This is a genomic window from Nocardioides sp. NPDC051685, from assembly GCF_044453405.1.
Lineage (GTDB): Bacteria > Actinomycetota > Actinomycetes > Propionibacteriales > Nocardioidaceae > Nocardioides.
Map to the genome: position 1 here is coordinate 69615 of NZ_JBITCR010000013.1, position 57671 is coordinate 127285.

Here is a 57671-nt window from a genome sequence, read left to right on the forward strand (position 1 = left end):
GGTGCGACACCATCCGTTCGCCGACTTCGACGCCGCCGGGGATGATGCTCAGGACGCCCTCGGGGAGGCCGGCCTGCAGGAGTGCCTCTGCGACGTGGTAGCAGGACAAAGGGCTCTCGGGCGCGGGCTTGGCGATCACCGAGCAGCCGGCCAGCAGCGGCGTGACCATCCGGCCGATCAGCGAATGCACCGGGGCGTTCCACGGGATGATCGCCACGACAACCCCCACCGGGATCTTCTCGACCAGCACCTTCCCGGCCGGGCCGTCGCGCAGCTCCGCAGTGGGGAAGGCAACCATCTCGGCCACCTCCGCGCGAATAGAGGCGACGGCGGCTCCGGTGATCGGCCCCATGAAAGCCAGGGGCGAGCCCATCTCGTCGATCTGGAGGTGAGCCATATCGTCCACCTGCCCCTGGAGGATGTCGGCCGCACGGAGCAGCACCTCACCGCGTTCGGCGACGCTCATACGTCGCCAGGGGCCTTCGGCAAACGCTGTGCGAGCCGCAGCGACCGCTACGTCCACGTCGTCGGGCGTCGCGAGCGGCACCCTCCCGAACACCTTCTCGGTGATCGGCGAGACGACCTCGAGCCAGTCGTTGCCCTGCGGCTTGGCCCATCGGCTGGCGATGAACAGTTCCTGACGTTCAAGCATGACGTTCCTTCCGGATGTTGGTGGTACGAGGGACGGGGTGGTGGTGCGCGGCGGCGAAGCCGGCGGGATCTGCGGTCGTGCCCGCCGCCGCTGAATCGAATGCGGGCGGCGTCATGTCGCCCACTCCACGAGCGCGTCGAGGGCTTCGATCTCGGATCCCCGGGCGAGCATCGGATTGACTTCCAGCGACAGGACTTCCCTCGGGGCGCTGGCGACCGCACGTGTGATAGCAAGGATCTGACGGACCAGCTCGGCGCGATCGACAGGCGGGGAACCGCGGTAGCCGTCCAGCAGTGCACCACCTCGGAGCTCGCCGAGCATGTCCTCGACGTCGCCGGCGCTGACGGGGAGCACGCGCAGGCTGACGTCGCGCATGATCTCGGTCCACACTCCGCCCAACCCGACCGCGAGAACGTTCCCCCAGGTCGGGTCAGCGACCACGCCCACGATGAGCTCCACTCCGCGCTCGCGCATCGGGCTGACCAGGACACCGTCGGGCGCCCGACCGGCGCCGGCCTGGACGGACGTTACGAGTGCGGCGTGCTCCGCGCGGAGCTGTTGCTCGTCATGGATGTCCAGACGTACGCCGCCGACGTCGCTCTTGTGCTGCAGGTCGGTGCCCACCGCCTTCAGCACGACGGGATATCCCAGACGGCCGGCAGCCTCGACGGCGGCCTCGACGTCGCCGACATGCTCCGCGGGAACCACCCGCGCTCCGCAACGGTCGAGGAAGTCCCGAGTGCGCGGCTCGTCCCACCTCTCGGGCCCTGGCTCCACATCCGAAACGGCGATCGCGGGCTCCGTCTCCACGGCCGTAGACCGAGCGATGGCCCACTCGGTGCGATTCGCGAGACGGCCCAACGCTCGCGTCACGTGGGCGAGCCCGCCGGACAGATAACGCGCCTTGTGCTCAGCGAAGTAGTTCGCGGCGATCTCGGAGGTCCGTGCGCCGACGTTCTCGACGAAGTAGGTCGGCACCGCGTTGGCAGCGAGCCGCTCGGCCGTCTCGGCGACGATGTGGGTCAGGTGGTTCTCCAACGCCTCAGGCGTATGCGGCACAGGAACGCCGAGCAGGAGCGTATCGACCTGCTCGTCCGCCGAGACCGCGGCCGCGATCTCACTGAGAGCCGCGACCCGGGTGGTCGCGGTACCGGTCGTGTCCAGGGGGTTGTAGATACGTTCCGGAGCCTCGGGCACGGTACGGACCTCCGCGACGGTGCCTTCGCCGAGCTCGGGAAACGTCAGCCCCGCGCGATCGCCAAGGTCAGCCGCCTGGGTGCAGAAGCCACCGCTGAGGCTGACGAAGGCGGTCCGCCGGCCTACTCGGCCACCGGTGACCGACGCTGCTGACGCGGTGTAGACGAGCTCCTCCGCCGAATGGGCCCGGACGATGCCGTGCTGGCGGAAGACGGCGTCGAGAACGTCGTCGTCTCCAGCGACACCACCGGTGTGGGCGGCGGCGACCCGCGCCGCGGCCTCTCCCCGGCCCACCTTGCAGGCGACGACGGTCTTGCCGGCGGCGTTGGCCAGATCGACGGCCTCGAGGAAGGCATGCGGCTGGCGCACGGACTCGAGGTACAGCGCAATGACACGGGTGTGCTCGTCTCGAGCGGCGTACGCGATGACGTCTCCGGCCGTGACCATCGCCTCGTTCCCCGTCGAGACTGCCCAGCTCGTGCCGATCTGGTCCTGGGCGGCGAAATTGACGAGGGTCGACCCCACCGCGCCGCTCTGGGACACGATCGCGATGTCGCCCCGGGGCAGCACCGGAGGCAGCCTGGTCGCCATCGCAGTCAGCCCGGTCACCGTGTTCACGAATCCCAGCGTGTTGGGGCCAAGGAGGACCACGCCGTGCGCGCGCGCCAGTTCGACGAGCTCACGCTGCAAATGAGCACCTTCCGTGGTGCCCTCTTCGGCGTATCCGCCGCTGAGCACAACAGCCTGGTGGATGCCGTGTGCAGCCAGCTCCGGAATGGCCTGAGCGACGCGCGGAGCTCCGAGTGCGAGGAAGGCAAGGTCGACCTCGGACGGCAGATCGGCGATCGTCGGCAGCGCCGTTCGTCCGAAGACCGTGCCCTCCGCCCGCGGATTGACCACGTGGATCGCGGAGGTGTCCATGCCCCCGACGGCACCGTCGATGCTGCCGAACAGGTGCCGCAGGAACATCGACTTCTCGCTCGCGCCGACCACGGCCACCTGGCTGGCACCCATGAGGCGCTCGACGCTGTCGACGATGTTGGTGTCCAAGTTGTCGGGCTTGGTCATGAGTCCTGCTCCTTCTTCGACGCCGCCTTGGCTGCGAACCGCTCGCGAAGCTCCCGCAGGGCCGCATGCATCTCTGGATCGCGAAGGCGCGCGGTCTGGGTGCGTGATTCGACGTCCATCGCAGACACCAAAGTGGTGGTCTCGAGGTTCGTCACGAGGTCCGCCTTCGTCGCGCGCACGGCCTCCGGAGGCAGCGCGGCGACGTCGGACGCCATGCTGAGGGCTGCGGCGAGCAGGTCGTCCGCCGGCACCACCCGGTTCACGAGGCCCACGCGCTCGGCCTCGCTCGCTTCCATGGTGCGGCCGACAAGCAGCAACTCGGCGCTCAGTCCCGATCCGACGAGTCGCGGAAGCAGCCAACTGGTCCCCAACTGGCCCGCCGAGAGACCCAGTTGGGTAAAGGCTGCTGCGAATCTGGCCGACGGCGCGGCCAGACGGATGTCGGCGGCCAGGGCGAGGGCGAGGCCACCCCCGGTTGCCGGACCGTTGACAGCGGCGACTATCGGGACAGGGATGGCCCGTATCGCCGCCATGGCGGCCACGCCGCGAGCCTGGTGGCGCCTGATCCTGGCTGTCGACCACCGTTCGAGGCCCTCCATGTTGGAGAGGTCTCCCCCGGCACAGAACGCCTTGCCTGCGCCGGTCAGGACAACTGCACGAACGTCGTCGTCGGCGGTCAGTTCCAGGCCTACGTTCGCCAGGTCCTCGAACATCGCCGGGTTCATCGCGTTGAACCGGTCGGGCCGGGACAGGGTGACCTGGACGACGTGTGGCGCGACCTGCTCGACGCGCAACGTCTCGTAGTCCCGACCTGCGATCATGAGGAAACCTCGGTTGCGACGGCGCGGTCGGCCGAGACCTGGCCGAGGTCGTAGTCATCGAGGTCCGCCCTGGTCGTCTGGTTCCAGATGTCGATGAGTCGCCACGGCGCATTGGTCACTACACGACCTTGCTCGTTCCGATACCACGTGTCCATACCCGGGTGCGTCCAGATGAGCCGTTCGTGTGCGCGGTCGACCTCCTCGTTGTAGGAGTCGCGCACTTCGTTACGGCACTCGACCGTGTGAGCACCCGCTGCCGCCATCTGCGCGATCAGGGACATGATGTAGCGGACGTGACACTCGGTGATATAGAGCAGGCTTCCGCCGTGGCCGAGGTTGGTGTTCGGCCCGTACAGCATGAACATGTTCGGGAACATGCGCTCGGTCATGCCGAGGTAGGCGCGTGCATCATTGGCACCCCACTGGTCTCTCAGCACCACGCCCTCGCGACCCCTGACCTCCAGGGAGCCGAGCAGATTGAGACTGTCGAATCCGGTCGCGTACACGATCGTGTCGACCTCGTACCTCGTCCCGTCGTTGGTCTCGACCGCATCCTCGGTGATCCGCGTGACTGCTCCGGTCTCCAAGGTCACGTTGGGCCGGCGAAGCGCGGTGAACCAGCCGTTGTCCAGCAGCATCCGCTTGCCGAACGGCGGGTAGGCAGGCAGGGACTTCTCGATGAGGTCCGGCCGACCGTCCAGCTGTCGCTCGAAGTACGACGTGAAGTACTTGCGGTGGCCCTCGTTGACCGAATTGATCGAGAGCGCGTCGGAGGGCCAGTCCTCGTCACGGATCAGGCTGTCGTAGACCTTGTCGCCGAAGACCCAAGCCTGCCGCATGCGATACCAGGCGGCATAGAACGGGACGTGCTCCATGAGGTAGCGGATGTCATCGGTCACCGCGCGGCTGTACTCGTCGTTCGGCGCCACCCACTGCGGGGACCGCTGGAACACGGTCATGGCAGCGACATCGTCGGCGATCGCGGGAACCAGCTGCATGGCGCTCGCGCCGGTGCCGATCACTGCGACGCGACGTCCGGAGATGTCGAATCCGGCCGGCCACCGGGCCGAGTGGAACTGGTCGCCGCGGAACTCGTCCTGACCCGCGATCGTGGGCACCTTCGGCTGATTGAGCTGCCCCACCGCCGAGACCATGAACCGCGCCTTGACCTCGACGACGGCACCGCCGGGTCCCGTTCCCGCCACTGTCCATCGGCCCGTCCCCTCGTCATACACCGCCGAATCGACACTGACGCCGGTCTGGATGTGCTCACGAAGCCGGAACCGGTCTACTGTGCGGGACAGGTACGCGTGAACGTCCTGCTGCTTGGAGTAGTAGCGGTTCCAGTTGCTCGGTGCGAACGAGTAGGAGTACCAGTAGCTGGGCGTGTCAACCCCACAATCGGGATACCGGTTCTCGAACCAGGTCCCCCCGATGTCGGGATTCTTTTCAAGAATCGTGAAGGGGATTCCCGCCTGCTTGAGCTGAACCGCCAGGCAGATTCCCGACGTGCCGGCACCGATGATCACGACGTTGTAGTCATCCTTGTCAGGGAGGTCGGCAAACGCCTCCGGGGAGAAGCGGGGGCGCAGGCCCATCTCCTCGGCCATCATCTGCGCATAGTTCTCACCGACGGGCTCCCCCATGCAGGCGCTCATGATCTGGGTGAGTTCTTCTGTGTCTGTCTCCGGTACAGACCAGGACGGATCCTGGGCGAACCTCATGGTGAGGTTGAGCGCGGCCATGCGGATCTCGGCCTGCGCCTGCGGGTCAAGGTCGCCCGTCGCATGGTCTGAGAGACCTTTCGTGCGAGTGGGGAGATAGGGCTCACGGAGCCATTGAGTGCCCTCGACCTGCGCCAGCACACCGACGAGTGTCGGGATGTTGGCGGACTCGAGCGCCTGGGAGAGCCGATCCCGGTCGACGGGTGCGTCCGCCAGTCCGCCCAAGGTCACGACGGGCTCGAAGCTGTTGTTGCTGGGTTCCACGGCTGTCACCTGCGTTCTCATGAAGTACACTGTGCGGTCAGTATATACCCTGGATCACACCTTCCATCAAGTTCGAGGAGAAACAACATGCACGAGACCCCCGTCGCGCCAAGGGAGGATCGCCTCAGCCCGAACGTGTTGGGCCTGGTGAGGGCGATGCGCAGAGATCCCGCGACTCCGCAGTGGCCGGTGGCGCGTCATCGCGACACATACGAGACCGCGATGAGCGCTCGCCCCTTGCCGGCGGGAGTCAGCCTGTCGCAGGTCTCCACTCCGGGTGGCGTTGCCGAATGGATCCGTCCGACACGGGCGCGGGACACAGAGACGATCCTCTACCTGCACGGCGGCGGCTTCGTGATGGGGTCCATCGTGACGGCTCGCCCTATCGCGGCCGACCTTGCGAAGCGGACTGGACGACCGGTACTCGTGCTCGACTACCCGCTCGCACCGGAAGCTACCTTTCCCGAACAGCCCCACGCGGCGGCCCGCACCTGGGCTTGGCTCCTCGAACAGGTTGGAGTCATTCACGATCTCGTCATCGCCGGCGACTCCGCTGGCGGCGCCCTCGCGGTATCCACGATGCTGCTACTGCGCGAACAGGGACACTCGCTGCCGGCCGCATGCGTCCTACTCTCGCCACTACTCGACCTGCGCATGGGAAATCCGACACTCGATACGGCGCTTGCCGACGACCCCCAACTGCCCCGCTGGATGCTCACCTGGATGTGCGAGAGCTACCTGGGCGGCGTGACCGATCCAGCCGACACACTCGCGTCCCCCGTGCTCGCCGACCTCCGCGGACTGCCGCGAACGCTTGTGCAGACCGCCGAACTCGAGGCGCTTCGCCCGGACGCCGAGCTGTTCACCGCCCGCTGCACAGATTCCAAGGTCGATTGCTCTCTTCAGATATGGCCCGGGATGATCCACGTCTGGCACAACTTCACTCCTCGCCTACCCGAAGCGGCCGATGCCCTGCAGGCGGTGGCCAATTGGCTGGCCGAGTGACCATAAGGTTCTGTCCGGTCAGTATACTTTTCGAGATTTCTCGGCTACGGTGCTGTACGACCGGTGACACACGTCACACGACAACCGGTGGTGCTGCGGCTGGTGCTCCGCTCCACCCCTCACCGTCCTGGAGGACGTCATGACTCAAACCGAAGCGCAGGCTTCGACCACCACGGCGCTGGACCCGGACCAGATCGCTGCCAAGTACCTCGAAGAGCGCGACAAGCGACTCCGGTCCGATGGTTTCGGCCAATACGTCACCGTCGACATCGACTCGGAGGTGGACCACGACCCGTTTGTCACGCAGGTCGTTCAGCGCGCCGCCGTTACGGAGGAGGTGGAGGTCCTCGTCGTCGGCGGGGGCTTCTCCGGGTTGATGGCAGCGGCCGAATTGATCCGTAGCGGTGTCCACGACGTCCGGATCATCGAACGCGGAGCCGGCTTCGGAGGCACGTGGTACTGGAACCGCTACCCCGGCATCGCCTGCGACGTGGAGTCGTCCATCTACTTCCCCATGCTCGAGGAGATCGGCACGATCCCTAGCGAGCGCTACGCGAACGGCACCGAGATCCGCTCGCACGCCGAAGCCATCGCCGACCGCTTCGACCTCGAGTCGCGGACCCTTTTCCAGACTCGCGTCGACGACCTCACGTGGGACGAGGGGGCGCGGCGTTGGATCGCCACCACAACCCGCGGTGACCGGATCACTGCGCACCATGTGGTGCTCGGAACCGGGGGCCTCATCTCGAAGCCCAAGCTTCCCGGCGTGCCCGGACTCATGGACTTCCGAGGCAAGTGGTTCCACACCAGCCGCTGGGACTACGACTACACCGGCGGTGACTCCTTTGGCGGTCTCACCGGCCTCGCTGGCAAGCGTGTCGCCGTCATCGGCACCGGGGCCACCTCGCTCCAGGTCGTACCTCACCTCGCGGAGGCGGCCGACCACCTGTACGTCGTCCAGCGGACGCCCAACGCTGTCGACGTACGCGGAAACGGTCCGACGGACCCCGACTGGTTCGCCAGCCAGTCGCCAGGGTGGCAGAAGGAGCGCATGGCCAACTTCGACTCAATCCTCGCGGGCATCCCCCAAGCCGAGGACATGGTCGGCGACCAGTGGACCCAGATCTGGGGCTTCCCGCCGCTGGAGATCCCCGAGGACGGTTCGGCGCCCGACATGGCCGCCTACATGCAGGCGATCATGGCCAACGACCTCAAGCAGATGGAGCGGATTCGCCAGCGCGTTGACGATCTGGTCGACGACCCCGCGACAGCCGAGGCCCTCAAGCCCTGGTTCGCGACGCACTGCAAGCGTCCCGGCTTCCACGACAGCTACCTGCAGACCTTCAACCGCGCAAACGTGACTCTGGTCGACACCCAGGGCCGCGGCCTGGACCGGATCAGCGACCACGCCATCCACTTCGACGACCAGGCCTACGAGGTCGACTGCATCATCTACGCAACCGGGTTCGAGGCGGCCATCTCCCCTGGCCGCTCTGGTGGCTTCGACGTACGCGGCCGCGACGGGCTGCTTCTCGAGGACCGCTGGGCTGCAGGCGCGGCCAACCTGCATGGCATCTACACCCACGGCTTCCCCAACCTCCACGTCATCGGCGGAGTCCGCGGCGCCGCAGTGTCGATCAACATCCTGTACGTCAACAGCGAGCAGGCCAAGCACGTCGCGGCCGTGATCGCCGACCTCAACAGTCGGGGGGTGGATTCGCTCGAGATCACTGCCGAGGCTGAGTCGGATTGGCAGGACCGGATGGCGGAGAAGTCTGTCTATAACGAGGAGGCGACCCGCGCCTGTACACCCGGCTACTACAACAACGAAGGCGACCTGGAGGCGGCGAGCAAACCCTTGTTCGCCGCGGTCTACGGTGGCGGCCCGGTCGAGTACATCGGCATCCTGGAGGAGTGGCGCTCGAAGCGGATCGACGAGACTGCGATCCTGGCGTTCGAAGAGGAGGTCGAGGGCTGATGTCGACGAGCATCTCCGCGGCGGTGCTGCGCAGCGCCGGAAAGCCGCTCGACGTCACGACCTTGACCCTCGACGAGCCCCGGGACGGCGAGGTGCTCGTCCGCTACGTGGCCAGCGGGTTGTGTCACAGCGACCTCCACGTGATGGACGGGTCCATGGCTCACCCTGGCCCTGTCGTGCTGGGGCATGAGGGCGCAGGCGTGGTCGAGAAGGTCGGCCCCGGGGTGACCACGGTCAGCGTCGGCGACCACGTGCTGACCTCCTACCAGCCATCGTGCGGTCGTTGCTGGTACTGCTCGCAGGGCCGATTCAACCTGTGTGAGCTCCGCGATGCCAACCGCACCGTGATGGCCGACGGCACGACCCGGATGAAGGACCCTTCGGACGGAAGCGACATTCTGCACTTCTTCCAGCTCTCGACCCACGCCGAGCGCGCCGTCGTGCCCGAACTGGGACTGGTGAAGATCCGCAAGGATGCGCCGCTCGAACTGGCGTGCCTGGTCAGCTGCGGGGTCGCGACCGGCTTCGGTGCGGTCGTCAACAAGGCCAAGGTCCACGCCGGCAGCACCGTCGTCGTCATCGGCTGTGGCGGCGTCGGCCTCAACGCGATCCAGGCTGCCGCGCTGGTCGGAGCCGCGAAGATCGTCGCTGTGGACCGCCTTCCGCACAAGCTCGAGCATGCCCGTGAGTTCGGTGCGACACACACCGTCGACGGTACCGATGAGGAGAGTGCGCTGGCCCAGATCCGGCAGATCTGCGGGCACGACGGCGCTGACTACGCGATCGAGGCCGTCGGCGTGCCCGCTACCATCATGATGGCGTTCAACTGCATCCACCGCGGCGGCACTGCGGTGATCAATGGCGTCACCGCTGACGGAGCGAAGATCACCTTCGACCCCCGCTTGCTGCTCACCGAGCGCGTCCTCACGGGGACCTCCTTCGGCAGTATCCGTGCTCGAATCGACCTCCCGCTCATCGTCGACCTGTATATGGACGGCAAGTTCAAGCTCGATGAGCTCGTCAGCCGGGAGGTGGAGCTGAAGCAGATCAACGATTCGTACGGGCGACTCGCGGCTGGTGAGGCCCGCAGGGAAGTCTTGCGTTACGGCTGAACCACCTGATCGTGGGTTCGAGCCCCGAACGATGACCTGGCCGGGTTCGTCGTTCGGGGCTTCGGCATCCTGATCCAGCCGCTGCGGACCACGCAGCTACCTCAGGCCGTGAGACTCGTCATCAGCCGTGGGACCTCGATGGCCCGTTCTATGCCGAGTTCCGCAGGCGGCCCAGCAGCGTCCGACCAGATTGATCATCGCGCACTCTCACCGACGGCCAAGCCAGGAGCAGAGCCGCCGACGGGTCAGACGGAGCGGAGATCACTGAGGCCGACTGCCGCCGTTCTTTGCAGAGCCAGGCACCTGCCACTATCGGCGGTTGACGTGCCCTGCGTCGACAGGCAGAGCGACGCCCGTGACGTATCGGGCTTCGTCAGAGGCCAGCCACGCCACCGCATCCGAGACGTCTTGAGGTTCGATCATCGGCACGGGCATCGCGTTCGCCAGTGCGCCGGCCATCTTGGGGTCACTTTCGAAGTAGGCGCCGACAGCTTCATTGACGATCATCGGCGTGTTGACGCCGGAGGGATGCACGCTGTTCACTCTGATGCCGTGCTCTGCGTAGCAGTTCGCGAAGGAGCGCATGAGTCCCACAACGCCATGCTTGCTCGCGGTGTAACCCAGCAGGCCCGGGGAGTTGCCGCCGATCCCGATCAGTCCGGCGGTCGAGCTGGTGAGAACGATCGCGCCTCCACGGGCACGGGCCACCATGCGCGGCGCGGCCACCCGCACTGTGTGGTAGACGCCGGTCAGGTTGACGGCAAGCGCGTCGTGCCACTGCTGATCGTCGTGATGCACCGACATTGGTGCGATGCCGGCATTTGCGATCACGACGTCGACCGGTCCGATTTCCTCGACACCCCGCTCGAATGCTGCCTGGAGCGCCTCGAGGTCGCGGACGTCGGCCGTCAACCCGACGGCGCGGCGCCCGAGCCTCTCCACCTCCTTCACGGTCAGGTCGAGGTCCTCGGATGTACCCATGGCGTAGGGGACCGAGCCGATCTGGTCGCAAAGGTCGAGGGCGATGACGTCGGCGCCTTCCTCCGCGAGCCGCAGCGCGTGAGTTCGTCCCTGCCCTCGCGCGGCTCCGGTGATGAACACAACCTTGTTCTCGAACCTTGTCATCGACTCTCCTCAGTCATATCGATCAGTGGTCGTGCGTCACGGAGGCTGCAGCCAACGGCGTGACGAACGTAACAGAACCTCGACGATTTTGTATACTGTCCGGACAGGATTCCTTGATCGGCCGGTATCCCGGCAACGAACGATCAAACGCGGTACAAGGCGACAACAGCCATGCGCTCAATGCTGATCGAGGCAGCAACCCCGACCACGATCTTGCTGGCCGTCGATCCAAGAGTCGTCCTGGCTGTCGCGAGATAGGTTCTGCCATCGACCAGGCATCAGCGGGATGGCTGACGCCTGCTGGGCTCGAGGAGCCGAAAGCTTCCGGGCAATGAGGACACCCGATACGACGGCCCTGGCGTCGGGCGTCGCGTCGGTTGCGGGCCGATTCTCATCGGTACCGCGCACCGAGTTCGCGGCCCGCGGCCTCCAGCTCGACGATGGTGGACGCGACACGAATGTCGGCAAACACCGGCAGGGCCTGCGCGTTGTCCTCGACCGAACCGACGACCGCATGCACCGGGACGCCCGCGGATCGCAGCAGGATCTCGGAGATGATTTTGCCCTCCGCCGTCTGTGCGTCGAGGCGCCCCTCCCCCACGATCACCGCTCTGGCGGATGTGACCGCCTCAGCAAATCCCAGTGCGTCGAGGACGAATCCGGCTCCGGAGACGATACGGGCGTCGAACTGGGCCCACAGTCCACCGGCGAGGCCGCCCGCGGCCCCTGATCCCTCGATCCCATGGGGGTCGCGCGGAAGCTTGGCGCGGTTGGCGTGCAGTCGTCGCGTGAGGAATTCGACGTCCTCCGCGTCGGCGCCCTTCTGCGGACCGAACACGGTCGCGGCGTCACAGTAACGAGTCCGGACGTCGCTCAGCACTGTGATTGCTGCTCCGCTGAGACCGCCGGCGGCCTCGATCGCGGAAATCGCCCCGACGCCACCGTCCGTCGTCGCGGAACCACCGGCCGCCACCACGATCTCGCGCGCTCCACGACGGGCAGCGTGGGCGATCTGAAGACCAACACCCACCGTGTCGGCGGTACGCGGATCACGAATCCCGTCGTGCGTCGTCGTCAGCCCGCAGGTCTGGGCGACCTCGACGACGGCAATACCGTCGGGCGAAAGGCCCCATCTCGCTGGGCTCGGGGAGCCCCAAGGGTTCACCCCGTCGGCCTCGATGATATCGAGGCACAAAGGGCCCCGGAGTACATCGAGGGTGCCCTCACCACCATCGGCAACAGGCAGCCTCAGCGTCCTGGCTCCCGCCGCCTCGAGACCGCGAGCGATCGCGTCCGCGACGGAGGGCGCGGAGTGCGTTCCTTTGAAGCTGTCGGGCGCAACGATCACCGTCATGCGACCCACGCCTCTGGGTTCACCGGGTGCGGTGGAACCTCCCGACGCGCCATCGCGAGCGCGTTCAGCGCGCACAGTTCCGCCATCCTCGACCGCACGGCCACGGTGGCGCTGCCGAGATGCGGGAGCAGAACCGTGTTTGCCTGGTCGATGAGCCCCGGTGCCAGCACCGGCTCGTTCTCGTACACGTCCAGGCCGGCCCCTGCGATGACGCCGTGGCGCAAAGCGTCCACCAGTGCGTTCTCGTCGACGACCGGACCTCGTGCGGTGTTCACGAGGATCGCGCTCGGCTTCATCCGCGCCAGCACCCGGCGGTCAATCAGGTGGTGAGTCGACGCCGACATCGGAACGTGAACGGAGACGAAGTCCGAGGTCTCGATCAGCTCGTCGAAAGACACCCGGCGGCCAAGCGCAGGATCCACGTACGCCCCGGGCTGAACCTCGTTGTGCGGGCCACGGGCCGAACAATGCTGGACCGTCATGTCGAACCCTGCGGCACGGCGCGCCGTGGCGGCAGCGATGCGACCCGCACCGATCAGGCCGAGCGTGGCGCCCGTCACGTCACTACCCAGCAGCAGGTTCGGCGACCAACCGAGAAACTCGCCCTGCCGAAGGAATCCGTCGGCCTCAACACAACGACGGGCGGTAGCGAGGATCAGGAGCATCGCGATGTCCGCTGTCGGGGCCGTGAGCACCCCGGGCGTATTCGCCACCATGATTCCGCGAGCGGTCGCCGCCGCGACGTCGACGTTGTCGAAGCCCACCGCGTAGTTCGAAATCCCGTCGATCCGCGCACCCGCGAGTTCCTCGGCACCGAGGCGATCGGTGAGTTGAGACAGCACGACCGAGTACGTTCCCGACTCACATGCGGCCACCAGTTCCTCCGGGGTGTGCTCGTGCTCCCACACCGTGACCGATCCCGCAGCGGCGAGCAGAGCAGTGGCCGGATCCGGCAGTGGGGTGGTGACCAGGAATCGCGGGGTTCTCACACCGCGTCCTCAACGGGCACGGACGAGCCGCTACCTGATACGTCCAGGTGAGCGCACAGCTCCGGGGGTCCTGCATACTCCTGAACTAGGACGGCGTGGGGCCTGCCCCCTCCAGCGGTTTCGGCAGATTCACGCCAAGCGTGGACATTCAGACTGTCGTGTCCCGTTGTGTCCGGGCGATGCCAGGAGGGAAGGCCCTCACCGCTCGAACGGGGCATGACGAAGACTTGAGGGTGTTGCAACATCGTCTTCCTTCCGGGGTGATCCGTTTTTCTGTTACGGGCGAACCGCAGGATTGCCTTGCCCTCCGCGATCAGACCCGGCGCGGGCGCCCACGGCCGGCGTCAGCAGCAGAACATCTCCGCGGCTGGTGGATCAGCGATACCGCTTGGTCCACCGCGCGGTTCACTGGTCCACGGTCGTGGGCTGGCGCAGGTTGTGGAACCCGCTGGCGTGGTAGACCAGTGGGCCGACACCCTCATGGATCTCGAGGCCTTCGACACGCAGCAGCACGATGTCGTGGTCGCCAGCGGGCACGATCTGGTCAATGCTGCAGTCCAGCCAGGTCGCTGACTCCTGAAGGAAGACGGCGCCATCATCAGTGGCCGACCAGTCCAGACCAGCAAAACGATTCCCGGTCTTCGCCGCGAGCTGGAGGCAGGCCGCGTCGTGGCCGGCGCCGAGCACGGAGAGGCCAAGCCTCGGCCGATCAGCCAGTTGCGGCCAGGTCGTCGAGGTGTGCTGTACGCATACCGAGACCAGCGCCGGCTCCATCGAGACGGCGACAAACGAACTCGCGGCCATGCCGACGGGCTGGCCGTTACGAAGCGCGCAGACGGCGATAACACCACTTGGAAAACAACCATAGGCCGCGCGCAGGGTCGGTGTCCTCGTGGCCGGGTTGCTGTCGAGTACGTCAAGCTGAACTGTGCTCACGCTGGGTGCCTCCTACCCTTGTGGCTGATGGAGATGAGGTTGGACCAGTGACGTTATGAACAATGGTCGCGGTTCCGGTAACGCGAAGACGCCGAAGAGTTGGGCGTTTCCGCCACGCGACGCAGTGACGTTCGACGGTTTTCACGATTGAATGTCGCCTTCCCGCCTAATTCTTATGAATTCGCGTCATGCCCGCATATGCGACTAGACGGCATCGGCAACCGGTCCATGCTGTTGATCAGCACTGGTTCAAAGGCACCGGTCAGGTCGTTGCTCATTTCAGACAGGCGCGGAGTGCATAGCTCCGACCGTCCGCTTGAGGACCCTTAGGCGCCGCTGCCGAAAGAAGTGCTCGCCTTGGCACGACACCGCATCTCCTACCGAAAGGTGACCTGATGAGCGAGAAGAAGACGACCCGGCTCCGCCGGATATTCGAGAGCGACCGAACGGAGCTGATGCCGTTCGGCGTCCTACCGATTCATGCACAGATGGCGGAGCGCGCGGGGTTCGGCTCCTTCCACGTCTCCGGCGGCATGATGTCGTGGTGGAACGGGCTTCCTGACGTGGGACTGATGACTCGGACCGAGATCATCGACGCTGCACGGAGGATCGTTCAGTCCGTAGACATACCGGTGTACTGCGACGCGGACACCGGTTATGGCGGGATCCAGAACGTCCGCAAGACCGTCCAGGAGTTCATTGCCGCAGGCGTGGCCGGGATCCACCTCGAGGATCAACGTGACCCCAAGAAGGCGGGCGGTCAGGCAGGAATCGCGATCGTGTCCGACGAGGAGGCGATCGGGCGCCTACGCGCAGCCGTGGAGGCCCGGGATGAGCTCGACCCCGACTTCGTGATCACCGCACGCACCGATGGCTACGGCGCCGCAGGCGGCGGCCTCGAGGAAGCCCTGCGCAGGGGTCAGCTGTACCGTAAGGAAACCGGCGTCGACGTGATCTTCTACGAAGGCATCCGTTCCTGGGACGAAGTGCGTACGTTGATGGCTGAGACGCCCGGTCCTTCGTATGCGATCGCGAGCCGCCACGCCGGACCGACCCCACCCGTGGCCGAACTTTCGAAGATGGGGCAGGCCATCAACATCGTTCCGTTCATCATGCCGGCCGTACAGGCGCCTTGGCAGCTACTGCTGCAGGTGCGCGACTCTGGTGAGCTGACCGCGATCGACGAGAACCTGAACCGCCTGTTCGAGATCGAGGGCAGCGAGGAGTTCGTGGGGTGGGGAGATGCGTTCGTCAAGCCGAGCTATGCAGACGTCCGCGGGCTGGAGGAGCGCTTTCTGCCAGCTGACCAGCAGCGGGACTACGAAGACACGATCCACGACTGAGGCAATCCCGCCGAAGGAATCCACACTGTCACCGCGTCGCTCGGACGCGGTCTGCCCCAGGAGAGCTTCTGTTGACTACGACTGTCGTCATAGGGAATCCCAAGCCAGCATCCCGCACACTCGCCGCGTCCACGATGCTCGCAGAGAAACTGTCCGGTGCGCCGCCCGATCACGTCATCGATCTGGTCCACCTCGGTCCCGGCCTGCTTTCCTGGAATGACGAGGCGGTCGCCTCAGCGGTCAGGACCGTGCAGGCCTCGACGCTGGTGATCTTCGGCAGCCCCACCTACAAGGCGAGCTACACAGGCCTGCTCAAGCTCTTCCTCGATCAGTTCCCTGGGGGGACCGGCCTGGCAGATGTGGTTGCGGTTCCGTTCATGCTCGGCGGCGCGCCGAATCATGCACTTGCGCCCGAGTTCATGCTCAAGCCCGTCCTCGCTGAACTGGGCGGCACGTGTGCGCTACCTGGGCTGTACCTCCTCGATGCGAACTACGACGAAGATCCAGCGCTGGACTCCTACGTCCTACGCTGGCGCCCGGTGCTCGACGCTCTGACGCGGAGCAAGTCGGGGCGCTAGGTGTACTCGGCCAAGACGTTGGTAGCGGCGTACCTGGTTGAACAAAGAGAACCTCCGGTTGGGATGGGGCTTGTCGAAGGCCCACTCCCATCCGGAGGTTCTCGTGTCTCACGGTAGTGCCCGGCTGACCGTTCATGGTCGGCGACTCATCGTCCAGCCCGCACGGTCTCGCGGATCCCGCGCCGCCACGAGGTGCCCCACCCGGCCGAGAACGGCCCGATCACCGGCGAGGTCATCCGTGCTTCACGGGCAACCGGCAGGCGTTACGAACGCGATAAGCCGCGTGAACTAGTCCCAATGGACGTCAAGAAGCTCGGCAAGATCCGGGACGCCCGGCAAGCAGGACGGGCGCCTCACCTTGCTCACGGACACCGGACCTATCTGTCCACCGCCCGAAGGCACGGCCGAGAACCTGACGTACTCTAGGGACTCTTCTCGGGCACAGACCAGGTCGCCGCCGACCTACCTTGCTCGCATAGGCCGACGGCGCATCCGTAAAGTCACGATCGGTCGAGGTTTCTCCACTGTGCAGCCACGTGGTGTTCCTCAAGTCGCGGTCCGCGGCCGGGGAAGAGCTTTTCACGCAAGGTCCCGGGCTGGTACTCACGTCGCATCAGCCCGCGCCGCTGCAGTTCAGGCGCGACGTGGTCGATGAAGTCAGCGTATGTGCCAGGAACCAGCATGGACATGATGTTGATGCCGTCGACGCCCGCAGCTCGATACTCCTCGAGCCTGTCGGCGATGGTCTCGGGCGTGCCGGTGACCCGCCACTGCTTGGCCGAGAAAGCGAGGAGATCTGCCACCGTGGCTCGCCGGTCAGGCACCGTGTCGATGACAAGCTGGATCACGCCTCTCATGCCCGGGGCCTGCTCGATCAGGTCCTCGAGTGGCTGATCGGGATCGGAGGTGCTGAGATCCACACCGATGGTGCCGCTCATCACCGCCATCTGAGCCTCCAGGTCGTTCCACTCGTCGTACTCGGCTTCCTTGCGTCGAGCCTCTTCCTCCGTCGAACCCACGATGAAGGTAAGCCCTTCGATGAAGAGGATGTCGTCCGCTTTCCGGCCGGCCTGGGCGGCCAACGCCTTGACCTTCTCGACCTTTGCCGCGGACGCCTGCGGCGGGCCCGAGATCATGAAGACACCTTCGGCGTGCTTAGCGGCGAAAGCCATACCGGCTGGCGACGCGCCGGCCTGGAAGAGGACAGGGGTACGTTGTGGCGACGGCTCCACCAGATGGGGACCCTCGACGCTGTAACGCTCGCCCACGTGGTTGATCTTGTGGATCTTGCGGGGATCGGAGAACAGGCCGGTGCCGCGATCCTTCACCGCAGCCGCGTCTTCCCACGAGCCCTCCCACAGCTTGTAGGCGACCTCGGTGTACTCCTCGGCCCATCGATAGCGCTCGTCGTGATCGACAATCGTAGGCAACCCCATGCTGCGCGAGCCGTTCTTCGACACGCTGGTGACGACGTTCCAGCCGATACGGCCCTTTGTCAGGTGGTCCAGTGTCGAGGCGGCGCGGGCGAAGGCGAATGGATGCTGTTGCAGGATCGAGCTCGTGTAGATGAAGCCCAAGTCCTCGGTGGCGTGTGCCATCGCGGAGATGAGCACGCTGGGATCACTCACCGGGAACTGCACCGCATGCTCGGCGATGACATCCCACGAACCACGGAACTCGCCGTACAACCCGAAGATATCGGCGATGAAGATCCCGTCGAACCGGCCTCGTTCTGCGAGCCGAGCCATCTCTACCCACAGGTCGAGCGAGTTGTATTCGACGGCACGAGATTCGGGGTGTCGCCACATCCCAGGTGAAATGTGTGATGGCGTGTTCATGATGAAAAGATTGAAGAGCAACGGATCTGTACGTGACAACGAACTCATCTCCTATATGAAGTGGTCAACCATTTGTGCCCGAGGCGGACACGATGACACGGTCGGATCGGCCGAATAACCGGTGATGCGGTCGGCGCGTTGGCACCGACAAAAACTGCGACCTCGTTAAGCGCACATGAATCATTCCCGACTACCGAGGCCCGAGGTGTCTTCGGCAATTTCGCCGATGAGTCTGCGCTGCCGGCGTTCGCCATATACGTCCATGACGACCGACACCGTGCCAGCAGCGAAGAACCCGGCGGATACGAGGACGAACACGGGTGCGATCGTCCCCGCCGTGTCGAGGATGAATCCCGTCACATAGGGGCCGACGAATCCGGAGATGACGCCGAGCGAATTGACCAGGGCAAGGGCCGACGCGCCGGCCGCCGCGGCGAACACCTTGGACACGATGCTGAAGAACGTCGCGGTCGGAGCGAGCGCTCCGATGGCTACCAGGCACAGACCGATGTAGTTGATGGCGTGGTCACTGACGTTTGCCACGATGATGGCGCCGACGAGTCCGATGCTCAGAGCGACGGCGACGTGAACACCAGCTTTGCCCAGTCGTGAAACCGAGAACCCCATGGCGATCGCGACAATGGCAGCGAGTGCATACGGCAACGAACTGAGGATACTGGGGTTGATGCTCGGGTCACTCTCGTGCCAACCGGTCAGGACGGTGGGGAGGAAGAAGACCAAGATGTAAGTGCCGAGCGGAAAGAAGAAGTAAGCGATGCCGAGCAGCCAGACCCGTCCGCTTCGCAACCCCGCCTTGAACGAGTGCGAGGCAGCGTCCGAACCTTCCGCCGCACCGATCTCGGCGAGGAACGTCCGCTCCTCCGGGGTCAGCCACTTTGCCTGCGCGGGGCCATCAGGCAAGACGTAGTAGGCCACGATGCCGGCAATGATCGGAAGGATCCCGGCAACAAGGAAGAGGATGCGCCAGCCGGCGAAGTCGATGCCAAGCGAGTCACCCCACGGGATGAGCGCGAGCGAGATCGGTCCCATGACGATGATCGACACCGTTCCGGCGAACATATAGATCGAATAGGCGAAGGCACGCTTGGCCTGCGGGAGGAAGTAGGCGATGTACGCGAGAGCACACGGAGTCAGGCCGGCCTCGGCCACGCCGAGGAGAACACGCAGCGCGTAGAGCATGATCTCGTTGGCTGAGAAGGCCATGAGTGTCTGAGCGAGACCCCAGGTGATGACTATCCGAGGGAACCACCTCTTCGCCCCGTAGCGCCTCATGGCAGCGCTGCTGGGAATCTCGAAAAGGACGTACCCGAAGAAGAAGATGCCTGCGGCGAACCCGAACGCCGTGGCAGAGAGTCCGAGTTCCTCGTTCATTCCGCCGGGGCCGGCGAAACTCAAGCTCACCCGGTCCGTGATGGAGAAGAACATCAAGGCGCACAGCATGATGAGAATGCGTCCGTAGAACTTCCGGGAGACGCTGCGTACGAGTTCGTCGCTCCGCGGTGTGGGGGCCGTCGTTCGATTCACGGTGACTGTTCCTTCGACCTGAGTGGAAGCTGATAGAGCGGAAAATTGCAGTGTCGGTCCGTTGTCGAGGCTCAGTGGCAGATCGACGTACCGCCGTCGTTGGATGTCGGCTGTACGGTCATGTAGGGCACCTGATCGCTCAGGAAGAACAGGGTCGACCCGGCCATCTCTCTTCGGTTCCCCGAGCCTGTACAGCGGGTTTCCCTGCAGCCCGCGTCTTCCGTGGCGTGTGCCAGCGCGGATGCGAGAAGACTGAGTTCGCCCGCCGGGATCTGCACCGCATGTTCGGCGATGAAGATCCCAGCGAACGCATCGACCGGCCGGATCGGCCGGCTAGCTGGGGCAGTGGTCCGCGGGCCCTTCACCCAACGTTGGTCGGCGCGTTGGCACCGACGACGACCGCGACGTAGGTGCAGTCTTCGTCGTAGTGGTTGCGCCACGCGTGCGGAGCACCGGCCATGACCAGGATCGATCCAGGTGACAACGTCCGTACCTGCCCGCCCGGAAGCTCGATGTCGACCTTTCCGGAGATGATGATCTCGTAGTCGATGGTGTCTGTTCGGTGCATACCCGCGTCCCCGTGGGCGTCGCCCTCGACGTCGTCCCGATCCAACGCAGCGACGTCAAGCTTTCCCGCTGAACGGGCGGGGAATCGGAACACACCCAGGTTGGACCCACCCGGTCCAGGAAAGGACATGTCAGCGGGAGCGGCACCGATGCTCGTCGGCAGGGACGCGACACCCCCGGTGGACCACAGGAACGCTCCATCGAGCGCCCCCGGGATCTCCATCGTCGCGGGCGAACCCGCCTCGATGAAATGGGACTTGCCGTCGGCGTCGCATGCTGCGACGACCAGTTCGAACTCACTTGCGATAGCCATGGTCTGGGCTCCTTGCTCTGTTGGATTGGTCGCCTCGGCTCGTCGGATGCCCGAATTCACCGTGACGGTGCGTCTTGGGCCGGTCAGCCTGCCGCCGGTCAGTCCTGCCGAGGCGCTGGGGCGCCGGCGAGGATGTCGTCGAACCGGCTCTGCAGGGTCTCCGCCGGCGCCGGGTGGGTCAGGATGTGCGGCTTGTTGTCCTTGATCGCGTCGATCACCATCCGTCCCACAGCGTCAGGGGTGATGTACTCCCAGGGGCTTGCCGCGACGTCTGCGTCCTCGAGCTGCTCGACCGCGCTCTGGACGGCCGGGTTCTCCGGCTGCACGATGTAGTCCGTCCACGACTTGACGCCGCGCTTGTCGGACTGCTCTTCCGAGGGCCGGAGGCGCTCACTTGTCACGATCCTCGTCCGGACGGGCCCGGGATGCAGGATGCTCACGCCGATCCCCTGGGTCTTCAGCTCCTCGCGTGCGGCATGCGACAGCCCGTCGACCGCACTCTTGGAGGCGGAATAGGCCGAGTGTCCCGCGACGGCCACGAGAGAGGCCATCGACGAGGTGTTCACGATGTGCTTCTCGCCCGGAGTCTCGCGCATCCGCGGAACGAAGACATGGTGGCCGTGCAGCACGCCCCAGAAGTTCACTGCCATGACCCACTGGAAATCCTCGTAGCTCGTGTCCCACGAGGCCCGGAACGGCCGCAGGGTCACCCCGGCGTTGTTGACGAGGATCTCGACGGAACCGAACCGCTCGTAGACCGATTCCGCGAGCTGCTCGACCTGATCGAGCTTCGAGACGTCAACTGCGTACGCCGCAGCCTTTCCGCCATTGGCGCCGATCTCCGCTGCGACTGCCTCGGCAGCGTCCTTGTCGAGGTCGACGACGGCGACGTTCGCTCCCTCGGCGGCGAGCTCGAGCGCGATCGATCGTCCCATGCCTCCGCCGGCGCCCGTGACGACGGCGGTGCGGCCGCTGATTTCCTTCATGATGAGTCCTTCGTGACAGAGGTCGCGCCGGCGGCGACAACAGCGCTCACCGGTTCGACCTTGGAGAATGTCGGCCATCGAATACCTGGACGACTGTGGCTTAGAACACTAGGAACGGCGCGGTGCTGAGTGATATCGGGACCGCGCCAAGCAGTTGCGTGAAGATGACATCCCAGGCCTTGCGCCCTTGGACCGGCCACGCGTAGGCGCGGCTACACCGCAGGTGATACCGACCGATGGAAGGTCGACGGCTTTGGATCCTCGGGGGGTCACATCAAATGGCTTCGGAAGGCACACGATCCAGTGTGGTTGCGAACTGGTTTGCGGGTCGCTTGAACCCAAGCGTCTCCCGCAAGGTCGAGTGCTCGTACTCGGTGCGGAACCGTCCGCGTCGCTGGAGCTCGGGAACCACCAGGTCCACGAAGTCCTCGAGCTCCTCGGGAGTGCCCTGCAGGCAGAGGATGAAGCCATCGCACACCCCGCTGTCGACCTCGTTCTCCATGTAGTCAGCGATCGTCTCGGGGCTACCGACCACGGTGCCGGGGACGTTGAACCGGGCGATGAGCTCCCGCAGGGTGGGCTTTCGTCCATCGATCGAGAGCGACAGGACGGCCTGTCGGTATCCCTCCGTGAGTCGGTTGTCGCCTAGCTCGGGCAGTGGTTCGTCGAGGTCGTATCCCTTGAGGTCGACGCCGAGCATCCCCTCCATGTCGTCCAGAGCCAGCCGTGGATCGAGATGGGACGCCAGCCACTCCCACTTGTCCTGCGCCTCCTGGTCGGTCCGCCCGATGACCGGAGTGATCTGGGACAGAACCTTCATGTCGGCCCGCCCACGACCTTTCGAGGCTGCGACCTCGCGGAGTCCCTCGGTGTAGGCCCGACCGGCATCGCCTGTCAGTGGAGTGAAGATGACCTCGCCGACCGACGCGGCAAACTCCCTGCCCGGCCCGGAGCTGCCAGCCTGCGCGATGACCGGGTATCCCTGCGGGGGACGCATGATGTTGAGCGGCCCGGCGACGTCGAAGTGCGTGCCATGATGCTCGGTGGGGTGCATCTTGCTTGCGTCGTAGAAGACGCCGGCCTCCTTGTCGATGAGATAGGCGTCGTCCTCCCAGCTGTCCCACAGCTTCTTCACCAGGGCGACGAATTCGGTCGCCCGGTCGTACCGCAACTCGGTGGACACTTGACCTGCACCGCTGAAGTTGGCGGCATCGAACGGGCTACCGGATGTCACCACGTTCCATCCGGTCCGGCCTCCGGAAAGGTGGTCGATGCAGGCGAGCTGGCGCGCCAGGATGTAGGGCTGGTGGAACTGGGTGTGGGCCGTCGCAATGAGACCGATGTGCTCGGTCACGCTCGCCATCATCGTGACGGCGATGAGCGCGTCCCAGACGCCGACCTTCGCCGTCAGGTGCCGCAGCTCGTTCGACATGGGCCAGACCGACTGGTTGTCCGCCATGAAGACGGCGTCGAGCTTGCCCCGCTCGGCGGTCTGGGCGATTCCACGCCACAGGTCCGGGTTCCAGATGTCGTTGCCCGTGGTGTCCGGGCGCCGCCACGACGCCTTGTGCCAACCGCCCGCATGGGGCATGACGCAAACGTTGATGTGATTGCTGGTCATGTCGCTTCCGTTCCGCGGCCGACCACCCGCTGTTTGTCGGCCGCTGGGTCTCAATGAGGTTTGGGTACGCGCGGTGTACGGCTGTCGCGCTCAACGCTCCGACAACGGGCCATCGCGGGTACCGTCTCGGCTACTCCGCGGATGCGGACCGAACATGCATGTGCCGTGCTCGATCCCAATGCACCGGCAACGTACCCACGCTGGATCGGCGGAAGTTATCGGAGGCGCGTCAGCGACTTTCGACTTCATGCCAGGGCGATGCGCGCCCGCCCATCGGACGACAATGCGACGCAAACATGTCCCAGGACAGGAATTTGGGACAGGAATTCCATCTCTGCGGGGCCGCAGATCCCTCAGGGACAGGACAAGCCCACAGACGCGGGGCACGACTGATGGACGCGGAAGAGCTCCCCTCCACATGCGCACATCTCGTGTCAAACTAGGTCAGAGGAGATTCTGGGAACATCAAGGGGGAACGCAGGGACCCCATGTTGAGATCCGGAAGAATTTGCATACGCGGTCCTCAGAGGAACGAGGGCACCGAACCTCACCAGAGTCCTGCTCTTGCAGATCTCGCCAAGGCTGGACGGTTCGGCTATGTGCACCCCTCGGTTCAGCGTGGTTGCAGGGGGTCAGTTGCCGCCCGCGGCAGGAGATGGTGTCTCGGTCGAGGTGCCGGGGCTGGGCTCGGCCGACCCCACGGCGTCCTCAGGCGGAGCCGTCGGATTGGCGGGACGCAGGTCGTCGGCATATTCGACTTCCGCGTTCTTGAGTGCCTTTTTGAGATAGTCGCGCCAAACCTTGAGCTTCTTCTCGGCCGTGAGGCGCTCCTCGATCTCTTTACGCACATCGTCGAACCCGACCGGCTTCGATGAAACGATGTTGACGACCTGCCCGACATTCCAGCCGTAGGTGGTCTGCACGGGGCCAAAGACCTCCCCCTTCGGAGCAGCGAACGCCGCATCGGCATAGCCCTTCTCGAGCTGCTGCGCGGTGACGACGCCCAGGCGCCCACCGTCGTTGCGAGTGCTGCCATCGAGCGACCACGTCGCCGCCAGCTGATCCAGTCGGCCGGTCCGCCTCGCGGCACTGGCCACCTTGTCGGCATCGGCCTGTGTCTCGACGACGACGTTGATCAGGCTTCGCCCCTCGGGCGTCACCATCTCCGTGCGATGCTCGTCGTAGGTCCTTTGGGCCTCTTCCGAGGTTGCCGGCCGGACATCGGCGGTGACATCGGTGATGAGGCGTGACGTAGCGACCTGCGCTCGAATCTCGTCGAGCACATCCTTCTCCGAGATGCCTGCTGTCGACAGGAAGTCCACGAAGGCGTCGCGGCCACCGGTCAGCTGCTGCTCGATCAGCTTGTCCAGCTCCGTCTGGGCTTCCTTGTCAGAGACGACGATGTCTCGCTCTGCCGCCTCGGATGCCAACACGAGACTGACAGCCATCGACTTGGCCGCATCCCGGTCGAACCGGTCGACCGACCTTCCACCCTCCGGACGCCGGACCCCGTAGAGCGCCTCGAGTACTTCCACCCGGTCGTCGAGCTCGTCTCGTGTGACGATCTGGTCGCCAAACCGGAAGGCGGCGTCGTCAGGAAGTTGCCGGGAGTGAACGACGACGCCTACTGCCACACCAGCGATTGCGAGCAGGACCAGGCCCACCGCGATGGCCCGGCGACGGTTCTCGAACACGGACAGGATCCTCTCTCTGCTGTTCCGACTCATGACACGACTTCCTCTGCTGTACGTTGCGGAGCGATCACTGTCTGGGTCGCATCCGGTTGATGGGTTGTAGCGGCATTCGACATCGCATCGACGGCTGGCGTATCAGGCCAGAGGATGCGGTCCACCACCAGTGCGGCTGCGAACGAGCAGGCCACGCCCGCCGCGAGCAGGAGGCCGAAGTCCCGAAGCACAGCGAGCTCCGACAGCGCGAGCACGAGGTAACCAACCGTGCCGGCGAGGGCTGCGGTCGCCACTGCTCGTACGCCGTCTCCTCGCCGCAGCATGATGGCGAACTCCGATCCTGTGGCTACCACCAGCGACCCGAGGGCCACCGTCAAGGGGCTCAACGACCCGGTGGTGATGGAGGCGATGAGACCGACCCAGCCCGTTGCGACCACGATCGTCGCGAGGGCGCGGGCGGCGTCACGGAACGAACGCAGGCCGACGAGGATGACCAGTGTCGCCGAAGCGATGCCGACCAGATTGATCAGGATGCGCCCGCTCGACACCACTTCGAGGCCTCGGGCCGCTGAGACCGGCAGTCCGACGACTTCGACATCGACCCCCGCCGGGGGATCTCCGATCGCCTCGTCGAGATCCTCGAGAAGCACCCCGAGTTCATCGACACCTTCGAACTCCACCCCGAGGACGATCAGGGACTGTTCACGGTCCGATCGCAGCACTGCGGAAGACAGGTACGGCGGGATCGCGTCAACCGCGGCATCGACTTGCGCGGCCGTCGGCTCGGCACCGAGAAAGCTGAGGAGGTCACCGATGCTGAGCACCGGATGCACGCGGTCACCGAGCTCGGTGACAATACGCCGTTGCGCCTCACGGCTCCACGCCAGCACTTCGGGGGCAGTCACCTTGGAACCGTCGATCACCACCGTCACCTCACCGTTCGATCCCAGCGTCTCCTCCGCATAGCGCGCTGCGGCCAGCTCGGGCAGACCCTCCGCGAGCTTGTCGGGCTGAGACTCCACCCGCAGTCCCGCGAGCGCACTCCACCCCACGACGGCACTCGCAAAGATGCACAGAGCGGCGAGTGCCCGGACACGAGGCGAGAACGACGGAAGCTCCCGTGCGCCTTCCGACACCCCATCGGGCGGTGGAACCGGACCGAGCAGGTGACGCATGACGACCGCTGCAGTGACCGTGAAAACGATGCCGGCAGCGAGAGCGAGGCCGAGCTCTCGAACAAACGGGAGTGGAGAGAGTCCCACCGACGCGAAACCGACCACGGCAGCGCCGGTCGCTACGAGCACGGCCCTGTCAGCCTTGCCCCGGGACCAGTACAGCGGAAAGTCACTTCCGATACCCATGAGGATGGGCAGGAACGCCACCACACCGAGCGAAACCGGATGCCCGAGCCAACCGAACCCGGCGATTGTCGTGGCCGTTCCGATCAGGGCCGCGACGATCGGCCTCATACGGTCCCGGCGACGACGCGTCCACTTCAGCAGCAGGAAGATGATGCCGACCGCGCCGATGGCAGTCGCGCCGAGCAGCGGAAACTCGCTACGGCCTCGATCGGCGAGGCCCGCGGCGATCGCCGGAGAACCTGTCACCGTCGTCCGGCTCACGTCGAGGTCTGCTTTCGTCACCGTGGACTCGACACGGTCGACAAGCCGTGACGTTCCCGCTGCATCGAGGTCTGCACGGGGACGCACCAGGACAGCCACTGTCGTGGGCGACGGGATCAGGTAGCGCCAACGCGGCCGTGCGGCCAGGGTCTCCTCGTCGAAGAGGATCGTCTGAACAAAGCGCGGGTTCTTCAGCGTCGGGAGCCCCGCTGGCATGCCCCTGACAAGCAACGTCCCGTACCGCTCGTCGAATCGGGCGACCGCCGCACGGCCGAGCTCCTCCACTTCGGGCTTCGAAAGCCCCTTCTTGCGAGCTGCGGCCATGACCTCGTTGCGATACCCATCGCGTCTGCCCGAGATCTGGGCGAGCATGTCCTGGGCCGCCCCCGCGGTCTGGTTGAGGACCGTTCCCGGGCCGTAGACGGCAGCCACGTCCCGAATCTTCGCCAGCTCGCCTTCCAAGCCAACGAGTCGGAGCAGCTGCTCTTGCTCCGAGAAGAGTGCCCGGGGTTGTTCGGTCTCCAGCAGTACAACGAGGGGGTCGCCCCCGAAGTCGTCCGACTTCGACGAGAATGCCCGCTGAACCGGGTCCGAGGACGGGAGGAACGACTCTGTGCTGGTCGTGAGCTCGACCCGGAACAGCCCTGCCACCACAGCTGCACCGACGCCGAGCGCGACGAGCGCCAGCCGCCAACGCCGTCCCCCTGCCGTTGTCTCGTGGTTGTGCGCCTTCATCGGAGCCTCAGGGTGCCTTCTTGACGCGGGGATAGTCGCCTGTCCCGAAGGGACGAGGATTGTCGACGTCGCCGGGCTGCGGATACGGGTTGTTCCAAAGAAGACCGCCCTTTTCGCTGGAGACGAGCGGAACGGGGTTCCCTCGAACCGTTCCGGCCCCCTCTGCCGTGGCCGTGAGGCGGATCGGGATGACCCCGTCCTCGGCATACTGGTCGAACGAGGCTCCGAAGCTGGCGAACAGGACGCCGAGGTCACGGCCGTATGGTGCGAGGTAGCTCAGCATCGGCTGCACGTCCGCAAGAGTGGTCCGTGCCTCGGGGATCGCATTCTGCACAGTCTCGTCGAACGGCTCGATCCGGGTAAGCGTCGCTGGGGCAGCGTCGAGGACCCCATCCAGGTCTGGGACGAGCGCACGTAGGTCACGCGCGGCCGGTCGCAGGTTGACGAGGGCACTGGACAGCAATGGCGCCGCAGTCCGTAGATCGGCCGCGATAGGCGCCAGCGAACCGTTGAGCTCACTAAGGCTCCCCGCTGCTGTCTCGAGGTTGCCAACGAGGGTTGGAAGCTGACGGACGGACTCCTCGATCTCCTTCTGGTTCGCTGCCGTGACCTGAGTCAGTCGTTGCGAATCACCGACAAGAGCGACGATCTGGCCCTCCCCCGTGTCGAGAGCATCGAGGAGCACTCGTGTTTCGACGGTCAGCTGCTTCAGATCCTTGCTCTGATCAGCAAGGGCATCGGCCACAGTCTTACCCTCGCGGCCGGTTCCCCCGAGGCCGCTCATCAACGCGTCGATGTCTTCGCCCCGATCCCCTGTGGCCCGGTCAAGACCCTGGAGTGCACTGCCCAGATGCCGGCGGGTGGGCTCGTCCAGAGTGTCCAGGAGCTCATCGACGTCCATCGCCGGTGTGACCGCCGATCCGCTGAGATGCGAGCCGTCGGGGAGCTCCGTACCCTTGCCGTCCGCGAGCTCGACGAACGACGAGCCCACAAGTGACTTCACTCCGACGCGGACGTTGGCACCCTTGTGGAGCGGAGCTGCCTGGTCCTCGATGCTGAGCGTGACCTTCACCTTGTCTCCGTCACGCTCGGTCGCCTCGACCCGGCCGACCCGCACCCCGGCGACCCGGACCTCACCGAAGTCCTTCAGGTTCTTGATGTCGTCGGCCTCGAACGTCACGCGGTAGTCGTCACTCCGACTGGCAATCACGGGGATCTCTCCACCGGACTTGACCCAGAGATATCCGAATCCGACCGCGCACGCCAGCGTGAAGGCGACGACCGTCCGCAGACGTGGATCGGTGAGCACGGCGCGCACTCCCCCGGCTACTGTCTTGACGGGGCTCATCGCAGACCACCGCCGGTGGGCTCGTCGACCTTGACCACAACGTGCGCGCGCCCAAGACCGCCGTTGACATCACCCAGGCTGAACGACGACGAGGTGTTGTAGACGAATCCGCCAAGGTCGTCCAACCACGGAACAAGCCGTTCGGTGGCCTGCGGCAAGTTCGCGGTCACAGGTGTCAGGTCACGCAACGAGGAGTTCAGGTTGCCGGCCAGGGGCCGCAGGTCATTGACGACTGGGCCCGCCTTACGAACCACCGGACGGGCCTCGGCGACCAGCGAAGAGGCGCTGTCGACGGTGTCTGCCAGACCGCTGATGGCTGCGGGCAGGTCCTCCGAGGAGCTGTGCAGCTTCTGGAGCACGGGTGTCAGCTCGTCGGTGAGAGACTTGGCGTCTGCCATGGCCGTCCGGAGGTTCTTTGTGACTCGGGGCAGTCGTGCCAGCGAGGCCGACAGTTCGGCATCTCGCTCAGTGACCACTGTCAACGCGTCGCTGAGCGAGTCCACCAGCTGTCGAAGACGCTTGTCGTCCTGGCCGACGGCGGTGGCAATCTGCGACAACGACGTCACTAGTCGGCGCACGTTGGCTCGGCGGGTCTGGAGTGCTTTCACCACTGGGGTGAACGCTTCCGCGGCCGCGTCAGCACCAGCGACGCCCTCGGGAAGGTCACGCGGCGCGGAAGCCAGAGCAATGTCCGCCTGGGTGACCAGGTCGGTCAACGCGGCCCGCGCCCTGGCATCGAGCTCGTCGAGGAGCTCATAGGGCTGCACGATCCGCTCGGTCTGGTCGATCGGAATGACGCCGTTCTCCTTGAGCTTTCCGGCTGAATGGTCGCCGGGGTCGAGCGCCACATAGATGATGTTCAGCGGAGACTTCGATCGCAGCACGAGGCGGGCGTTCTGGTAGACCTCGTGGCCCTCGTCGAGGGAGAAACTCACACGAGCGTGGCCGTCCGTGGTCGGCTCCGCCTTGGTGATCCGCCCCACCGGCACGCCGGCGATCCGGACTTCCTGGCGTGCCGCCAGCTGGATCGCCGGCGCCACGTCGAACTCCGCGGCGAACTCGTACTTGTCGTTCCACGGCTTGAAGAGCTGGTACTTGCCGACGATGGACGAGGTGACGACAACGCCCACGACAACCAGAGTGACCAGGAGAAGGACATCCACGGTCAGCCCGGGAGTGTTACGGATTCGCTCCACAGCGGTTGAATACTTGCTCACGGCGCCAGCCCCAGGTTCTCGAAGATGGACGATCGCAGCGACCCGGAGATCCCTGCCTGGTCAAGGGCGAGAGCCACGAGGCTCTCCATATCGAACGGAAGGCCTGAGAGCGAGCTCAGTCCCACACCTGCCTGGAAGGCGAGGGTGGAGCCGTTCCCGTCCTGAGACATCGAGGCCCGGTCGATGTTGGTGGCCATGTACGCGAGTTCCTCATAGAACTTGTGATCGGCCATGTAGCCACCAGCACCACCTTTGTACGGCCCCTTCCCCTCCCAGGGGTTGAGCACGAAGTCCGACACCGGACCGTTGACCCGATCGAGCACAGGCCCGTGTAGGTCGGTGAGTACCTTTCGCCCATTTCGAGCAGTCGGTACGAGTTCCTCGACCGCCGGACGCGTGTCGCGCAGGAGCGGCTTGAGGTCAGCCAGCAAAGGTCGGGCGTCACGGAGAAGCGGCTCCAGCCGCTCGATGAGGTGGACGAGTTCAGGCGCCGACGGACGAAGGTCCTCTGCCGTCTCCGTCAGTGCAGTCACGCTCCCGTCGAGGCCGGACATTCCGGCCCTGGTGGTGCGGAGCGTCTCGGGGAGGTCTGCCATGGTCTCGCCTACGGCTCCGCGATTGTCGGCCAGGACCTCGCTCGTCACACTGAGGTTGCGGGCGATACCAGCAAGTTGTTGGTCCTTCCGGCTCAACACGTCTGCCGTCGTGTTCAGGTCCGTCACCAGGGACGGCAGATCAGTTGAAGGCCGGCTGCCGCGAGCAGCGCTCAACACGTCAGTTCCTGGCTCGAGTACCTCAGGCGCCGACTCGAGGAGGCCCGCGACCTCGTCGTCACCGGCGTGGAGCGACTCTCCGGTTGTCCCGATGAGCCTCTGCAATGCCTGACGCGCACTCTTCGGGAGAGCTTCGGTGACTACGTCCAACTCTGTCGGCGCCGCCGTCCGCTCTCGCGGAATCTTCCCATCGAACTCGCCGCCGTCACCGCCCGCATGGAGTTCGATCGCATAGCGACCGCCGAGGATCGTGCGCGGCTCGATACGTGCCGAGGGACTGGATCCCAGTTTCGCAAGGGTGTCCTCGTCGACCTTCATGGTGACGATAGTGGTGCCGTTGTCTGTCCGGTTGAGGTCAGTCACGTTGCCCACGGTGAGGCCGGCGACTTTGACCGTCGAGTCGTTCTCCCGGAGCTTGTAGCTGTCCGCGAACTCGGCCGTGATCGTCTGCCCGCCACTCAGCAGTGACTGGATCTCCGCTTTGGAGGCAAGCACCACGAACAGCAGGGCGAGAATGACGTAGAAGTTCACCCCCAGCTTGAAGTTCCGAGCGCGGGCCGCACGTGCCCGGGCAGGAGCGCCCTGCACGACTTCGGTAGCGGCTTTGGGATGACGTGTCCTCATCGCTTCGCTCCTCCGCTGCAGTTGGTGCGGGTCGACTTGTTCCAAGCAGTACCTGGGCAGGGGTACGGCTCCGAGCGGTACAGGGGGTCAGGCACGCCCGCAACGCTGAAGAGCCCAAGACCTGTGAGCTGGGCGGCGAAGTAGTGCTTGTTGTCATCGCCCTCCAGCGTTCCGGACAACAGATCATGCTGCGAGAAGAAGCGTCCCGTGTCTGGAATGTACGGCGCGAAGAGGCGGAGGAAGTACGCCGAATCCTCGAGGGAGGAAGCCAGCGGTCTCACGACTGGACGCGCATCCGCAACCGTATCGGTCAGCGAGGCAATTGCCGGACTCGCCGTACCCGAGACGCGAGGCAGCTTGTCGAGCGTGGGCGGAGACTCCCGTAGGAAACCACGGAGGTCGGGCGTCCCCTTACCAAGGGCCCGAGCACCCGGCTTGAGCTGGCGAAGCGCGACCGCGGCGTCGTCCAGCGGCGCCTCGACGTCGTCGAGGCCCTTCCGCGTTGTGGCCAAGGCCTCGGGGAGCTTGCCGACGGTCCTTTCCAGGGGCTCGCCCTCGTCGACTCCGACGGCTGCGACCGTCTTGTCGAGGTTTCGCACAAGGCCATCGATCTGCCTTTGCCGACCGTTGAAGCGGTTGACGAGACGGTCGCCACTCATCAGGAGAGCAGAGACCTCGGCTTCGCTGCTGCCGGTCGCCTCCATGACGGTCTCCAGGTCAGCCAGCAGGTCCGGAGATGCCTCGAGGACATCACGTAGGTCGTCACTGTGACCTGCGGTACCTGTGGCGAGCTCGGCAACAGCGCCACGCACTGCTTTTCTGGTCTTGGGGTCGAACGTCGAGAGCACGTCCTCGAGGGAGTTCGAGTCCTTGGTCGACGACACGGCGATCACATCGTTGCCGAGCTCGCCGGAAGCTGCCGTACCGGGATCGAATCCGACATACTTCTTGCCGAGGGCCGAGAAGTTGCCGACGTACGCGGTGGCGTCCTTGTAGACATCGACGTCTCCGTCGAGCCGAAGGGTGACCTGGGCTACGCCGTCAACGAGCGAGACGTCGCTGACCGTGCCCACGCGAAGGCCGTCCTGCTTGACCTCCTTGCCTGCCTTGAGGATGCCGACATCCTCGAACTGCGCCTTCACCTCGGTATAGCGACGGCCGGGAAGTGCACCACCGGCCTGGACGATGGCACCGACGAACGCGACGGCCGCGAGCCCGGCGAGGACGCACAGTCCCACGACGATCGTTCGCGCGACGTCCCGGTGGAGCGGGCGGGGGGTCATTGATTGCCTCCAAGGAACTGCGAGAGGAGGTTCTCCTCCTGCTGTGCGGTGAGTCCGAGCGCGCTAGCGGGATCCTCGGCAGACCTCGTCGACTTCTTCGACTGGTCCCCGAGTGCTCCCAGGAGGTCATCGACGGATCCTGTGGGGCCGGACGGCACATCGGGAGATGCGGAACCCGGCGCTGCCGTGCCAACCGGGACGAGCGAGTCGGCGAACGACTGCAAGGTCGTCGGGGTGACGTAGACGACGCCCCGGAAGTAGTGGGACAGACCGTCACGTCCATTGGTGCTCAGCGCCCATTTGCGAACGAAGTCCATGACGTCCTGCAGGTGTACGTCGAGGAGTTCGCGACTGGCCGGCTTCAGCTTCGATGCGGTCGTGGCCAGATCGGGGCCGGCCTGCCGCAGTTGGGCGACCACTGGAGCGGCGATTTCGAGCAGCCGCTCGGCCTCCTTCAGCACCGGCTTCAACGAGGCGAGTGCAGGGTCCGCTGAATCGGCAAAGTTCCGGAGCTCCGCGACAACCTGCTCGAGGTCGCCCGTGAGAGGGCGGAGCGCTCGCAACGTCGGCGCGCCCGCCCGGGCGGTGTCGCCGAACGAGGCCAGCGTCCGCTCAGCAGAGGCGAGGGTCGCCGGGAGTTCCTCGATGGTCTGCTCAAGGGCTACCTGCTGGTTCTCGAGCGAGGCAAGGGTGTCACGGGTCGACTCGACAAGGCTGTCGAGGCGCTGACCATCGTCGGCCGCAAGCGCCCCGACAACCGGATCTGTCGACTCGACCAGACTCGCGAGAATGTCGTTCTGCTCCGAGAGGATCTGCCCCACACGTTCCGAGTCATGCATCGCGCCACTCAGCAGCTTCAGGGCCTTGGCGAGTTCAGCACCGTTGCCGTCGAAACCCTCACCGAGGGTGGTGACGACGGACGCGAGTCCCGCAGCGGTGGGGTCCTCGAAGGTGTTCAGGAGGTCCTGGAGCGTGACGGCGGATGATGCACGGCTTTCGGGGATGACGGTGTCGCGCGCAAACGGTCGCGAGTCAGATCCGGGGTCGAGGTCGATGAAGTTCTCACCGAGGAGGTTCACCGGCCTGATCTTGATGGACGCGTCGTCGTGGAGGGGGAGGACGGTGGGCGACACGTGGAGCGTCAGGAGGGCCTTTCCCTCGGTCAGCTCAATGTCGGACACCTCGCCGATACGGACACCTGAGGCCCTGACTTCGGCCCCCTTCTCTAGCTGTCCTGCATCCGCAACCGTGACCTTGATCGCGTTCTGGTGGTCCGCATCATCGCGCGTCACAGCGAACCCTGTGGCGAGCAGCGCTACGCCAACACCAACGCCGATACCGCGTCGGAGGACATTGTTGTTCATCGGACCTTATCTCCATTCGCATCCGTCCACGGCTGGTCGACCAGGGACCCCGGGGCCGGCTCCTTGGCCTGGAACATAGAGGGCGGCATGACGCCGGGATTGCTGGTGAAGGACGAGACCGAAGCCGGAATCATCGCGCGCCCAAAGTGTCCTGAGGCGTTCTTCGCGGAGAAGAGAGAGGACCAGTTCGTGAGGAAGCCGACGAGTTCGGGCGTATAGGGTCGAAGGAAGCTCACCGCGGGCTGCAGTTGGTTCAGGGCGGTTTCGGCATCTGGCACGGTCTCGGTGGCGATGTCGAGGAGGCCGGGTGTCTGCTCGAGAAGCTTGTCGACGCCAACGAGCGTGGGGCGAAGCTCAGCGACGACGGGGCGCAGGTCCTGTAGGACCGGATCGAGTTCTCGTGCGACCGAGGGAAGCTCGTGGACCGCCGGTTGCAGGTCTTCGAGCAGCGGGGTCGTCTCATCGACGGCGCGAGGAAGCTTGACCAGTAGGTCGTTCGTCGTGCGGAGGGTCGACGGAAGTTCGTCGAGCGCAGCGGCCAGCTCATCAGCGTGCTGCACAGCCACGGCGACAAGCGAGCGAAGATCAGCAACCGTGGTAGCGACGTCGTCATCCCGGCGGGCGAGTTCGTCTGTGACCTCATGCAGGTTGGTCACGAGTGTCCGGATCGCCTGACCGTCCTTGCCCACGCCGTCGAGTACCGCCACCAGCGCTTCGACAAAGGGGCCGGCTTCCGCCAAGGTCTTGTTCAGGTCCGTATCGCTCCGTCTGAGGGTACGGTCCAGTTGACCAACCAGCTTTTTCGCCTTTGCCCTCGTGGGTTCGTCGAGGGCGGCTGCGACGTCGTCGAGCTCCACCCGCTCGGTCGTGCCTTGGAGAACCTTTCCCTCCGGGAAGACCGGATTCGTGACAGGACCGGGCTCGACGTCGACGTACCGACGCCCGACGACCGAGTTCCAACGAACGTGGACATCGGAGCCCGCGTGCAGGGGCCCTCTGTCGCCATCGATCTCAAGGGTCAGCCGAGCCTGATCGCCCTCCACTCCGAGTGCGGTCACCTGGCCGACGTCCTGACCGCCGATGCGGACCTCGCTACCCTTGACGAGGCCATCCGCGGCTGGCACCACCACGTCGAGTTCGTAGGTCTCATCGCTCGCGACCGAAATGGCAACAACACCGATGGCAGCAGCGAGGCCGCCGGCGAGGAGCAGGCGCGTGCGGGTGAATGTGGGGCCGGCCATCAGTCCATCCCCAGGGGGCCCTCGGCGGCGCCCGCCAGGAACTGGCGCACGAAGGGATTGTCGGAGTCGAAGGCGCCGTCAGCGTCGCCATAGTGCACGACGTTCCCCTTCCAGATCACCGCTACGTAGTCGCTGACGGTGCGAGCGGTTGGGATGTCGTGAGTGATGACGATGTATGTCCCGCCGTGCTCGGCGTGCACCTTGGCAATGAGCTGCGAGAGCAACTTGGTGCGCACCGGGTCCAGGCCGGAGTCAGGCTCGTCGAAGAGCACGACGTCGGGCCGCATCACCAGAGCGCGTGCGAACCCGGCACGCTTCCGCATACCTCCCGAGATCTCATTCGGTGCCTTGTGTATTGCCGTCTCGAGGCCGACCTCCACCAGGTTCGACATGACGATGTCGCGGATCTCCGCCTCCGACTTGTCGGTGTGGCGACGGAGGGGGAACGCAACGTTGTCATAGAGGTTCATCGAGCCGAAGAGTGCGCCGTCCTGGAACAGAACCCCGAAACGCTTGCGAAGGTTGAACCGCTCCTCCGCGGAGACACGCCAGATATCCGTTCCGAAGACCCGGACTTCGCCCGCGTCAGGCTCGAGAAGACCAACGATGTGCTTGAGCAGAACGCTCTTTCCCGTGCCGGACGGACCCAGCACGGTCGTAATCGCATCATCCTTGAAGTCAAGGGTCAGTCCGTTGAGGATGTGCGATGAACCAAAGCTCTTGTACACGTTGCGGATCTCGATGGTGTGCGAGTCCGACGCGGGCCGAGCGGTGCTCTCGGCCTGCGGGAGAATTGTGGTCATAGTGGTCTCCTGAGAGGGCATGATTCGGGCAGCGAATCGGGACTCAGGTCCCGATGGCAGAGCCGTAGCTGTTCGCGTAGAAGATCTGGGCTAGAAGGAGCGAGATCACGCTGATGAGCACGAGGTTGACGAGCATCGCTTGTGCGGTGTTGCGGCCGACGCCAACGGGGCCACCGGATGCGTTGTATCCGTAGAAGCAAGCAACGACCGTGATCACGAAGCCGACGATGGTGCCCCACAGCGTGGAAGCAATGAGATCCTTCGGTCCCTGCAGGAGGAACAGCACGTAGTCGTATCCGCCACCAGAGACAGCGCCCAGGAGATCGACAAAGAACACCTTGCTGGAGAGGAAGAAGACCATCAGTGAGATCACGAACAGGGCAGGCAGCACAATGACTGCTGCGATCACCCTGGTGCCGACGAGGTAGGGCAGCGAGCGGACGCCCATGACGTCCATGGCGTCAACCTCCTCGCTGATGCGCATCGCCCCGAGCTCGGCGACGATGCCGCACCCGTACTTGGCGGCCAGAACCCAGCCGAAGACCATCTCGATGACGCCGCGCAGCATCGGAACCGCAGGGACCGCACCGACGTACGACTCCAGGCCAACGCCCTCGAAGAGGAAGGACGTCGTGATGCCGACGAGGGCGCCCAGCATGAAGATCATGAACAGGATCACCAGCGCGTTGGAGCGGATCAGCACGGCGCATTGCCGTGCGACCTCGGCCGGGTACAGCCGCACGCATGTCGGCAGCGACTTGACCACATCGATACCGAAGGCGATGAGGGCACCGGCATCCTCCATCGCGGCACGCAGGCGGAATCCGGGCGCGGGATGACTTTCCTCGCGCTGTGCTTTGGCCTGGGGGTCCGCTGCCACAGTCAGGCCCGCCACCTGCGGGTTCAGGTTGGAGTCGGTCATCGCATGGCCCCCAGTCCCGGGAAGAAGCCGAGGATGATGGCGTTGTAGCCCAACTGCATCACGAACAACGCGATGAAGGCGGTCACCACGGCTTGGTTGACAGCTCGTCCGAGTCCGATTGCTCCACCGGCTGCAGACAGGCCCTTGTAGCAGCAGACAGCCCCAATGAGCAGGCCTGCCAGGAAACAGTTCAGGAGAAGGGCGGCGATCTCGACCGTGCTCATCGTGGTCCAGACGAAAGCGCCGTAGAAGTCAGCGGCAGGGACGCCGCCGATGATCGTCGATCCGAGCTGAGAGGAGAGCACGGTAATGAGCTCGGCCGGGATAGCGAGCAAGGTCGTGATGAATGCGATCGCCACAATGCGCGGCACCACGAGTTCGCGCACCGGGTCGATGCCCATGACCTCCATGGCGTCGAGTTCCTCGCGCACCTTTCGCGAACCCAGCTCCGCCGTGCACGCAGCACCAACCACCCCCGCGACAAGGAGGGTCGCAACCCAGACCGTGAAGCTGCGGGTTGACTGTACGAGCAGAAGCGGGCCGTACAACTCACCCACTCCGGCCACCGAGATGAACTGGACCGACGGCACCGCGAGGGCCATCAGGAATCCCGTCAGTGCGATGGTGATCGGCAGCCACGACCGCTTGATCGTGAAATGGGTCTCGTCGAGAACGGCCCCCCAGTACCCGCGCGGGTGACGGACCGCGCTCCAAAGAACCTTTCCCAGAAGTGCTGCCATACCCCCCGCCTCGGAGGTGACCGTGCGAATCGGTGCTGGCACGCGCGAGGTCACGCGGGACAACGTCCCCGCATAGGGGCCATCCGGATCGATCGGGGGGCCTTGATAGACCCGCCCGCCGCTATCCAAGTCCTGGCTCACGTCTCTCCTCCGAGGTGGGCGCCTCGTCCCCGAGGCCGTGCGTGTGCTGCGTCACACAGCAGCTTGGGTGACAAGTTACGTTGTTTGTCATGTGTGTGGCAAGAGCTCGTTGCCACGAAGTTTCGGAATCTTGAAATCTGCTGGTTCGACAAGGCAAGTCATCGAAAACACCGAGGCGACGACGGGCCGATCCCGTCGCCGCCAGCGATTGGTCCTGCTTCCCGAACTCGACGATTTGTCGTGGCCGAGAGCCGTCCTCAACTAGTGAGTACCGTCCAAAGATCCGTCTCACCCAGGCGCTGCGCTCTCTCACCAAGCAATCGCGCCCACCACACCTCAGTGCCAGCCTCGTCACGCCAGGCCCAGAGCCGTGTCGTGTGCAGGTAGAGCGGATACTCGGCTGTGATGCCCATGGCGCCGTGGAGTTGGTGGCTGAGCCGTGCCGCGGTTGTGGAAGCCCGCGCTGAGATCACCCGGGCAGCAGCAACCGCCGCGGTGGCGGCGTCACCTTCGAGGTCAGTCGCGGTCCGTTGCCGTGCACGCGACAATGCCGCCTCCGCCTGGACAAGATCAGCCTTCACCGTCGCGAGTAGCGCCGCTACTGCCGGGATCTTCACAAGGGGCGCCCCGAACTGATGACGAGTGTTGACATACTCACGCGTCAACCGATACGTGCCTTCGACAGCGCCCGCCAGAGTCGCCGACCACAAGAGCGCGAGGCGATTCGAGATCATCTCTGCGGTCGGAGCTCCTAGGAGGGGGCGTACGGCACTCCGGGCAAAGACGACTGCGTCACGAGGCTCGCCGGCCTCGTTGACGTCGGGAGTCACCATGACGCTTTCGTGGTGGAGGTCGACCAGGTAAATCCCTGACTCGGCCGGAAGCAGAACCATCGTGTCTGCATGGCGACCCCACGGCACCTCGTTGACAGCCATATTCTCATCGACGAGCTCGGGGCCGCGCGCAATGGTGCATACTCCCCCCGGCAGTGGGCCCACCTCTGCGATAGCCCAGCTCGCTGTTGCATGCTCCAGAAGGGGAGAGCTGACTGCGTAACGACCGAGCGAGACGGCGAGCGAAACGAGGTCGGACAAGGCGCCACCGGATCCACCGGCAGCTTCCGGGACTCCGACCGTGGTGAGACCGAGCTCGCCCATTGCGGCCCACACCTCAGGCAGGCGATCGGGGTCAGGCGCCTGCCGGTCCTTCATCAGGTTAGCGATCAGTTCGTCGACCGCTGCTGCGAGCTCGTCCATCACATGATCTCCTGTCGAGCGATGAGCGAAAGCAGCACCTCGGCAGCTCCGCCGCGGATGCTGTAGCCAGGCGATGCCAACAATGCCGAACGGAACCCGCTCCCCCCGAGGCGACCGCGTCGCCCGTGACCACCGTCGAAGGCCTTGCGAGCCACCTCGAGGACGTCATGCTCGAAGGCGTTGCCCAGGTACTTCAGTGTGGCTGCCTGCTGAACCGGAGCGTCGCCGGCGTCCAGGGCTCGCGCCACCTGCCAGGCCAGCTCGCGCAAGGTGGCGAGCCGCGCCACCAGCTGACCAACATCGACGGCTACATCAGCAACGGCCTCAGCAGGAGCCTCGACGATCTCGGCCAAGATCGGGTACGTCGTCAGGAATCGTTCCGGACCCCCGCGTTCGAACGACAGCTGCTCGACCACCTGTGCCCAGCCACGGTCGATTTCGCCAAGTACACGATGCTCGGGGACGAAGACCTCGTCGAAGCTGACCTCGTTGAAGTGATGCTCGCCTGCCAAGTCGACGATCGGTGATACTGCGATCCCAGGACTGTCCATATCCACGATGAACTCCGTGAGACCGACATGCTTCTTCTCACCCCGGGTGGTGCGGGCCAGCAAGTAGATGTGAGTCGCATGGTGCGCACCGCTGGTCCAGACCTTGCGGCCCTTCACCAGCCAGCCGCCTTCGACTCGTGACGCGGTCGTTTGCAGCGAAGCGAGGTCGGAGCCGGCCTCCGGCTCACTCATCCCCAGGCAGAACACATAGTCAGCCGAGATGATGCCGGGAAGGATCTCCGCCTTGAGCCGCTCACTGCCGTGGCGAACGATGGCGGGGCCGATCTGTCGGTCACCAACCCAGTGAGCGGCGACCGGGGCCCCCGCACGGAGCAGCTCTTCCGTCACAGCCAGCCTGGCGACGTTGGAGAGTCCACGCCCTCCGACCGCCGTTGGCCACGTGATGCCGATCAGGCCGCGTGCAGCGAGCTCCCTGCTGAACTCTGGGTCAAAGCCCCGAAGCCAACTATCACTACTTGGCGAGTAGCGACCTGCTTGACGCCAGGACTGGACCAGCCCTCGCACTTCATCACGGAGCGACTCATAGGACTGCCCCGGCACGGCCATCGCGTTCGTGGTCATCTCATCACCGTCCGACATATGTTCCGGGGCGCCGCTCCTTGAAGGCCGCCATTGACTCCTGGGCGTCTCGAGTCGAGGTCACCACCGCGAAGTGAGAAGAGATCAGGTCCAGAGAAGTGCGGAGGTCGTTGGCACGGAGTCCGGCATACACGGCCCGCTTGATCATCTGTATGGCAACGGGAGGCTGACCAGCCAGACGAGCAGCGAACTCCTGCACCCAAGCGTCGAGCTCGTCGTCCGGACGAACCTCACTGACGATGCCGAGCTTGAGCGCCGCCTCGGCATCGAGGAAGTCACCGGTCCAGAGGAGTCGAAGCGCGTCGGCGGTTCCAACCGTTCGGGGGAGGTAGTGACAACCGCCGTCTCCAGGCACCAGCCCCGCACGGATATAGCCCTCGGAAATGCGAGCCGACGCGCCAGCGAACCGGATGTCGGCCATCAGAGCCATGTCCACGCCGGCGCCGACTGCGACGCCGTTGATAGCCGCCAGATAGGGCTTCGACAGCGCCTCCGCGGCATAGGCGACTTGGTGGACCCGATTCGCCAGCATGTTCTTCTCCGCGATGGGCGTCCGCGGGCGATCCTCCAAGAGACCGAGATCGACGCCCGTACAGAAGGAATCGCCGGTACCGGTGACAACGACGACCCGAACGTCCTCGTCCGCCTCCGCAGAGCGCAGTGCTCGAGCCCACTCATCGACCATATCGAAAGTAAAGGAGTTCTTCCTGGTCGGACGATTGAGACGGATGGTCGCAACGTGGTCGGCGACGGCGTACTCAAGATCGGTCACTGTCTACTCCTGCTTCTACCGGGGCGGGACGGCTGGATGCGGCCCTCCGGAACTCGTCCATGGCATCGGCGAAGTCCTGGCTCGCGACGTTGATGGCCTGCGCACGGGCTTCGTTCTCCAGCGCCTGTTCGAAGGTCGTGATGAGGGCCTCCTCGAGGAGCCGTTTGGTCTGGGCGAGCGCTAGCCGCGAGGTTGCGGCCAGACGGGACGCAAGAGCGCCCACCTCCGCCTCGAGCTCCTCCGGCGCCACTACGGACGTCACAAGGCCGATCCGCTCGGCCTCCGCAGCAGTGATGGCGTCGGCCAGCAGACAGAGGCGCTTGGCTGCTCGTAAGCCCACCTGACGCGGCAGGAGCCAACTTCCGCCTCCATCAACGGACAGGGCACGCTTGACGAACACCTCCGAGAAGCGAGCCCTGTCGCTGGCGACGACGAAGTCACATCCGATCGCGAGGTTCATTCCGACACCGAAGGCGACCCCATCGACCTGGGCAATGGTCGGGATGGGCAGGTTGTGGAGGGCGCTGACGACTCTGTTGAACCACTCCATACGCTCCAACTGCGTCGCATGAGTCGAAGCCCCACCCGAGATGTCGGCACCCGCGGAGAAGTCCGTCCCAGCACCCCTGAGGACCAGCACCCGCACCGCAGGGTCGTCGACGACCGACTCGAGGACGGTTTGCAGCCCCTGCCACGTGCCGGTGTCGATTGCGTTCTTGCGATGTGGTCGGTTCAGGACCAGGGTCCCGATGCCGTCCACCACCTGCCATTCGACCTCATCCATGGGTCACCGCGGAGCCATCCGGATCGCGCCGTCAAGGCGGATCGTCTCGCCGTTGAGCATCGGGTTGTCGATGATGTGGGCAGCGAGGGAGGCGTACTCCTCGGGCGCACCGAGGCGCTTGGGGTGCGGAACCGAAGCCCCCAGCGAATCGCGTACCTCCTGCGAGAGACGGCCGAGGAGCGGCGTCTCGAAGATGCCGGGGGCGATGGTGCACACACGGATCTGCTTGCTCGCCAGGTCGCGGGCGGCGACGATGGTCATGCCAACGACGCCGGCTTTCGACGAGGCGTACGGAATCTGGCCGATCTGGCCCTCGAAAGCGGCGACCGAGGCGGTCATGACGACCACGCCGCGCTCACCCTCGACGGCCTCTGTCCGGGCCATCCGCGCAGCCGCGAGCCGGAGCACGTTGAACGAGCCGATGAGGTTGAGGTTGATGACCTTGGCGTAGGGCTCGATCGGTGCGGGATTCCCGTCCTTGTCGAGGATACGCAGCGTGTGACCCGAGCCTGCGCAGTGCACGACCGCGCGGACAGGACCAGACTGCTCGGCGACATCCAGGGCGGCGTTGACAGACTCCTCAGCCTGGACATCGCCAGCCACGAAGCGGCCACCAAGCTGCTCGGCCACGGCCGCGCCATTCGACGTGGGGAGGTCGAGGATGGTGACGGTGGCGCCCGACTTCGCGAGATTCCGCGCAGTGGCCAGGCCGAGGCCGGAGGCACCGCCGGTGACAAGGACAGAAGCGTGCTCGATCTTCATGGTGTTCCTTTCGGAAGGGTCGTGTGATGGGGGGTCAGAGACGTTCGATGAGCGTCGCGTTGGCCATGCCGCCGGCCTCGCACATCGACTGGAGTCCGTAGCGGCCACCGCTGTCCTCGAGCGCGCAGAGCATGGAGGTCATGAGGCGCGCACCCGAGCCACCCAGCGGATGACCAAGAGCGATCGCGCCACCGACCGGGTTGAGCCTCGCCGGGTCTGCGTCGAACTCGGACTGCCACGCGAGCGGGACGGGGGCGAATGCCTCGTTGATCTCGTAGTGGTCGATGTCAGCGATGGAAAGGCCCGACCGCGCGAGGAGCTTGTGGGTGGCCGGGATCGGACCGGTCAGCATCAGGATCGGATCGTCGGCCGCGACAGCGAACGAGTGGAAGCGGGCACGCGGGGTGAGGCCGAGCTGCTCGGCGCGCTTGGCGCTCATGACCAGCATGGCGCTCGCGCCGTCGGTGATCTGGGAGGAGTTGCCCGCCGTGACCGACCAGTTGATCTCGGGGAAGCGCTCGGCCGATGCCGGGTTCTCGAATGCCGGCTTGAGCCCAGCCAGCTTCTCGAGCGTCGTTCCAGGACGGGGAGTTTCGTCTCGGTCGACGCTGACCGTGCCGCCATCCTCCGTGGGAACGGTGATCGGGACGATCTCGCGGTCGAAACCGCCAGCCGACTGCCGTGCCACCGCCCGAGCGTGCGAGTTCACAGCGTAGGCGTCCTGCTGCTCGCGCGAGAGCTTCCAGCGAGACGCGATGAGCTCCGCCGAGATGCCCTGAGGAACCAGGCCCGGCGCGAAGCGACGCGCCACCGACGGACCGTAGGGGTCCATGCCGATCGTGCTGGCTCCCATCGGGATCCGGCTCATGGACTCGACCCCGGCCACGACAGCGATGTCGTAGGCACCGGCCATGACGCCCTGAGCAGCGAAGTGGGCCGCCTGCTGGCTGGACCCACACTTACGCTCCACAGTGGTCGAGGGGACATGAATCGGGAGCCCGGCGGCGAGCCACGCCATGCGGCCCACGTTGCCCGCCTGCTCCCCCACCTGGCTGACGCATCCGGCCAGCACGTCGTCGACCTCCGCCGGGTCGATGTCGACCCGGTCAAGCAGACCCTTGATGGTCTGAGCCAGCAGCTCCACCGGGTGAACGGTCGAGAGCGCACCCCCCGCCTTGCCCTTCGCCATCGGCGACCTGACAGCGTCAACGATCACGGCGTCAATCATCGGAGTCCTCCTCGGACGTAATTGGTCGACAACGGCGATGCGCCGACGACTCAAGAATCGATCAGGCGACACATTACAGAAGTTGTCATGTGCTGCCTAGTCCAGCATCCCTGGAAACTCCGCTTGCCTTGGCTCGACTCATAGGTCGACGACACATGACATCTTGTGTTATTTGTCTACCCTGTGGTGGAGGGTTCACGACACCCCAGATCAGTTCTCTGTTCACCTGAGCGCCGCGAGATGCGGTGCACACCTGGAGGTTCATCCATGACGGAATCCACCGAAACAGCACCTCTCCTCACTGAGCGCCATGGCCACGTACTCGTGCTCACCATCAATCGCCCAGAGGCCCGAAACGCCATCGACGTCGCCGTTACGACGGCGCTCGGAGATGCCATGGAGGCCGCCGAGTCAGACCCAGAGGTCCGCGTCGTCGTCCTCACCGGGTCGGGTGACAAGTCGTTCTGCGCCGGCGCCGATCTCAAAGCCATCGCCCGTGGCGAGAATCTCCTGCCCACTGAGGGAAAACGCGCAGCATGGGGCTTCGCGGGCTACGCCAGCCATCACATCTCCAAGCCGACAATCGCGGCCGTCAATGGCCCTGCTCTTGGCGGTGGCACCGAACTCGTACTGGCCAGCGACCTCGCTGTCGCGGCCGACAGCGCCACCTTCGGGCTTCCCGAGGTCAAGCGAGGCATCATTGCCGGCGCAGGCGGTGTCTTCCGACTGCCGACGCAAGTCCCCCGGAAGATCGCCTACGAGCTGATGTTCACCGGAGCCCCGGTGAACGCACAGCGCGCCCTTGAACTAGCGCTGGTCAACCGAGTCGTGCCCGCCCGGGATGTCCTCGCCACAGCCCTCGACCTGGCCCAGGAGATCGCCTCCAACGCGCCTCTCGCGGTACAGGCAAGCAAGCGCGTTGGCCAGCACATCGTCGACGGGGTCGTGATCTCCGAGACGCCGCTGTGGCAGATCTCCGCTGACGAGCGCGCGGCAGTTCGCGAGTCGGCGGATGCGAAGGAGGGCCCGCGGGCCTTCGCGGAGAAGCGTACCCCGGTCTGGCAGGCCCGATGATGACCGATGGTGCAGAGAACACGATGACCATCGATCCTCCCGCCGATGCCTCGGGCCCCCTGACCTCGCTGCGCGTGATCGAGCTCGCTGGTATCGGACCGGGGCCGTTCGCCGCCATGATGCTTGCCGACATGGGCGCCACCGTCATCCGGGTCGACCGGATCGAAGCAGTCCCAGATGAGCGGCCTGACGGTGCTCACCCGGACATCCTCAATCGCGGACGCCGGTCCATCGCCGTTGACCTGAAATCGGAGGAAGGCCGTCGCGTGGTTCTCGACCTGGTCGCCACAGCCGACGTGCTCATCGAGGGATTCCGTCCCGGCGTGACAGAGCGGCTCGGCCTGGGTCCCGACGCCTGCCTCGCCCGCAACCCGCGTCTTGTCTATGGCCGAATGACAGGGTGGGGCCAGTCCGGGCCCATGGCAAGCCTCGCCGGACACGACATCAACTACATCGCACTGACCGGGGCGCTCCATGCCTGCGGTCGCGCCGACGGCCGTCCGGTGCCTCCGATGAACCTCGTCGGGGACTTCGGTGGCGGCGGCCTGATGTTGGCCTTCGGAGCGATTGCCGCTGTGCTCGAGGCGCGGATCTCAGGTCGAGGCCAGGTGGTCGACGCAGCCATGGTCGACGGCGCCAGCGTCCTGACGACAGCGATCCACGGACTCCGGAACCGGGGAATCTGGAGCTCTGGCCGCGGGCAGAATCTCCTCGACACAGGCGCACCCTTCTACGAGGTGTACGAGTGCGCCGACGAGAAGTATGTGGCCGTCGGGGCGATCGAGCCACAGTTTCATGCCGAGCTCGTCCGTCTCACCGGCATGTCCCAGGAGAACTTGCCACCCAACCGGATGGACCCCGAAGGCTGGGCAGGAGCCAAGAAGCGGTGGGCTGAACTGTTCCTCACCAAGACACGGGATGAGTGGGTCGAGCTAGCAGGCATGTCAGATGCATGCCTTGCTCCGGTCCTGGACTGGGATGAAGCGGCCCAGCACCCACACCTGGCGGCTCGGCAGACCTTCGTCGAACATGCCGGAGTCCTGCAGCCCGCGCCGGCACCGAGATTCGACGCCACACCAGGACGCATTCAGCGCCCTGCACCGCATCCCGGCGATCACACAGACGACGTGCTGAGCGAAGTCGGCATGCACACGGAGGCCATCGCATCGCTGCGCGCAGCAGGGACGGTGCGTTAGCACGCCGACATCCCGACGGTTCAGGTGCGCTCGACAAGGGCGGCGATGATGAACTGCCTGACATACTCCCGCCGTTCCAGCTCGTCCTCGCTGAGGACGTCCGGGTGAAACAGGAGCCAGAACTTCTGGTAGGTCAGCCACCTGACCGTCGCGGAAAGGTTCAAGTCCTTTCGCAGTATCCCGGCATGCGCGTACCGCTGCAGGATCGGGAACCAGATCTGCTCGCGCGCCCGGGTCATACTCTCGGAGTGGAAGATCATCTCCGCGACTCTGGGACCCATGCCCGGCTCCCGAGTGTCGTCGAACCACGGGTAGTTGCGCGCAAGGTCGAGCTCGGTCATGAAGACGTCGAGCAGGTTCTCGGCTGACGGCTCTCGCTGGATGACCACGTCCATACGGGGCGCTTGGTTCTCGAGCATCTCCCGTACGTACATCGCGATCAACAGGTCATCGCGGCTCGCGAAGTGCTTGTAGACGGTTTGGCGCGCGATGCCCGCGCTGCGTGCCACGTCTTCCATGCCGAATTTTGCGAGCGTGAATCGTCGTAGAACGTCGGGCGCGACCTCGAGGATCCGATCGCGTGTACCTACGGCTGTTGAACTCATGACCTCACCCGGCAAGGAGTTGGAACGAACGACACATTCTGTCATCCGTCATGTCGTCACAAGTATGGCACGCCGCGAGCCGGCCCTCCAACGAGTTGAGCCCGAGGCCCGCCAGGTCAGTGCTGCAGAAACCCTCCGAGGATGAAATCGCGGACGTACGGCTCGAGGTCGTCATCGGTCTTGGCGAGGACGTCAGGGTGCGTGATGAGCCAGAACTGCTGATACGTGATCCAGCGGACGATCCGACGATGCTCGACACCATGGCGGATCACGCCGGCATCCGAGTACTTACCGAGGATCGGCAGCCATATCTCCTCCAGCGCCTCCAGCACGGCAGGAACCCCGAAAATGAGCTCTGCCATCCGGGGGGCGATGGCCGGGTCGAGCACGGGGTCGATCAGGGGAAACTGGCGACCGACTGTGAGCTGCTCCATAAAGAGGACCACCAGGCCCTCAGCACTCGGCTCTTTGCGCGCAAGGTCGCGCATGAGCGGGCCATGGTTGGCTCGCAGCTCCATCGCTATGAGCTCGGCAACCAGGTCGTCCTTGCTCCGGAAGTGTTTGTAGACGGTCTGCCTCGCGATACCGGCAGCGCGCGCGACGTCTTCCATCGTCAGCTTTGCAATGGTGAACCGGGGAAGCAACTCTGCCGCAGCCGACAAGATCCGGCCGCGCGTATCCAGCTCGGCGCGCCCGCGCACAAACCCCGCCATTGCCATCGTCCTTTCGAGCCTTGCTTCGCCGGCCCATACGGACCAATGGCAATCGTATCGTCCGCGCTTGCACTGGGATCCTCGACCGCACACGGTCTTTACAAGGAAGACAGATGACAGTTACTGTCTGATGTCATTCCAGAGCGTTGAGAGGTGTCCCCGTGGGTGCTGCATTTCCCCCGAACGATCACTGGCCGGCAGCAATGCACCGGTCCCTGGACTATCCGAGCGTCCCAGTGGGAGATCTCCTGCGGGGTGCCGCCGCGCGGTTCGATGACAGGATCGCTCTCCAGCACACGGACCAGCGTCTCTCCTACCAAGAACTGTGGCGTCAGGCCTGCGCGTTCGCCAACGGTCTTGCCTCACGCGGGATCGGGCCGGGCCAGACCGTTCTCGTACATCTTCCGAACTGCCTTGAGTTCGCGATCGCGTACTACGGAATCCAGTTGGCGGGCGCGACCTTCTCGCCCGCGAACCCGTTGCTCCCAGAGATGCCGCTTGCCAAGCAGCTCACCGACGCCGATGCGGTTGCCGTCGTTTCGCACCCCGACACCGCGACGCCGATTCAGGCGGTGCTGAGCGATCAGGTGCGGCTGGTCGTCATGGTGAACGCCGCGACGACACCTCACCAGGTGGGGTTCGAAGCCTTCCTTGCCGCCGCCGACAGCAGCAACCCTCCGAATGTCACCATCGACGTCGACCAAGACCTCGCGCACATCTCCTACACCGGGGGCACCACGGGACTCTCCAAAGGTGTCGAGCTCACCCATCGAAATGTGGTGAGCAACGTCTTGCAGTACGTCGCCTGGAACCACGGCGCCGTACCGACCACTGACGAGGTAGGGCGCGTCACCGTCGACCAGATCGGCACCGAGGCGGACTGGCCGGTCCGCCTCGGAACAGGTGTCATCATCAACCTGACCCCGTGGTTCCATGCAATGGGCTGCATCGGTTCGCTCAGCGTTCCGCTCGTCGCCGGAGTGACGATTGTTCATCATGACCGCTTCAAGCCCGCGGAGTACCTGGCCGAGGCCGAGCGCGTTCAGGTCACCTCGATGAGCGGGGCGCCCGCCATGTTCGCCAGCCTGCTGGCACACCCGGACTTGGCGACCCGTGAACTGGGGTCAGTTCGTGCGTTGAGCTCGGGCGGCGGACCGCTGCCACACGAACATCTCCGCCTCCTCGGTGAACGGTTCCCCGGGGTCGTCATCTGCGAAGGCTACGGCCTGACCGAGGCGACCATGGGCGTCGCGTCCAACCCCACAGCACGGTCTGCGAAGCAGAAGCCGGGCACCGTCGGCCTGCCGGTGTTCGACACCGAGATTCGCTTGATCGATCCCGTCACGGGCAAGGAGGCTGAACCCGGCGAATCCGGGGAGATCTGCGTCAGAGGCCCACAGGTGATGGTGGGCTATCGCAATCGTCCCGAGGAGAACGCCGAGACACTCGAGGGCGGCTGGCTGCACACCGGGGATCTAGGGCGTTTCGATGACGACGGCTATCTCACCGTCGTCGACCGTCTCAAAGACATGCTGATCTACAAGGGTTACAACGTGTATCCCCGCGAGATCGAGGAGCTCCTCATCTCCCACCCATCGGTACGCGCGGCCGCCGTCGTCGGACGTCCCGACCCAGCAGTGGGTGAGATGCCAGTCGCATTCGTGGTACCCGACGGCGACCTGGACACCGATGAGCTGATGCACGAGGTGAACGCCCAGCTTCTCCCCTACAAGCGCATCCGCGAAGTGGTCGTGATGGACCGCATCCCGGTTTCAGCCGCCGGGAAGATCCTCAAGCGTGAACTCCGCGACCAACTCGCCTGATACGCCCTAGAGGAGATTCTTGATGCTCGCTGCGTTCGTCGAAGAGTTCGACCCCGAGAATCCGGTTGGCGCCCTTCGCGTCGGCGACCGGCCCGAACCGGTTGTGCCGCCCGGATGGACGACGGTCGAGGTGAAGGCCGCGTCGATCAACCATCACGACATATGGTCGCTGCGAGGCGTCGGGCTGGGTGAGGACAACCTGCCGATGATCCTCGGCTGCGACGCGGCAGGAATCGCTGCGGACGGCCGGGAGGTGATCGTCCACGCTGTCGTCACGGACCCCGTCGACTCCCCTACGCCCGGCCGTCCATCGGTTCTCTCTGAGCGCCACCAGGGCGCTTTCGCGGAGCGTCTGGTCGCACCGCTGAGCAACCTTGTTCCCAAACCTGCCGGGATGTCATTTGCCGAGGCCGCTTGTCTTCCCACCGCCTGGCTCACGGCGTACAACATGTTGTTCCGTCAGGCAGCCGTCGTTCCCGGCGATACCGTTCTCGTCCAAGGTGCAAGCGGCGGCCTGTCGACCGCCCTCGTCACCCTCGGACGAGCTGCCGGACTCCGCATGTGGGTCACCGGACGTGACGAGCCCAAGCGCTCGTACGCCCTCGAGGCCGGAGCTCACGCGGCCTTCGAGCCAGGAGCCCGTCTCCCTGCCCGGGTCGATGCGGTGATGGAGTCGGTCGGCGCCGCGACGTGGGACCACTCTCTCAAGTCACTGCGGCCGCAAGGGACCGTGGTGGTCGCCGGCGCAACGTCGGGCTATGTCGCCCAGACCGAGCTCGGTCGCGTCTTTGCCAATCGACTCCGGGTTGTCGGCACAGCCATGGGTTCTCTCGACGACCTACGTCGGCTTGTCGCGTTCTGCGAGGTCAACGGGATCAAACCGCACATCCACAGCGTCGAGCCGCTGGTGAATGCCGTCGAGGCCTTCCGGACCGTCGCCAGTGGCGAAGTACGAGGCAAGGTCGTCCTTCAGCCCTAGCCCTCCAATCGACCAGGCCCCGTCGACGGTCACCTCGGCGGGGCCTGGTATCCATGCGTCAGATAGGCATTGCCACCGGCTCGTGTCGCGAGTGGCAAGAAAGCCGCAGCCCGGTCCATGTCGGTCCGGGCTGCGGCTTCTCAGGCACTTGGGGGGATCAGGCTAGAGGACCTTGCGCACGATGCGGGCCTTCGCCTCGGTGTGCGGCGGGTAGAGCAGGGGAATGTCAGGACGAGCCCAGGCCCTGACCACGGACTTCAGGTGCGAGAACGTGTCGAACCCCCACTTGCCGTGGTAGGACCCCATCCCACTGTTTCCGACGCCACCGAACGGTAGCTGCGGCGACATGCAGTGAAGGAGAGCATGGTTGATCACGACGCCTCCGGCGCTGACATCTCTGACGACGCGCTCGTGGTCGGAACGGCTGTTGCTGAAGAGATAAGCGGCAAGCGGCTTGGGACCGCGCTTGACGGAAGCGATTGCGTCATCGAGCGAGTCCACCGTGATGACCGGGAGGATCGGGCCGAAGATCTCCTCCGACATGAGCGGCGACTCATGGGCCGGGTCCAGGACCACGGTGAAGTCGATGAGGCAGCGCTGGTCATCGGCTCCGCCACCTGCGATGATCCGCCCCCCGTGGTCTGCTGAGAGCAACCCGGTCAAGCGGCCGAACTGGCGGCGGTTGATCACGGGCTGGCCGTCAGGACGTTCCTCGGTGAAAGCCTCGACCGTTGCCAGCAACTTCTCGAGGAACTCCTTCTGTACGCTCCGCTCGACGATCACGTAGTCGGTGGTGATACACGTCTGGCCCGAGTTGGCCAGCTTCGACCAGATGATCCGGCGAGCCGCGACGTCGAGGTTGGCGCTTGCCGTGACGATGGCCGGCGACTTTCCCCCGAGCTCCAAGGTGACCGGAGTGAGAGTGGCCGCAGCTGCCTCCATGATCTTCTTGCCGGTCTGCGGCGATCCGGTGAAGAGGCAGTGGTCGAAACCCTGGGCGAGGAGTTCCTGCGTGACCTCGACTCCACCCTCGACGACCGCGACCGCATCAGTGTCCAGGTACTTCGCAACCAGATCCTTGATGGTGCGCGACGAAGCAGGAGCCAGCTCACTCGGCTTGACCACCACAGCGTTGCCGGCCGCGAGCGCGCCGACGAGCGGGCCGAGGGTGAGGTAGAACGGGAAGTTCCAGGCGCCGATGACGAGTACGGTCCCCAGTGGTTCTCGCTCGATGAAGCCACGGCTGGGCCAGGTGGAAAGGGGAAGCAGGTGACGCTCACGGCGCGCCCACTTGCGGAAGTTCTTGAGCGCGTCTCGGACCTCGATACGGGTGGTGGCGATGTCCGCAGACCACGCAGCACCCGGGAACCGGTCGAGATCCTCGCCGAGAGCGGCCGCGATAGCCGCCTCCTCGTTCTCCAGCATGGCGAGCATCGCACGGAGCTGCCGCTCCCGCCACGCGAAGTCGCGCGTCCTTCCGGTGGCGAAAGCAGAGCGAAGTCGGGCAACGGTCGTCGTCACCGGCTCCTGGTCATCGAGCTCCGGTGCCGGTGGATCCTGGAGCACGTGGCCACTCGGTCTCATCGTGGACGGGGCGGTAGAGATTGTCATCGGGTCACCTTCTTGTCGGTACTGTTGCTCGAGGCGATCGGTCGGGCGACGGTCGCCGGGTTGGTGGTTCAGCGCCTGTGGTCACGCATTGCCGCTGCTGACGAAGCAGAGTTGGCGGCGAGCCGGGCCACGACGTCGTCAGCAGGAGCCACCTCCGTATCGCCTTCGTTCAATGCGATGGCGACACCGAACTCCTCCAGGGCCCGCGTTGCCGCGGCCTGCGCGTCGTACGACGGCCGGCGACGGTTGACCCAGTCGAACGCACCGACAAAGGGCCGCATGAGCGGTACCAGCACACGGAGCCGGTTGTCGGGTACGGCGAGCTGGTCACAGATGTCGTCGCCAGCCCACCCGCGCATCAGACCGTAGGTCAGTTGCCGCTTCTGATCGGCGTCGAGACGCTTGTCGACGAAGGGCGGCAGGACCTCGTAGCCCTCGATCGTCTCCTCGCACATGTAGTCCGTGAGCGACTTCATCAGCGTCCGGCAGCCGTCATCAGCGGGATGCTCGACCATGCGGATGATGTCGGACTTCTGCCGCAGATCCGCCCAGTCCGTGAAGTTGATGTCCTCGGGAATGCCCATGATGTGCCCGATGTATCGCCACAGGGCGACGATGTCCTCGATCTCCTGGTCGCTGTACTTGATTCCGACCTTGGTCAGGGCATTGATGACGGACTCGGCGAAGAGCGTGCCCATCGTGTAGACGGCGGACCCGTTGTCGACGGAGATACCCCAGTCGTTCCAGTCCCAGTTCTCGTCGCGCGAACAGTGATAACGCACTGCTGCATGGATGAATCGGACCTCCATCGTCATCCGGAAGCCATCGCCGTCACGACGTATGCCGTCGGGCTTGGAGGCGTTGGCGACCCAGCGAAGCGTCTCGACCAATCTCCGGCCGACCTGGTCTCGGTCGATCAGGCGTCGACTCAGAACCAACTCGCGCGAACCACCGTAGGTGCGAAAACCCGCCCCGATCGCGGCATAGGCGAGCGCCATGACAACCAGCTTTCCGGGGCGCCAGTAGGCGATGCTCCCACGGCGCAACTGCTCCCAGTCCACCCACTCGGGGACGGTGTCGACGTGCCGGAACAGCTCCACGAGCTCGGGTGGTGCCGACTCGACGGCATCAATCCCCTTGGCAACCGCACTCATCCACATGCCGCGGCCGCCCTTCAGGGGCTTCAGCGCCGCAAAGGCGCGGTAGCCGAGTTCATCACCGATGTTGAAGTGGTCGGTGAAGTGGTCGACCGCCGGGCGACCGAAGCGGCCAACGGCCTGCTCGTAGTTGACGGTGCGTCCGAGGTCCCGGCCGAACGGCAGGTCGGCTGGAACATCAGTTGCCCGGTCGGTGGTGATCAGCGACATCAGGAGTCCTTCCAGATCAGGTGGAGCCCTGCAGAGTGGCGGGCATCACATTCAGATAGGTTACAAGTTCTGTCATCTGTAATCAATCGTCACTTCACATGACGACAAGCCGAGTGGCTGTACATCCACACAGGCAAGGCCTGGCAGCTAGCGCTCAGGCACGCTATCGTCAGAGAAGACGGATGACAATGTCCGTCACTTGTCACTACCGGAGAACATCATGCGCCCCAACATCTACGACGAGGACCACGAGGCCTTTCGGGCCATGGTCCGGGACTTCATCGCCAAAGAGGTCGTCCCCAACCACGACGCCTGGGAGGAGCAGGGACATGTCCCTCGGGAGTTCTACAACCGGCTCGGCGAGCTCGGGATTCTGGGCATGCAGGTCCCTGAGGAGTTCGGCGGCGGCGGCGAGACGAGCTTCAAGTACAACGCGATCGTGATCGAGGAAGCTGCAACGGCCGGCGTCACATTTGGCGGCTACTCCGTGCACACCAACCTGATCCTCGCCTACCTGATGCACCTCGCCAGCGACGAGCAGAAGGCGCGTTGGCTTCCGGGATTCGCGAGCGGTGAGACGATGTTCGCCCTCGCGATGACCGAGCCGGGAACTGGGTCCGACCTCGCCAACATCAGCACCAAGGCGACCCTGTCCGAGGACGGCACCCACTACGTGCTCAACGGCGCGAAGACGTTCATCACTGGTGGAGCGCAGGCCGACATCGTCCTCGTCGTGTGCCGCACCAAGGCGTTCGACCCGGCCGACCGCCGTGCCGGACTGTCGATCCTCTGCGTCGACACCAAGGCCGAGGGCTTCGCGGTCGGCAAGAAGCTGCCGAAGATCGGCCAGAAGGCTTCCGACACTGCCGAGCTCTTCTTCGCGGACGTGAAGGTTCCTGTTGAGAACCTCCTCGGCGAGCAGGACAGGGGTTTCGACTATCTGGGTCTCAACCTCCCGCAGGAACGTCTGACCATCGCGCTTGGTGGTGCGGCGACCGCGCTGGCCGCGATCGACTTCGCGAAGCGCTATGTCCAAGAGCGCACTGTGTTCGGAAAGGCCGTGGCATCGTTCCAGAACACCAAGTTCGTGCTCGCTGAGTGCTCGGCCGAGGCCACCGCGGCACGCCTGATGGCCGATGCGGCACTCGAGGCTCTCGACGCCGGCAGTCTGTCGATCGCGGATGCGGCCCGCGCCAAGCTCTTCTGCACCGAGGTCGCCGGCCGCGTGATCGACAAGTGCCTCCAGCTCCATGGCGGCTACGGCTACATCACCGAGTACCCGATTGCTCGCCTGTACGCCGACGCGCGGGTCACCCGCATCTACGGTGGCACCAGCGAGGTCATGAAGACAATCATCGCGAAGGACCTGGGGCTGTGAGCACGCGACGCGTCGCCTGGGCAAGGAGCGCGACAAACAGCCTGCGCCCAACGCCTGCCAGTACGGTGCCGGACGCGACCGTCACGCCTGGCTGGCGACTGCAGCACAGGTGACACCCGGAGTGGCGGTGCTCGCGAACCATGGGAAACACGCCGCGTCAAGCGCAATGGCCCCTTCGAAACGGCTTGCGGACTCTCCACGGTTCACTGATCCGACGATGACCTCACGGTGGGTTTCGCCCAAGCACACAGGCACCACGTACGTCGCGGTTTCGACGATGTGGGTGAGCGTCGCGACAGACGTGGCTCGCCATATGGAGAGGAACGATGCAGCCCTCGGCCTGCCGGGAGTCAACCTCGCGATCGACTAGTTGCGATGCTCAGGAAGGTTGTACTGCCCTCGGTGAGCCTGCCTGACAGACGAAGGCCCCCGGTTGTGAAGTGGAGCTGTCTAGTTCACACACTCCACCGACCGGAGGCCTTCGTGTCACACGCTAACGCTGCCTTGACCCCACGCGCCCGTTGACGACTCGCCGTGCCAAGGCATCACAGCTAGTCGACGGCCAGGCTGAGCGGAAGCCCGAAGAGCGGGTCGCTGTCGCCCGGGCGTCTGTTGTGTTGTCGGTACTGGCTCGGGGTTGCACCCGACCAACGCCGGAACGCGGTACTGAAGCTTGCGACTTCGACGTAGGCGAGCTGTGCAGCGATCTCGGAGACCGACAGGTCGGTATCGGCCAGAAGTCGGCACGCCTCCCGCAAACACGCCGCCTCTCGCAACTCACGGAAACTGACGTCACACTCATCGAGCCTGCGCTGCAGCGTCCGCTTGGATACGGAAAGCTCGTGGGCGATGTCGGTCAGCGTCATCCCTGCGCTCCCGGGTCTGCCCAGGATCGCAGCGACCTGCTGATCGAGCTTGAGCGACGGCCGGACCCAGTCGTCAGCGTGCCCAGCCCTACTGGCGTACACGTCGTACAGAAGCCTGTTCGATCGCGGGAGCGGGACGTCCAGCAGCTCACTGCGCCATCCGATCCGCGCCGCGTTTCGGCTCAGAACCGCCTTCCGACCGACCAGCTTCGTCAGTGCCGGCGGCACCGAAGCCATCGGCAACTCGACCCTGTCGAGCGGGAACGGTCCGTTCCACAGGTCGTTGAGCACCGCCGCCATGGCGGCGACGTCTCGACAGACTGAGAAGCGATAGAAGGGACTCGACGGAGGGACGTCGGAAGGCAGTCTGATCTCGACACCTGAGCTCCCGGTCTCGGGCTCGTCGAACGTGTGATAAGTGACAGCGCTGTAATACATGTCAACGGTGGCCGGCAGCTCTCTCCAGTGTCGCAGCGTCGGCGCAACGATCATGGCGGAGCCCAGCGAGTCAAAGGCTGGAAACTGGTACCGCGTCCCGGTTTCGACCCAGATCTCAGATCTGTGCTCGGTAGCCGCTGCGAACGCTTGCTGAAAGGCAAGCTCCTGACGCCACCCGATCCGACCTTCCCCACGCGCCAGGAGGTCGACAGGGATGTGCGCTGCACGGAGCAACGGCTCCGGGTCCAGGCCGTGGTCCCTGGAGACCTCACACATGATGCGGACGCTGAGACTGGGCACCTCTGCCCAAGCTCGACGTTCCAGGGGAAGTGATGCCTTCCCTGCGACGGCTCGCGCCTTGCCAACCCTGTCTTCCACAGGGGGGTGAACATCGTGCACTTCCATGTGCCCTCCTCGACCATCGATCTGCTCTCACGCGACGGCGACAGTGACGGAGGTCACAATACATAACCGCCGCCGGACTACTCGGGCGCACAGGCGAGGTTCCTGCCCAGCCGAGCCTGAAAGCCCGAGTTCACCCGAGCCTCGCGAGGCGCCCCCACCGGTCCCGTGAGGCCAGCAGCAGACCCAGTCCACCGTTGTCCGGAACAACCACTTCCAGACCCCTGTCCATCGGAGCAGGAGCCCAAGCGAGCGCGAAAATGTGACCATTGACACAAGTATACTGCTCAGACAGTATACCCGCCATAGGCGCGGCTACCGAGGGTCGCGACTGTCCGGAAGGTGTCACACCATGTGGATGAAGAAGGCAGCAGTTGCTGCCAGCGCGCTGTCACTCGCCCTAGGTCTCGCCGCCTGTGGGCTCGAGTCGGGATCGGGGTCCGGCGGCGAGACCGTCACGATCAAGATCAACACGGGCGTACCCCCGACACAGCACCTCAACCAGCATGTGTTCCTGCCGTGGAAGGAGTACGTAGAGGAGCAGACTGATGGCCGCGTCAAGGTCGACATCTATGACGCCACCACGCTCGGGTCGCTGACGACCGTCCTGACCGACCTCGAGTCGGGGCTTTACGACATGGGAGTGGTCGCTCCTGTCTTCTTCCTGGACTCGCCGCTGTACGGGCTGAGCGTCGGCAACCTCATCGGTGCGGTGCCAGAAGGAAAGGCTGGCAACGAGATCGTCGCACGTTACCTGGATGCAGAAGGCGACGAGTTCACCGTTCCGGGCGTCGAGATCATCGGCGCCTCGGTCTCGACCCCGTTCCAATTCTGGGGTACGAAACCAATCGAGTCGATCAAGGACATCGAAGGTCTCCCGGTTCGGGTCTCCTCTCCGGTGGAAGCGCAGCTGGTGTCCATCCTGGGCGGCGACCCCGTGCAGGTGCCGTCAGCAGAGATGTACCAGGCGCTCGAGCGCGGGACCGTGAAGGCCGCGTACAGCCCGGTCGAGACGTCGCTGGGCGTGAAGATCCACGAGGTCGCTCCGCACCTCTTCGAGGCCAACATCGCCTCTACCGTCGTCTCTCTCGGCGTCCGCGATGCGTTCCTCGACGGGCTCTCGGACTCGTTGCGCACGGAGTTCGAGGAAGACCTGCTGCCCAAGGCGGAGGAACTCTTGCACGACGACCTCGACCAGGTGCTATCAGGCAACGAAGCGGCCATCGACGAGCTCGAGGCGTCCGGAGCGCTGACGGTCAACTCGATGACCGATGAGGACGATGCCACCGTAGCTGCGGCAGCCGAAGAGCAGTGGGCTGCCTGGGTCGAGGAAGCCGACTCCAAGGGCTTCGACGGCAGCGCTCTGGCCGAGCAGTGGCTGACGCTGATGGACGATGCCGGCGTTGACAGGCCGTTCGAGAAATGACCGTCGTGCGCTGTTTCTGTGCCGACAGATGCTCGGAGTGCTCGTGAAGTCCGTCGAGGTGGTCGTGCGCGCCATCACGACGGCACTTGCCTGGCTCGCAGGGTTGATGATGGTGGGCATCATGGCACTGCTCGTGGCCAACGCCGTCCTGCGTTCGCTGGACAAGCCGATCTTTGGCGTCGTGGACCTCGTGCAATACATGATGCTGACGCTGACGATGGCGTCGCTCGCCTTCACCCAGCGGACCGGATCACACATCTCAGTGGACATGGTCGTCGAGAAACTCCCCGGAGCCACGCGACGCCTGTTCGCCGCAGCAGCTG

At 65.1% G+C, this 57671-nt stretch carries 48 protein-coding genes and 1 pseudogene (2 of these 49 cut by a window edge); 13 read left to right on the top strand and 36 right to left on the bottom strand.

Features of this window, described 5'->3' with window-relative positions; genetic code table 11:
- The 4 genes from ACIA03_RS26260 to ACIA03_RS26275 all read right to left on the bottom strand — a co-directional run.
- Positions 1–652, bottom strand: the start of a protein-coding gene (locus ACIA03_RS26260; protein WP_396988075.1) for an aldehyde dehydrogenase family protein. Its footprint begins 803 nt before the window's first position; 652 of the gene's 1455 nt are visible here — the first part of the coding sequence; its start codon is at positions 650–652; its stop codon lies beyond the left edge, outside the window.
- Between the two features lie 111 nt (positions 653–763).
- The gene (locus tag ACIA03_RS26265) at positions 764–2917 is read right to left on the bottom strand and encodes an acetate--CoA ligase family protein (RefSeq protein WP_396988077.1); all 2154 of its coding nucleotides are present in this window, start codon (positions 2915–2917) and stop codon (positions 764–766) included.
- Positions 2914–3738 carry an enoyl-CoA hydratase/isomerase family protein gene (locus ACIA03_RS26270; protein WP_396988079.1) on the bottom strand — a complete coding sequence of 275 codons (825 nt, stop codon included), beginning with the start codon at positions 3736–3738 and terminating at the stop codon, positions 2914–2916. The genes ACIA03_RS26265 and ACIA03_RS26270 overlap by 4 nt, the downstream gene beginning before the upstream one ends.
- Positions 3735–5747, bottom strand: coding sequence for a flavin-containing monooxygenase (locus ACIA03_RS26275; RefSeq protein WP_396988081.1), 2013 nt, complete (start codon positions 5745–5747; stop codon positions 3735–3737). Before ACIA03_RS26275 ends, ACIA03_RS26270 begins: the two co-directional genes overlap by 4 nt.
- Positions 5748–5813: 66 nt before the next feature.
- Between ACIA03_RS26275 and ACIA03_RS26280 the strand changes: the two genes are divergently transcribed.
- The 3 genes from ACIA03_RS26280 (at position 5814) to ACIA03_RS26290 (ending at position 9821) form a co-directional block, all read left to right on the top strand.
- Positions 5814–6731, top strand: a complete 918-nt coding sequence (locus tag ACIA03_RS26280; RefSeq protein WP_396988083.1) for an alpha/beta hydrolase — start codon at positions 5814–5816, stop codon at positions 6729–6731.
- A gap of 139 nt (positions 6732–6870) precedes the next feature.
- Positions 6871–8709 (top strand): flavin-containing monooxygenase, encoded by a 1839-nt coding sequence (locus ACIA03_RS26285; protein ID WP_396988085.1) that lies wholly within the window; start codon positions 6871–6873, stop codon positions 8707–8709.
- The gene (locus tag ACIA03_RS26290; protein ID WP_396988087.1) at positions 8709–9821 is read left to right on the top strand and encodes a zinc-binding dehydrogenase; all 1113 of its coding nucleotides are present in this window, start codon (positions 8709–8711) and stop codon (positions 9819–9821) included. The genes ACIA03_RS26285 and ACIA03_RS26290 overlap by 1 nt, the downstream gene beginning before the upstream one ends.
- A gap of 309 nt (positions 9822–10130) precedes the next feature.
- Here the strand turns inward: ACIA03_RS26290 and ACIA03_RS26295 are convergent, their stop codons facing one another.
- The 4 genes from ACIA03_RS26295 to ACIA03_RS26310 form a co-directional block, all read right to left on the bottom strand.
- Entirely contained in the window at positions 10131–10946 is an 816-nt protein-coding gene (locus ACIA03_RS26295) for a mycofactocin-coupled SDR family oxidoreductase (protein ID WP_396988089.1), read from the bottom strand.
- Between the two features lie 391 nt (positions 10947–11337).
- Positions 11338–12300 (bottom strand): glycerate kinase, encoded by a 963-nt coding sequence (locus ACIA03_RS26300; RefSeq protein ID WP_396988091.1) that lies wholly within the window; start codon positions 12298–12300, stop codon positions 11338–11340.
- On the bottom strand, positions 12297–13289 hold the full coding sequence (locus tag ACIA03_RS26305) for a 2-hydroxyacid dehydrogenase (RefSeq protein ID WP_396988093.1): 993 nt from the start codon (positions 13287–13289) through the stop codon (positions 12297–12299). Before ACIA03_RS26305 ends, ACIA03_RS26300 begins: the two co-directional genes overlap by 4 nt.
- A gap of 405 nt (positions 13290–13694) precedes the next feature.
- Positions 13695–14225 (bottom strand): flavin reductase family protein, encoded by a 531-nt coding sequence (locus tag ACIA03_RS26310; RefSeq protein WP_396988095.1) that lies wholly within the window; start codon positions 14223–14225, stop codon positions 13695–13697.
- A 455-nt stretch (positions 14226–14680) separates the two neighbouring features.
- On the opposite strand from ACIA03_RS26310, the gene ACIA03_RS26315 reads away from it, so the two are divergent.
- The 3 genes and pseudogenes from ACIA03_RS26315 to ACIA03_RS26325 all read left to right on the top strand — a co-directional run.
- Positions 14681–15568: an oxaloacetate decarboxylase gene (locus ACIA03_RS26315; protein WP_396988097.1), complete on the top strand. Its 888-nt coding sequence runs from the start codon at positions 14681–14683 to the stop codon at positions 15566–15568.
- Positions 15569–15639: 71 nt separating this feature from the next.
- Entirely contained in the window at positions 15640–16146 is a 507-nt protein-coding gene (locus ACIA03_RS26320; RefSeq protein ID WP_396988099.1) for an NAD(P)H-dependent oxidoreductase, read from the top strand.
- A gap of 156 nt (positions 16147–16302) precedes the next feature.
- A pseudogene (locus ACIA03_RS26325) lies at positions 16303–16470 on the top strand (IS481 family transposase); the annotation flags it as partial.
- Positions 16471–16646: 176 nt separating this feature from the next.
- Here the strand turns inward: ACIA03_RS26325 and ACIA03_RS26330 are convergent.
- The 23 genes from ACIA03_RS26330 to ACIA03_RS26440 form a co-directional block, all read right to left on the bottom strand.
- Positions 16647–18032 (bottom strand): LLM class flavin-dependent oxidoreductase, encoded by a 1386-nt coding sequence (locus ACIA03_RS26330; RefSeq protein WP_396988101.1) that lies wholly within the window; start codon positions 18030–18032, stop codon positions 16647–16649.
- A gap of 132 nt (positions 18033–18164) precedes the next feature.
- On the bottom strand, positions 18165–19529 hold the full coding sequence (locus tag ACIA03_RS26335) for an MFS transporter (protein ID WP_396988103.1): 1365 nt from the start codon (positions 19527–19529) through the stop codon (positions 18165–18167).
- Between the two features lie 71 nt (positions 19530–19600).
- Entirely contained in the window at positions 19601–19894 is a 294-nt protein-coding gene (locus tag ACIA03_RS26340) for a hypothetical protein (RefSeq protein ID WP_396988105.1), read from the bottom strand.
- Complete coding sequence (locus tag ACIA03_RS26345) at positions 19891–20409, bottom strand: cupin domain-containing protein (protein WP_396988107.1); 519 nt, start codon at positions 20407–20409, stop codon at positions 19891–19893. Before ACIA03_RS26345 ends, ACIA03_RS26340 begins: the two co-directional genes overlap by 4 nt.
- A gap of 98 nt (positions 20410–20507) precedes the next feature.
- Positions 20508–21395 (bottom strand): SDR family NAD(P)-dependent oxidoreductase, encoded by an 888-nt coding sequence (locus tag ACIA03_RS26350; protein WP_396988109.1) that lies wholly within the window; start codon positions 21393–21395, stop codon positions 20508–20510.
- 274 nt (positions 21396–21669) lie between these two features.
- Positions 21670–23016 (bottom strand): LLM class flavin-dependent oxidoreductase, encoded by a 1347-nt coding sequence (locus tag ACIA03_RS26355; protein WP_396988111.1) that lies wholly within the window; start codon positions 23014–23016, stop codon positions 21670–21672.
- 632 nt (positions 23017–23648) lie between these two features.
- Positions 23649–24710, bottom strand: coding sequence for a peptidyl-prolyl cis-trans isomerase (locus ACIA03_RS26360; protein ID WP_396988113.1), 1062 nt, complete (start codon positions 24708–24710; stop codon positions 23649–23651).
- 29 nt (positions 24711–24739) lie between these two features.
- Positions 24740–27061 (bottom strand): RND transporter, encoded by a 2322-nt coding sequence (locus ACIA03_RS26365; RefSeq protein ID WP_396988115.1) that lies wholly within the window; start codon positions 27059–27061, stop codon positions 24740–24742.
- 7 nt (positions 27062–27068) lie between these two features.
- Complete coding sequence (locus ACIA03_RS26370; protein WP_396988117.1) at positions 27069–28409, bottom strand: MlaD family protein; 1341 nt, start codon at positions 28407–28409, stop codon at positions 27069–27071.
- Positions 28406–29539: an MlaD family protein gene (locus tag ACIA03_RS26375; RefSeq protein ID WP_396988119.1), complete on the bottom strand. Its 1134-nt coding sequence runs from the start codon at positions 29537–29539 to the stop codon at positions 28406–28408. The genes ACIA03_RS26370 and ACIA03_RS26375 overlap by 4 nt, the downstream gene beginning before the upstream one ends.
- A gap of 83 nt (positions 29540–29622) precedes the next feature.
- Positions 29623–31023: an MlaD family protein gene (locus ACIA03_RS26380; RefSeq protein WP_396988121.1), complete on the bottom strand. Its 1401-nt coding sequence runs from the start codon at positions 31021–31023 to the stop codon at positions 29623–29625.
- Positions 31020–32165 carry an MlaD family protein gene (locus ACIA03_RS26385; RefSeq protein ID WP_396988123.1) on the bottom strand — a complete coding sequence of 382 codons (1146 nt, stop codon included), beginning with the start codon at positions 32163–32165 and terminating at the stop codon, positions 31020–31022. Before ACIA03_RS26385 ends, ACIA03_RS26380 begins: the two co-directional genes overlap by 4 nt.
- Positions 32166–32302: 137 nt before the next feature.
- Positions 32303–33670 carry an MlaD family protein gene (locus tag ACIA03_RS26390; RefSeq protein WP_396988125.1) on the bottom strand — a complete coding sequence of 456 codons (1368 nt, stop codon included), beginning with the start codon at positions 33668–33670 and terminating at the stop codon, positions 32303–32305.
- Positions 33667–34911: an MlaD family protein gene (locus ACIA03_RS26395; RefSeq protein ID WP_396988127.1), complete on the bottom strand. Its 1245-nt coding sequence runs from the start codon at positions 34909–34911 to the stop codon at positions 33667–33669. Before ACIA03_RS26395 ends, ACIA03_RS26390 begins: the two co-directional genes overlap by 4 nt.
- Positions 34911–35714 carry an ABC transporter ATP-binding protein gene (locus ACIA03_RS26400; protein ID WP_396988129.1) on the bottom strand — a complete coding sequence of 268 codons (804 nt, stop codon included), beginning with the start codon at positions 35712–35714 and terminating at the stop codon, positions 34911–34913. The genes ACIA03_RS26395 and ACIA03_RS26400 overlap by 1 nt, the downstream gene beginning before the upstream one ends.
- Positions 35715–35757: 43 nt before the next feature.
- The gene (locus ACIA03_RS26405; protein WP_396988131.1) at positions 35758–36636 is read right to left on the bottom strand and encodes an MlaE family ABC transporter permease; all 879 of its coding nucleotides are present in this window, start codon (positions 36634–36636) and stop codon (positions 35758–35760) included.
- Positions 36633–37517 carry an MlaE family ABC transporter permease gene (locus ACIA03_RS26410; RefSeq protein ID WP_396988133.1) on the bottom strand — a complete coding sequence of 295 codons (885 nt, stop codon included), beginning with the start codon at positions 37515–37517 and terminating at the stop codon, positions 36633–36635. Before ACIA03_RS26410 ends, ACIA03_RS26405 begins: the two co-directional genes overlap by 4 nt.
- 257 nt (positions 37518–37774) lie before the next feature.
- The gene (locus ACIA03_RS26415) at positions 37775–38773 is read right to left on the bottom strand and encodes an acyl-CoA dehydrogenase family protein (protein ID WP_396988135.1); all 999 of its coding nucleotides are present in this window, start codon (positions 38771–38773) and stop codon (positions 37775–37777) included.
- A complete protein-coding gene (locus ACIA03_RS26420) occupies positions 38773–39906 on the bottom strand; it encodes an acyl-CoA dehydrogenase family protein (RefSeq protein ID WP_396988137.1) in 1134 nt (377 codons plus the stop codon). Before ACIA03_RS26420 ends, ACIA03_RS26415 begins: the two co-directional genes overlap by 1 nt.
- A 4-nt stretch (positions 39907–39910) precedes the next feature.
- A complete protein-coding gene (locus ACIA03_RS26425; protein ID WP_396988139.1) occupies positions 39911–40696 on the bottom strand; it encodes an enoyl-CoA hydratase/isomerase family protein in 786 nt (261 codons plus the stop codon).
- Positions 40683–41480, bottom strand: a complete 798-nt coding sequence (locus ACIA03_RS26430; RefSeq protein ID WP_396988141.1) for an enoyl-CoA hydratase/isomerase family protein — start codon at positions 41478–41480, stop codon at positions 40683–40685. Before ACIA03_RS26430 ends, ACIA03_RS26425 begins: the two co-directional genes overlap by 14 nt.
- A gap of 3 nt (positions 41481–41483) precedes the next feature.
- Positions 41484–42242: an SDR family NAD(P)-dependent oxidoreductase gene (locus tag ACIA03_RS26435; protein ID WP_396988143.1), complete on the bottom strand. Its 759-nt coding sequence runs from the start codon at positions 42240–42242 to the stop codon at positions 41484–41486.
- Positions 42243–42276: 34 nt separating this feature from the next.
- Positions 42277–43470, bottom strand: coding sequence for a thiolase family protein (locus ACIA03_RS26440; RefSeq protein WP_396988145.1), 1194 nt, complete (start codon positions 43468–43470; stop codon positions 42277–42279).
- Positions 43471–43737: 267 nt separating this feature from the next.
- On the opposite strand from ACIA03_RS26440, the gene ACIA03_RS26445 reads away from it, so the two are divergent.
- Positions 43738–44544, top strand: a complete 807-nt coding sequence (locus tag ACIA03_RS26445) for a crotonase/enoyl-CoA hydratase family protein (RefSeq protein ID WP_396988147.1) — start codon at positions 43738–43740, stop codon at positions 44542–44544.
- Positions 44544–45740, top strand: a complete 1197-nt coding sequence (locus ACIA03_RS26450) for a CaiB/BaiF CoA transferase family protein (RefSeq protein WP_396988149.1) — start codon at positions 44544–44546, stop codon at positions 45738–45740. Before ACIA03_RS26445 ends, ACIA03_RS26450 begins: the two co-directional genes overlap by 1 nt.
- Before the next feature lie 20 nt (positions 45741–45760).
- Here the strand turns inward: ACIA03_RS26450 and ACIA03_RS26455 are convergent, their stop codons facing one another.
- Together ACIA03_RS26455 and ACIA03_RS26460 are read right to left on the bottom strand one after the other, a co-directional pair.
- Positions 45761–46390, bottom strand: coding sequence for a TetR/AcrR family transcriptional regulator (locus tag ACIA03_RS26455; RefSeq protein ID WP_396988151.1), 630 nt, complete (start codon positions 46388–46390; stop codon positions 45761–45763).
- A 71-nt stretch (positions 46391–46461) separates the two neighbouring features.
- Positions 46462–47058: a TetR/AcrR family transcriptional regulator gene (locus ACIA03_RS26460; protein WP_396988153.1), complete on the bottom strand. Its 597-nt coding sequence runs from the start codon at positions 47056–47058 to the stop codon at positions 46462–46464.
- 161 nt (positions 47059–47219) lie between these two features.
- On the opposite strand from ACIA03_RS26460, the gene ACIA03_RS26465 reads away from it, so the two are divergent.
- Positions 47220–48881, top strand: coding sequence for a class I adenylate-forming enzyme family protein (locus ACIA03_RS26465; RefSeq protein WP_396988155.1), 1662 nt, complete (start codon positions 47220–47222; stop codon positions 48879–48881).
- Positions 48882–48903: 22 nt separating this feature from the next.
- Complete coding sequence (locus ACIA03_RS26470; RefSeq protein WP_396988157.1) at positions 48904–49860, top strand: zinc-binding alcohol dehydrogenase family protein; 957 nt, start codon at positions 48904–48906, stop codon at positions 49858–49860.
- Between the two features lie 162 nt (positions 49861–50022).
- On the opposite strand, the gene ACIA03_RS26475 is transcribed toward ACIA03_RS26470, so the two are convergent.
- Positions 50023–51471, bottom strand: coding sequence for an aldehyde dehydrogenase family protein (locus tag ACIA03_RS26475; RefSeq protein ID WP_396988159.1), 1449 nt, complete (start codon positions 51469–51471; stop codon positions 50023–50025).
- A 68-nt stretch (positions 51472–51539) separates the two neighbouring features.
- Entirely contained in the window at positions 51540–52838 is a 1299-nt protein-coding gene (locus ACIA03_RS26480) for an oxygenase MpaB family protein (protein WP_396988161.1), read from the bottom strand.
- Between the two features lie 220 nt (positions 52839–53058).
- On the opposite strand from ACIA03_RS26480, the gene ACIA03_RS26485 reads away from it, so the two are divergent.
- Positions 53059–54216, top strand: coding sequence for an acyl-CoA dehydrogenase family protein (locus ACIA03_RS26485; protein WP_396988163.1), 1158 nt, complete (start codon positions 53059–53061; stop codon positions 54214–54216).
- A 551-nt stretch (positions 54217–54767) separates the two neighbouring features.
- Here the strand turns inward: ACIA03_RS26485 and ACIA03_RS26490 are convergent.
- On the bottom strand, positions 54768–55925 hold the full coding sequence (locus tag ACIA03_RS26490) for a helix-turn-helix domain-containing protein (RefSeq protein ID WP_396988165.1): 1158 nt from the start codon (positions 55923–55925) through the stop codon (positions 54768–54770).
- A gap of 349 nt (positions 55926–56274) precedes the next feature.
- On the opposite strand from ACIA03_RS26490, the gene ACIA03_RS26495 reads away from it, so the two are divergent.
- Both ACIA03_RS26495 and ACIA03_RS26500 read left to right on the top strand, forming a co-directional pair.
- Positions 56275–57348 carry a TRAP transporter substrate-binding protein gene (locus ACIA03_RS26495; RefSeq protein WP_396988167.1) on the top strand — a complete coding sequence of 358 codons (1074 nt, stop codon included), beginning with the start codon at positions 56275–56277 and terminating at the stop codon, positions 57346–57348.
- A gap of 43 nt (positions 57349–57391) precedes the next feature.
- Positions 57392–57671 carry the 5' portion of a TRAP transporter small permease gene (locus ACIA03_RS26500; protein WP_396988169.1) on the top strand. The gene runs 233 nt beyond the window's last position, so the window shows 280 of its 513 coding nt (coding positions 1–280); its start codon is at positions 57392–57394; the stop codon falls past the right edge of the window.

Bases quoted from the DNA above. Each gene is read 5' to 3' on its own strand.
- ACIA03_RS26265 (WP_396988077.1), bottom strand. From the start codon at position 2,917: ATGACCAAGCCCGACAACTTGGACACCAACATCGTCGACAGCGTCGAG.
- ACIA03_RS26270 (WP_396988079.1), bottom strand. From the start codon at position 3,738: ATGATCGCAGGTCGGGACTACGAGACGTTGCGCGTCGAGCAGGTCGCG.
- ACIA03_RS26275 (WP_396988081.1), bottom strand. From the start codon at position 5,747: ATGAGAACGCAGGTGACAGCCGTGGAACCCAGCAACAACAGCTTCGAG.
- ACIA03_RS26280 (WP_396988083.1), top strand. From the start codon at position 5,814: ATGCACGAGACCCCCGTCGCGCCAAGGGAGGATCGCCTCAGCCCGAAC.
- ACIA03_RS26285 (WP_396988085.1), top strand. From the start codon at position 6,871: ATGACTCAAACCGAAGCGCAGGCTTCGACCACCACGGCGCTGGACCCG.
- ACIA03_RS26290 (WP_396988087.1), top strand. From the start codon at position 8,709: ATGTCGACGAGCATCTCCGCGGCGGTGCTGCGCAGCGCCGGAAAGCCG.
- ACIA03_RS26295 (WP_396988089.1), bottom strand. From the start codon at position 10,946: ATGACAAGGTTCGAGAACAAGGTTGTGTTCATCACCGGAGCCGCGCGA.
- ACIA03_RS26300 (WP_396988091.1), bottom strand. From the start codon at position 12,300: ATGACGGTGATCGTTGCGCCCGACAGCTTCAAAGGAACGCACTCCGCG.
- ACIA03_RS26315 (WP_396988097.1), top strand. From the start codon at position 14,681: ATGCCGTTCGGCGTCCTACCGATTCATGCACAGATGGCGGAGCGCGCG.
- ACIA03_RS26330 (WP_396988101.1), bottom strand. From the start codon at position 18,032: ATGAGTTCGTTGTCACGTACAGATCCGTTGCTCTTCAATCTTTTCATC.
- ACIA03_RS26345 (WP_396988107.1), bottom strand. From the start codon at position 20,409: ATGGCTATCGCAAGTGAGTTCGAACTGGTCGTCGCAGCATGCGACGCC.
- ACIA03_RS26350 (WP_396988109.1), bottom strand. From the start codon at position 21,395: ATGAAGGAAATCAGCGGCCGCACCGCCGTCGTCACGGGCGCCGGCGGA.
- ACIA03_RS26355 (WP_396988111.1), bottom strand. From the start codon at position 23,016: ATGACCAGCAATCACATCAACGTTTGCGTCATGCCCCATGCGGGCGGT.
- ACIA03_RS26365 (WP_396988115.1), bottom strand. From the start codon at position 27,061: ATGAAGGCGCACAACCACGAGACAACGGCAGGGGGACGGCGTTGGCGG.
- ACIA03_RS26370 (WP_396988117.1), bottom strand. From the start codon at position 28,409: ATGAGCCCCGTCAAGACAGTAGCCGGGGGAGTGCGCGCCGTGCTCACC.
- ACIA03_RS26380 (WP_396988121.1), bottom strand. From the start codon at position 31,023: ATGAGGACACGTCATCCCAAAGCCGCTACCGAAGTCGTGCAGGGCGCT.
- ACIA03_RS26390 (WP_396988125.1), bottom strand. From the start codon at position 33,670: ATGAACAACAATGTCCTCCGACGCGGTATCGGCGTTGGTGTTGGCGTA.
- ACIA03_RS26395 (WP_396988127.1), bottom strand. From the start codon at position 34,911: ATGGCCGGCCCCACATTCACCCGCACGCGCCTGCTCCTCGCCGGCGGC.
- ACIA03_RS26400 (WP_396988129.1), bottom strand. From the start codon at position 35,714: ATGACCACAATTCTCCCGCAGGCCGAGAGCACCGCTCGGCCCGCGTCG.
- ACIA03_RS26405 (WP_396988131.1), bottom strand. From the start codon at position 36,636: ATGACCGACTCCAACCTGAACCCGCAGGTGGCGGGCCTGACTGTGGCA.
- ACIA03_RS26415 (WP_396988135.1), bottom strand. From the start codon at position 38,773: ATGGACGAGCTCGCAGCAGCGGTCGACGAACTGATCGCTAACCTGATG.
- ACIA03_RS26420 (WP_396988137.1), bottom strand. From the start codon at position 39,906: ATGACCACGAACGCGATGGCCGTGCCGGGGCAGTCCTATGAGTCGCTC.
- ACIA03_RS26430 (WP_396988141.1), bottom strand. From the start codon at position 41,480: ATGGATGAGGTCGAATGGCAGGTGGTGGACGGCATCGGGACCCTGGTC.
- ACIA03_RS26435 (WP_396988143.1), bottom strand. From the start codon at position 42,242: ATGAAGATCGAGCACGCTTCTGTCCTTGTCACCGGCGGTGCCTCCGGC.
- ACIA03_RS26440 (WP_396988145.1), bottom strand. From the start codon at position 43,470: ATGATTGACGCCGTGATCGTTGACGCTGTCAGGTCGCCGATGGCGAAG.
- ACIA03_RS26445 (WP_396988147.1), top strand. From the start codon at position 43,738: ATGACGGAATCCACCGAAACAGCACCTCTCCTCACTGAGCGCCATGGC.
- ACIA03_RS26450 (WP_396988149.1), top strand. From the start codon at position 44,544: ATGACCGATGGTGCAGAGAACACGATGACCATCGATCCTCCCGCCGAT.
- ACIA03_RS26455 (WP_396988151.1), bottom strand. From the start codon at position 46,390: ATGACAGAATGTGTCGTTCGTTCCAACTCCTTGCCGGGTGAGGTCATG.
- ACIA03_RS26460 (WP_396988153.1), bottom strand. From the start codon at position 47,058: ATGGCGGGGTTTGTGCGCGGGCGCGCCGAGCTGGATACGCGCGGCCGG.
- ACIA03_RS26470 (WP_396988157.1), top strand. From the start codon at position 48,904: ATGCTCGCTGCGTTCGTCGAAGAGTTCGACCCCGAGAATCCGGTTGGC.
- ACIA03_RS26475 (WP_396988159.1), bottom strand. From the start codon at position 51,471: ATGACAATCTCTACCGCCCCGTCCACGATGAGACCGAGTGGCCACGTG.
- ACIA03_RS26480 (WP_396988161.1), bottom strand. From the start codon at position 52,838: ATGTCGCTGATCACCACCGACCGGGCAACTGATGTTCCAGCCGACCTG.
- ACIA03_RS26485 (WP_396988163.1), top strand. From the start codon at position 53,059: ATGCGCCCCAACATCTACGACGAGGACCACGAGGCCTTTCGGGCCATG.
- ACIA03_RS26490 (WP_396988165.1), bottom strand. From the start codon at position 55,925: ATGGAAGTGCACGATGTTCACCCCCCTGTGGAAGACAGGGTTGGCAAG.
- ACIA03_RS26495 (WP_396988167.1), top strand. From the start codon at position 56,275: ATGTGGATGAAGAAGGCAGCAGTTGCTGCCAGCGCGCTGTCACTCGCC.